This window comes from Halopenitus sp. H-Gu1 (genome assembly GCF_041821145.1).
Classification (GTDB): Archaea; Halobacteriota; Halobacteria; order Halobacteriales; family Haloferacaceae; genus Halopenitus.
This window is the reverse complement of the sequence record NZ_JBGUBC010000007.1, coordinates 1-57,671: the sequence shown is the minus strand read 5'-3', so window position 1 is coordinate 57,671 and position 57,671 is coordinate 1. Positions and strand designations below refer to the sequence as shown.

Below are 57,671 nucleotides of genomic sequence, written 5' to 3'. Positions count from 1 at the left end.
TCCCGTTCCCATCATCCAGATCGAACACACCGACAAGGTCATCGCCTTTTTGATGAAGGTTACTGCCCCTGATCGGTCCGGTCACGTCGTTGGGTATGGGTACCGCCTCCACACCGACGGCGTCTGGCGCAAGGTATGGGCTGACATCATCCCCGGCGAAGCGACCGAGGAAGTCGGTCTCCGTGATCGGCCAGTCGCCACTCTCATCGATGACGCCAATCAGGATTACTTGAATGAGATTGACTTGCTCGTGGAGCCTCCGGCCGATCACATCCAGATTGAGGTCTACATCGATGTGATGTCACCAGAGCCAGCACCCGGTGGTATGTGGACTGCGGCATCTGACTGGTTCCCATCTATCGAGTACGGTGCTCCCATCGTGGGCCTAAATACTGATGAGAATCCGGGCGAATTGACTGTCGTCGGCTACCTCGAGGGAACGGAGACCGCCGTTTATGTCGGTCTCAACCGCCAAGATGACACGTGGGAAGAGATCATCTCTTTCGACCGCCCCGCCGACAAACGACAGGACACGGAAGTTGTCAATACTATCGACGGCTGGCTTCAAAGCCAGTACGGCGCGCTCGTTGGGCCGTCGCACCACCCGCTCATCCAGCTCACCGACTGGGAGTCGAAGGTTCCCGACCTCTTCGCGTCCGATTGACCTATCCGAGCGTAACAACTTCATCGTAGCCGCGATCGGAAGGGAGCTACTGAGCAGTCGGCGCGTCAGAGATGTGGCGTATGGGGTGATATCCTGTATCGGAACTAGGCTGTCCTACCTCTTGAGAACCATTGCTGCGAATGCTTTTGCGAGCCGTCTCATAGTATCTTCACCGAATCTGGCGTGGACATCGCGGATATCGCTATGGTCGACTTGTTTGGTCGCCCACGGTTCTACATAGGAGCGTTTCAATAACTTCCCGACTTCAGGTTCCTCTTGTTCAACGGTGACGGCGTAGCGATTCTGTCCGTATTGTTCGCTTCCGGTCATTGCTGCGACCGAATAGAGCTCACCGTGGTCAGGACAGTCTTCGTCGGAGATGATAACGACTGGACGAGATGGCCGCCTCTCGTATGGATCTGAAATAGATACAACGTGTCCGTGTTGATAGCCCATCGATTACTCCTCTACGGCATCCTCTTCAAGCTCTGCGATGATCTCTCCTGCTTCGTCTTCGGCAGTTGGTTCGTGCGTTTCGTCAGTTCCTGACCTCCCGTTCGGGTCAATGCTTGGAACTTTTTCTTCCCATCCTTCTTCAGCGTAGGCGTCATCGGTAGGTGCAGACTCGAAGAGCTGAACGACTGAGTCGAGAGATTCGAGCCGCTGCTTCAGCTTCTCGGCTCGGTCTGGGTCGACGTAGTAGGCACCTTGTGACCGTTCGACGAGCCCCTTCTCGAAGAGCCGCGTCATCGTCTTCGATGCGCTTGATTTACTGATATCGGTCTGGTCTGCGATTTCGCTTGGCGTGAAACCGTACTCACGGTGAGAGAGCAAGAAGCGGAGCGCTTCGTACTCATTCGTCTCTGGTTTCACGGGGAACGGTTCGTCGTTTGTTAGTTCACGGACGTGGATTGGCATCGTTGTCACTACTTGTCACCGTGTGTCATTAAGACTTTCGCAGGACGCGCCGCATTGACGTCGTCTTCTAAGTACTCTTCAATCTCTATTGGGGAGAGAATTTTTAGGCATTCACGACACGTATTCACACAAGACGTCCCATGAAACGGTATCCAGTAGCCGGCCAGTTACTCGAGCATCGCCTCTTCTTCGGACTCAGCGTCAGCGATCTCGAAGTCGGCGTAATCCCACTCGCTGGTATCATCCTTGCGTCCGGTATCAACAACGTCTTCGAGCCCTCGTTCAGTGGGCTACTTACTATCGGAAGCGGGATTCTCGGTCTCCTCGTCGGCTTGTACGTTCTCTGGCGAACACCTGCCGGTCAGACCCCTCGCGAGTGGCTCTTCGGGGCTGCAAAACACATCGTGGGCCCGGATCGCTATCTCTGGCAACCCGTCGAACGCGGTCTCGTTTCTGGACAGCACCTTGACGACATCTGCACCCTCCATTCTAAGGATTCCGACCCCTCGGACGACAACAGTGATCCGGACCCAGAATCCTCGTCCTCGAGTGCCCCCCAGCAGTCCGCCTCAGATGATAACAGCGGTCAGCAAATCGTCACTGACGGCGGGCAGATGCACTCTCGCGAACGCCCACAGCGCGACCCGAGCCAGTACTACCACCAGCTCACGCAGGAGGAAACAACAACGCAGGCGCAACTAGCTTTCGAGTACGTTCGCGAAGACGGTATTATAGTCACCGAGAGCGACAATGCGGAACCCGCGTACGTCGGCCTTGTTCACATCACCCCGACGAGTTGGCTTTCCCTCGACGATGAAGGACGCCAGTCTACGATCAACGCGTACGCTGATGTTCTCCGTGGAATCTCTTACCCCTTCCAAGTGCTCGCCCTTCCTCGTGAATTTGACCTGACGACGCACTTCGAGGAGATCGAACGTGCAGCCTACGAGGCTGAGGATCCGCCAGACATTATGCAGCTTGGTCGGTCGACGTACATCGACTGGCTCAACGAGTCGGTCGGTACCCGGCGAGTCAAAGTCCGTGATTTCTACATCGCCGTTAGGGTCGAAAGCTCGCACGTCCGAGAACAGTCTTATGGCCACTCTACAGACGTTGTTTCGGGATCTCTCTTCCAGCGAATTGTCGGCTGTGTCAATTCTGTCACCTCCTCAGTTCGTTCTCGGATCGGCTCGAATACCGACGACGACGTCATCGAACGACAGTGTATTTCTGAAGTTAGAAGTCGGCAACACGAGTTTGCCGAAGCACTCCCCAGGACCGGTGTTCAGACCGAAGTGATGGACGACCGGGCAGACGTTCTGGACGTCCTCTACCGCTACTACAACCACGCCGACTCACCACTCGACGAGTATTCTCCCAAATCCTACGCGGAAGTTCTCCCACCTCGCCGGCCGTAGTGATTCCCGACCATCCCAGCATCTCTACTTCCATCTTCTCGACTGTTCCTGCGGCACTTGAGGTAGGACCACTGCCAGCGTTACCCCACGAGTGAATTATCTCTGTAGTTTGTGGGGTAACTCGCTGCCCTCCCTCAACCCACTTGTCGAAACGCCTTCTTTGCGGAAAGCTATCAACGGGCGAAACCATTTACCGAGGCACTACGTATCCCACGATAGCATGAGTAGCGTCCCAGTAGCCTGGGTACTCGGAATAGCATCTGCTACCGGGCAAGTGCAACAGATCATTCAGACGATCCAGCGAGCGATCCAAGGCGGCCCGAACGCTCCGTCACCATTCATTCTTGTCGGCGTCGCTGTCGGCGTCGCCCTCCTCCTCGGTCTCGGTATTCTTGCGTCACGTCGATTTGTTGGTTCGGCTCAACATCCATCTACAAACGCAATGAAAGGCGCACCTGAGACGGAGGCCAACAGCGGCGTTCTGAATCGTCTTCTCTCTCGGCTTCTCGGTAGTTTTGGATCTATCCCTGGTGCCGGTACCTCCGCCCGAACAGATCCAGCCAACGTCAACCTCGAGGAAATCGACGACGAAACCTTCGACCGCGCCGTCAGCATCCTCGAACAGGAAGGCCGGGAGACGAGTCGGGCAAACATCCGTGAACAGGTTGCCCGCCTCATCGACTTCGAGGCCGCCGACCCCGACGAATTCCGCCTTGGACTCATCCAAGACGCCGACAGCCAAGCCCAGATCGACCAAGCGAGTGTCGCCCCACCAAGTATCGTCCCCGAAGATCCAACCACTCTCTACCGGAACGGCGAATTCGTCCGTATCCTCACTCCCGCAAGTGCTCCCGAGAGTGTCTTCGGTGGCTGGCTTATCAACCTCACCACGACCAATCTTGACGTCCGCGTCAGCTACCATCACTCTCCCCGCGATCCTACAACGATCCGCGGTGCCCTCCAGGACCGTCTCACCGAACTCCAGATCGCCCTCTCTCGGAAGGAGGAAAAGGGCGCGACAGACTATCACGAAGACCTCAACCGCCGAGAAGAACTCGATCGTCTCCTTCGTCGCCTCACCGAAGGGACGACTCGACTCTACGACATCGGTATCTACATCGAAGTCGCTGGCAGTACCCGCGATGAACTCGAAGAGACCGCTCGGAAGGTCCAGCAACTCGTGGCTGACCGCGACGTCGAACTCGTTCCCCTTGAATTTCGCCAACTTGAATCTCAAGACGCGATCGCACCTGTCGTCTCCGACCCCATCCAGAACACGGACCTTATGGAACACGACGCGGCGGCCACCCTCTTCGGCTTCGTCGAGCCCGCCATCGCTCACGAGGACGGTGTCCTCTATGGCTTCGATGAGACCGGAAACCCTGTCATCGTCGACCGATACAGCCTCTCCGGCTTCTCTAAAGTCATCACCGGGAAGATCGGGTCCGGAAAGACGTTCGCCGCAAAACTTTCTCTCTGGCGCCGTCTCCTCATCGACCCTGAATTCACCGCTATCGCATTCGACCCCACCGGTGACGACTTTGTCGACTTCTTCGAGACCCTCGGTGGCGATGTCGTCACCTTCGGTGGCGACGTCACCATCAACCCGCTCGAAATCCACCGCGGTACGGGTGAGGCTGAAGACCCCTACAAGGACAAACTCCGTTCCTTGACGGGGATGGTGCGGACGTTCTACGATCAGAGCGGTGACAGCCTGAGCGCCGAACGTGCTGGCCTCATTCAGCAGGTCTTCCACCTCGCATACCTTATGTACGGTATCACTTCCGAACCCCGCACTCACGAACGCGAAAACCCCACTATGGAAGACGTCCTCGACATCCTCAAGGCTCTTGCTGATGGTGAGGATCCACTTGAATTCGTCAGCTACCAGGGAGATGCTACCGAACTTCACCGTGAGGAACGCGACGAGCTCGATGAACGCGTTGACGAAGTCACCTCCCGACTTCAGTCGAAGGACGATAGCAACCTCAAGTCCGAAGCCAACAGCCTCCTCCGCTCGCTCGAAGCCTTCCAGCCAGGTGGCGTCGCTGCGAACCTCTCTGGGAAGACGACCGTCGACCTCGAGGACGAGCGGCTCATCGTCTTCGATATGAGTGCCTTCCAGGATACCAATCAAGCCCCTCTCCTCCAGCACGTTATGCTTGATTGGAGCTACCAGCGGGCTCGCGAGAACTCCCGCCGGATGGAGGTCATCTTCGAGGAGGTTCACTACCTGCTCAGTCAGAAATCTGCCCGCTCGCTCATCGGCCTGTTCACCCGCCATTCCCGACACTTCAACGCTGGCTTGACGCTCATCTCCCAGACTGCAGAAGAATTCATGCAGGAGACTGACGATGTCCACTCACCACGCGCGATCTACGACCAGTGCGACATCAAGCAGCTGTTTTACCAGGAATCAATTTCAGACGAGGTAATCGACTACTACGACCTCTCCCCAGCTGATGTCGAGGCCATCCAGAGCTTTGCACGTGGGCAGGAATCCGAGTTCAGTGAATGTCTCCTGAGCGTCACCGGAATCGCGCGTCGACATCTCGAAATCCACGCGAGCGAGCTCACGGTTGATCTCCTTACTGAACCTGAGACGGCCGCCGCAACCGCTCAGTTGGTTGAACAGCGTCGCCAGCAGGCTGCCACCGCTCGCAGTGAACAGACTACCACCCAACCAGAGGAGAGCACCGAGACTGCCGGTGGTTTGGGGGAAGAAGGTGCTGAGAAGGAAACTACTGACTCCAGTACGACACCCAGCGAAACGAGTGAGCCACCAACTGACCCCATCACAGACGGAAGTGGGGGCTCACCCTCCTCTGGGGACACTGCTGACGACACTAACTCCGAATAATACCCTTCCATTCTCTTCTCGCTCCGTCTACCTTGCCTCTCGTCATCTCACACTTCCCCTATAGTCCATCAACAGAGTCGGAGAGAACGGGTTTTCGACTGTACCCCCCGGTGGAGTTAAGTGTTAGACTAGCATGGTTCAAACTAACCGGGAGACAGATATGACCAGCGTACTCCTCGGTGTCCAGCTCGTAGCTTTTGCCATCGCGGATGCCCTCCCTGGTGGCCTACGCGGGCTTGGACTCCTCACGGCTGCCCGCGCACAGTTCGCGACGATAAAAGCCGACCTGATGGCTCAGGCCGCGCCGATTTGGACTCGGCAGATGAGTGTGATCTTGCAGGCAGACTGTCCAGATGGGACTGAGGTTAGCTCAAATGAAGTCATCCAGTCCATCCATAACATCAACGACTTCATCTTCCTCCTTGGATGGACGCTCGTCCCTGGAGGATTCGTCCTCGGAGGTATCCTCTACTTCTACGGCTGGAACCAGTCTTGGAAAAAGCGGGGCCTCCGGCTGATGGTTGGCGCGGTCGCGATCGCCGGCGTCATCCTCCTTTGGGGCGCTATCGCTAACCTCATCCAGTGGGCGACCGGCGGCACTTGTGCGCCCACCACGTAACGGCGTTGAGTGGATCACTGGCGCTGGCAGACTACCGCCTTGCCGTCCCCACCTTCTCGGCGTCATCAGTAACTACAACCTTGACCACGCTCTTGCTAACGCGAGCTGCTACCCCCCTGTCGCTCTCGGAGCACCGCAATCCTATCCTCGACTGAGGGGTGAACTCGAAGGAACCACTCGATAACAAACGGAGCCCCCCACGGAAGGGACGACGTCTCCGTCTTTTTCGAACTCTCCCTCGCTCGGAGATCGGCAACCGACTGCAATGCGGTTATCGCGGTCTCACTTCCCACCCGTTGTCGTTCGTATTCGTCGGCAGCCAACTCAGCTCGGCGAACCCACCGTACGAGGCCGAACCGGAACCCGAACGCGAGAATGCCCATCACCACACCGAATGTCTGCATCGATGGCGAAACAACCGCGAGTATCCCACCGACACCACCGAAGAAAATCAATCCGGCCCCAGCAGCGAGGCGAAGATGTCCAAGAACGTGATGCCCGTGCTCGTGGTGGAGGATTGCGCGGAGTGATTCTGGCGAAATACTGTCATCTTCGAGGAGGTTCTCGCCAACGAAGACCCGGCGAAAGGGCCAGACACCCGCCGCCATCACCGTCGACCGAAGCCCCACCGTGGCAACCCAAATCGACGTTTGAGGGTCAGCATCGATCTCCTCTGGTACGATCGCTGCGTATTCTTCAGGTGTGAGCGGCCGCGCCATATTCAGAAACGGCAAGAGCGTGATTGCGAAGAACAGGTGGGTGAACGCGAGCGCCCAGGTCACCGGCATTCTGAGCTCAGGTGGAATCGGCAGCGCCGTCCACGGTGCTACAACTAGTATAAAGAGTCCACCAACGACCATTCGTATTCGGTTAAGGGGCTAAATCGCAAGCCGACGGCTACCTGAACTCGTAGTACGAAGGGGAGGTTGAATGAGACTCTCCCCAGACGCAATTACGTCGCTGTTGACTTCGCTGTTTCCGTCGGGCATGATCGACGACCTCGCGCGTGAGCGCGATGTCGTCGTGAGAAAGCGCAAACTCGATGTCCGCGTCTTGGTCTGGACGGTGATTGTGGGCTTCGCCGTCGGCGGCGAAGCCCGCTCAATCGCTGGCTATCGCCGGACGTACAACGGCGCGACCGGTCAGAAGCTCTTCGCCTCCAGTTTCTACGACCGATTCACCACGCAACTGGAATTGCTTCTCCGCGACCTCCTCGACTACGCCGTCGAGGAGGTCGCTGTCCCTCATACCGTCGCTCCAGCGTTCGAGCAGTTCCGCGACGTGGTCGTCGCTGACGCCACGGTGGTACGGTTGCATCGGTTCCTTTCAGCGTTCCCTGCGACCCATCCAGATGTCTCTGGGATCAAGCTCTATCTCGTCCACAGCGTTACTGCGCAGTCGGTGATCGCCCGCGCGATCACCGACGAGCGCACCCACGAGAGTACCCTCTTCAAGACCGGATCGTGGCTACGTGGACGGTTGTTCTTGCTGGATCTCGGCTTCTTCAAGTATCATCGGTTTGCATTGATCGACGAGAACGACGGGTTCTTCGTCAGCAGGCTGAAGCGGAGTGCGAATCCGGTGATCGTTCGAGAACTGCGGGAATGGCGCGGTCGCGCCATTCCGCTCGAAGGCAAGCGGGTCTTCGATGTTGTTGGCGATCTGTGCAGGGAACACATCGATGTTGAGGTCGACGTCCGGTTCCAGCGGCGAGCATACAAGGGCAAGCGGTCGTGGGACACCAAGCGGTTCCGAGTCGTCGGCGTCCGGAGCGCGGACGCCGACGACGGCTATCGATTGTACATCACTAACTTGCCAAGCGGTGAGTTCACTCCAGAGGACGTGGCGACGCTGTACCGTGCTCGGTGGGTCGTTGAACTGTTGTTCCGTGAGTTGAAGTCGCAGTACGGTCTTGGTCGCTTCCAGACGGAGAAGGAACACATCGTCCGGATTCAGGTGACGGCGGCTCTGCTGACGCTGGTGGTCAGCAGAGCCATTCTTCGGCTCTTCGTCGATCACGCTCACGACCAGGGAGACAACTGCGTGTTTCCGACGGAACGCTGGGCGACGACCTTCCGGTCGTACGCCCAGCAAGTCCTCTCGGAGATCGTCGTTTCGTTCAGCTATGAACCGAATCTCCCGGATACGTGGTATCAGGAAGCGAGGCAACCGTCTCCATCACGGCTGACTCTCTTAGAGGAGGTGAATGCAGCGCTGTATGCTGGTTTCACGTCTTAACCGAATACGAATGCACCAACGACCAACGCAACCCGGAGAGCGTGATCGTGGCGCGCCTCCGGCGTCTCAAGATGATTTGTCGTCTCTCTCCAAAACATCGAGATGAACGGCGCACCTGTCACCGCCAAACACCCGAAATAGCTCGCAAGGATGAGCATCGGAAAGAGTCCTTTGACGACGATATTCGGTGAGGGCATCGGGTATTCTGGCGTTAGTCTAACAAAGATCACCCAGACCAGAGTGATGAATCCGCCACTGACGATAGACCCCCCTAAGAACAGCACGAAGAAGTTGTTCAGGTGATCTGGAAGCCAAGAGATCCACTGAAAGCCTTCGAACACTTCATATTCTTCCGAGGCGGTTTGATCCGTGTTTTCCGATGATTCCGTCGACGTCGATGCCTCTTCGCGGTTCAACCTATACTCATCGTAACGGTTTACCGCAGCACCGATCTGCCAGCCAAGTCCCACTGCGATAAGCATCGGGACCGTCACCCCGACGAAGAGCAGCGCCGTCGCCGATGTAACCCCAAACACGAATCTGATCAGAACATAACTGAAGCCCGCCACTATAGGGGCAATAAAAAATACACCCAACCCCCACCAGACCAACGTATCGACCGGCGAAGGTAGCCACGCAAGCGACGAACGAGCCTCGGATAGGACTCGTCGCCACCGTGGACAGGGGCTTGAGTCGCTATTCGGGGTCATCTTTTACCGTAGATCATGCTATCTGAACCCAAAAATTGTCCGGGGGCTCCAGTCCCTTGACCCACAACTGGTTATGAAAACGATTGCTTAGGAGACACCAGCGCCTCGACTGAGCGAGCAATCGATCGGCCCAAAACTCCCGAATAGTATTTTACGCTGAGCAGATGAAATATCTGTAGAGGCCACTACTGGCTATGCCGACGCTCCCAGCCTTCACTCGAGCTTGGCTCTCGCCGGCCCCGCTCACCGATGACCATACCCAGTCGCCGCCCGATGTAAGGACAGATCGTACTTCGCATTCGTCGCGGTCGGAAGAGCCGACCCAGACGTCTCGATCCACTCGCTCAGGCCGCCCGAGGAATCGCCGTCCTCTCTACAGTGTTCTGTTGACACTGATCGTCATCGGTATCCTACTTACGGCGGCCACTGGCCCAGCTCTCGCAGCACACTCCGCTGACTCCACGAGTACCACAGAGAGCCAGAACCTCTCTTCCACTTCGCTGCAATCCACGAATGCAACCTCGCCGTGCCAAACTCAGAACGATAACTCGTACGGATGGACGGAACACTACGCGTGTATCCAAGTTCATCTCTACCAGCAGAATCAGGATCTCTCGATCTTCCCAGAAGACGCAACACAGGCCCGGGAAGCTGCGAAGAACGGAGAGTCGGCTGAAACCATCGAGGATTGGCTCTTCCGATACTATCGTACGGAGCAATACCCTGACTGGTGGATGCCGTCAGAGGAACAGATTGAGCAAACCCCGAAGCTCAAGCTCTATCCACTCACGAACGAAACAGTTCACGAGTACGAGACCACTCAATCTCTCTCCGTGTTTCCGGAGGATGCTCGAGCCGTCCGATTCGCGGCAACTCATAACGCAACGGTGAACGAACTCCGGATGGCCCTCCTCAACTACTACGCCGTTCAGTGGGATCAGGGCTGGCGGCCGGACTCAGAATCATCCACGACCACCACAACCAACACAACCGCAGGAGGCGGCTCAAACGGAGGAGACTCGGAGGCTACGGCCAAGCCGAGTTCAAGCCCCGCTTGGTATGCTCCGTATCTTAGTGGGATCGTCGACGCCGCAAATCAATTTCGTGGATGGATGAGTGGAGTGCAGGAGTTCATCGGTGGGCTCCTCATTTGGAGCTTCAAGAATCCCATTATCGCAGGGATTGTCATCTTCACGTCTCTCGTCGTGTTCCTCCTTCTCGGAGTCGCCCGTCGGATGCGGCGGACGTGGACGGCGATGCTTGCGGTCTGGTCTCGATTCGTCCGCGCGGTCGTTTGGTTGGCCGATACTATTGGCATCGGAACGATTCGACGAATACAAATCAAATTCTTCCGATTCCGTCGCACCCTCAACGTCTATGCTCACGCGCTCGCAGCGATGACTGGCTGGGCAATCCGCGAAGGGTTTCACCGTGTCGACCGTACGGTCACAGCCTACGTCACCGACGAAGACTCCAGCACGTGGTCGTATATCGCACCACCCGCTCACGCACGCGCCAGTAGGGCAGCCGATGCCGCCGTCTCGGAGACAACGTATGCGAAGAGCAAGCACCTCCTCGATCCTCTTGATGCACCAGCCGTGTACGAACTCGATGAGGATGAACCACCGCGACCAGGAGACGACCTCTGGTACCGCATTACGGCCTCCGATCAGCCGGCCTCACCGGAGACAATCACCAAACAGATCGAAGGTCTACCCAATCTCACTGACGGGCTGGAAGTCATCATCCGATCGGCACCTCACGACCCCGAGATCGGAGGAGAAGAAAGCGAGCTTCAAACTACTGAAGGCGATGGCAACCGACTCGCAATCGAGGTTCTAATCCACTTCATCGAGGACGGCCAGACGAGCACGCTCGACCGGACGAAGCACAACTGGGTACGACAAGCCTTCGGTGGTCCCGACTACGACGTCACGCCCGTCGCGACGACGCTCCAGCGACTCCTGCGTGCCCGGCCGTACCGGCGGTGCAAGCATCTTCTCGGGAATGATGCGCCCCCATCGGCGACGTTCCCTTGGAGTAACGCGCAATCATCGGACGCCGCGACAGACGGTGGGCGGACTCTCGACGAGGACACGCCCACACCGAGCGAACGCGCAGCTGCAGCCGAGGCGATTCCTCAACGGTACTTCCGAGAGCATCTTGAGGATCAGTTCACTGCGGTTTGCCCGGAAGCGCCCGTGAGCTATCCACTCGGTTCCCGAGGAACCCGCCGTTGGGACTTCCTCCAGCGACTCAACGTCTTCGACGAAACCGCTGCCGAAGAAGCCCCTCCGATGGAAGCCGCTCTCGATGCACTCCTCGAGACCGACGAACCTGCACTACTCCGTGCCCGGATTACATCCGCAGGCGACCTCAGCGACATCATTCGGCAGAAACTCGACGTCATCGAGGGTGAGGAAAGCACCCAGTTCGACAAACGAACGAACCGCCGTGGGCGTAGCCGTGCGACACCAAGCTCGGGAGAGAATACCACCGAGGAAGACCGGGCTGCTGCTCGAGAACGAGAGAGTAGTCGGGTCCGTGGGGAAGTCGCGAGCGCGGAAGGGACACGGAACGAAGAACTCCAGAACAAGGGTGTGACTCGGAGTTTCAAAGTCACGGTGGATGTCTTCACCCAACCCACACCCTTCTTGAACGACGCCCTCGAAGGGACTGCTGGAGGGTCAGTTGAACCCTCCTCAGAGGCCCACCCCGTCCCCTCCCCCCTCTTCCATTCAGACGAGGACTCCACCTCTGCCTCGACAAATACGGCGAGTGACGGGGGCGTCTTCACCGAAGAACAGCCCGATCTCAACGAGATAGAAAGTACTGCCGATCTATCTGGTTCCGACACCCACATCGAGACCTTAGCGAGTCGAGGTGACACTCTCCGAGTGACTCCCGAGACGCTCGCTAAAGCCGCAGCCGGCCAGCGAACTACGGCTCGCGACGACGCCTGGCGGCTCGCAAAAACGTGGGCGACTGCTGCTGACGGCGAGTTCAACAAGCTCACTGAACCACCAGAGAACAGCCGCCTCGCAAAGTGGGCACGGCAGTTTGGATGGCGGAGACATACGCTCGGACGGCTCCGTGACTCGTACCGCTTCCACCGCGCTCAGGAGTATGCCGGCAGGGCACCCAAATTCGGTCTACACTACTCGCTCCGTCGCCGCTGGCCGATCGTCCTCGCCGCCGCCGACGAACTCCCATCGTTCACGGCACTCCCGAGCACCAGCGCCGTCTCGGACGACCTCGCAGCCCATATGGAACGCCAACTCTCCCACACAGCCCCACTCTCTGAACTCTCTCCTGCCGAGGACAACGAAATCATCGGTACGGACATTGACGGGGCCACGCTCGGCTATGCGTTCGATCGTCTCCACGCTAGCGACCTCACTCGTCCCGTCAAACATCGCACGGACTATATGGACCGGTCGATCCTCCACCAAGGGCTCCCCGGCTCCGGGAAGTCTGTCGACCAAGCTCACGAGATCGTCGAGCGTCGGAAGGCCACGAACGGCCCCATTATCATCTACGCCGGCCCCGGCGCAAACGTCGGTGAACTTGCTGTGCGCGGTCTCTTGGATGAATTCGGCGGAGACTGGGTGCGCGAGCACGTCCACTGGTTCGATATGCCTGAGGTTCTCCCCGGACTAACGGTCTTCGACACACGACCCGCCCAACAGGCTGACGACGCCCACGGCAACCCCCAGGCTGCAGAGAGCGTCGCGACCGACGACACCTCTCCCCAGCACCCTGATATCGCTTCCAAGGACACCAGCTGGGAGACACACGGCTCACAGGTTATGCAGACTGTCCGGAAGATAGCCGAACTTCTGATGGGTGAGAGCGACTTCCAGAACGCCCGCGTGTCTCGTGATGTCCTTCGGGCCCTCGGGACGGCTGGCTTTTCACCACACACATATCCGACAGGCGTCGATGGCACGCCTGCGTACAAGCGGAAAGGCGGTGATACCAGCAATAACACGCTCCCAACTGCCGACGACCTCGTGAGCGGCGGAAATCGCTCCAACGATGAAAACGAGGACGATTCAAGATCTCGACAGCCCACCGTGATGCCGTTCCGCTGGGGGTACGACGCCAGCCCGAACGTCTATCCCCTCTGGCAGCTCCAAGAGCAGACCCAGCAGGTCACCGAACTGACGAGGTTGATGGATCCGGATATTCCGATCAATCCTAAGGATTTACTGCCTGATCCGGGCTCGCACGCAGTCAATCGGAATATGGAGACGCCGTTCAACAATCAACAGCACACCGCCCAGCAGATCCTCGGCGGTGTCACCAACCGTTTGAACGCGCTTACGACGGACGCCCGTCTCGCGCCCCTCTTCAATAACACGACCCGGCGGTTCTCCTTCGCCGACTTCCTTTCTGGCGATCGCCAGAACGACGTCCTCATTTTCGACGTTGAGGATCTCGATCCGGACGCCCAGCGTGACTTTGTCCTCACACACGAGCTTCTGATGCAGTACGAGTTCGAACTCTACAAGTCCTTCCTCAAAGAGGAGGCGACCGCGGACGATTACTACGTCAGCGTCTTCATTGACGAGGCCGGCCGTCTCGTCGAACCGGATGACCTTGCGAAGATGATCGCCGTCGCCCGCAACCACTCTGTCTCCCTCTCACTCGCTGTCCAGACGCCCGACCAGCTCTTCGACGCCGACACCGACAACAGTGTTGGCGACGACCCGACGTACGCCGAGATCATCGGTAATATTCAGACGACCGTCGTGCGTGCCGGTGAAATCACGCGTCAGCAGGCAAAGGCGCTTTGCCCGGCCGACCTCGAGGTCGAGGACTTCATGGATCATGTCCGCGATCTCCCCGTCGACCACCGGCTCGTCCAGTATCCGACACCTTCCGAAGGAACACGGTCTCAGACCATCGAAATCGCCCGCATTCCACTTCCGAACTGGCATCAGGATGCCGAGGAACCCCCCGAAGGCTACGATTCTCGCGAAGATTTCGAGGAGGCCTTCCGAGAGGTTCGCGCCGACGTCATCGACCAGACGAACGAAGAGTACGGAATCCCCGACGACGAGTCAGAATCGGCTGTCCGTAACCGGGCGATTCTCAACATCCCCGAACTCGCCCACCATCTCACAATAGACGACCCACTCCTCCCGGTTGTCCTCGCGTGGGCGACTTGGATAGTCGCTCGTGACCCACCCAACGGGCCCGGTGAAGAAACTCTGCACAGCGTCTCCAACACCGACAGCAAGCTCCCTGACCTCGAAGACCCAGTTGAACCAAATAATGATTCGACGATAGAGGACTCCCCGGCTGAGGAAGTCAGCGCGATAGATGTCCTGTCGGATGATGCAGGACCCGATGAATACACAGCTGAATCGGTATCTACCAGTCGCGAGAACGATTCTCCATCCACTACGAGCGAGCAGCCAGATACGCTGTTCGACTCAGGTGGGTGGGCTCGCGACCAGTGGGATGAGGCGAAGACCGAGCTCACCCAATCCAATACCGAGCGCCAGACTCCTCACTCGGCCGCTGAGAGATCAGGGCCTGCGTCCAGTCTTCATCACGTCCTGAAGGGAAGTATGACGACTGACGAGTGGGAGGAGCTTACCAACCTCCTCGAGAAGGGGAAGTCGCTTTCCCCAGAGGAATGGGCGATTCACACCGACCTCCCGACGTACCGGAAAGACGAGGAATCCATCCAGGCTCGTGCGCTCAACAGCCGCGTCGCGACTCTCCTTAACCAAGGTATCCTCACCGAGGATGAAGTGGCCCGGATTCAGGAACTCATCGATTTCGCACGGGATACCGGGAACTGGCCACCGACTGCGGTTCGTGATCGTCTCGACACGGAGTCCGAAACTGCGCCAGCAGACAAATCGTCTCCCGAACAGCAAAGCGCCACTGTGGATAACGAGAGTGTGTCCGCGGCGATCGAACGCCGCCGGACCAGTGAGAGCAATTCTGTTGGGATCGACCCGTTCGATGGGGAGGAACCACGATCCGGAACGTACCGCTGGGTGCGCCTTGACGAGATGTACCGCCGGCTTCGCCTCGAAGTCGAGAAAGTCCTCGCCACAGAGGGCCTCAACGAGGGAGAACGTAATCGTCGCCGCGATGCCCTCCCCTCGCTCAAGGCGTGCGCCGATGAGATCGAGGCGTTAGGCACCATTATGACCCATCGGGGCGTCGCTGGCGACACTCCCATCCCGGAAACAGACGGTATCTTCGAGATCGAACTCGCGAAGCACCGTGACGACGTCCCCGGCGACGAGGGCTACGCCATTCGGTTGACTCCCGAGGGTGCTCGTCTCCTTCTCGAAAACGTCTTTTCGACTGGCTGGGTCGCAACCGCTGGGACCGATACTCACGATACCGGCCTTCGAGACGCTATGACGGCACTCGAAGACGCAGTCCCCACCCGAGTCAGTGGCCGGATCATCGACCAAGACACCGGGGACATCCCGGACGCCGTCCTCACAGTCTTCGCCAGCGAGCCTACGGAGTGCTTCGCTGACGACATCATCTCATGCACAGTCGAAGAGGAGACCGACCCACGTCGACACCCCACGAAGAAACTCCGTAACCTCAAGAAGGCGCTTAACACTACTACGAAGAGTGGCGAATGTCGCCTCCCCATCTTCGTCGCCGAAACGCCGTGGGACGAAGACGCGGGGGCCCCCGACCTTGGACCTGCCACCGCATTATCGAACATCCTCCGTGATCCGATGAACACTCAGTGGTCGGGTCGCCGGTTCTACTCGCAATCGAACACGCCAATCGAATTCGACGGCGGCGCCCGCGACGGCGGTGTCACCGCTGTCGTCCCCCGATCGGACACAGAGAGCGCCGGCGCGTCGATCTGGGTTCGCAACCCGGACCCCGACTCGGACGACTGCCTCCTCGTCGCCCCGACCGCCGACGACATCGGCCATCCCGATGACGAGGATATACACCTCCGTATCGCTCCCGGTGACTTCCAGAACCTCACTCCCTCGAGCATCCCGTACCGGGCGACATGTCCCCCGAGAAGTGCAAACGAATCAGCTCGCTATATCGTCGAGACTCCGGGTAGCGAACAGACGTACAAGTACGAGACGGAAGAGCGGTTCCGTGAGGATTGGGTCCGCGTCAACAAGCCATTCGTACCCGACATCGAATTCCGGCACCCGGACTACCCGGAAACCGCATATGCCATCCTCGTCCGATACGAGCCGCCCCGCGCCGGCGACGATGCACAGGCACGTATCGCCTGGTTCGATCATCGGACCTCGGACGACGAGGAAATGGGGACGCTTCGGCCCGTCGAGGACCTCATCGAAGCGATTCAGACGGACAAACTCAAGCCGGCGTCCGCTGACCCCGGAACGGCACCCGAGTGGACTCACGAAGACGAAGTCTCGACCGACGAAGCGCAAGACTCTGAAGTGGATGAGGAAGACACTGGCGCGTCATCATCGACGGACGAGGCACCAGGCGAATCCACTCCCGAGCCATCTGACAACAAGGACGAAGAGCTTGACGGTGATGATACTGACACAACGCAGTCCGAGGAGGGAGAGACAGACGATACTTCCGAACCACTCCAGGATGAGGGGAAAGCAGCTACCGCCGCGTTCATCGCGGCTTACCTCCGTCCTGCACCGAACAACGTCGTGGACGTAGATATCGCCTTCGACCGTTGTCAGGAATTCGCGAGCACGCACAACCTCGTCCCACCAGAATCAGAGGACGAGTTCGCAGAAACGATCGATTCCCTCTTCGATGCGTTCGACACGGACACCGGTATCGACGGAGATCTCTTCGACATCGATCGCAACGTCATCAGTGCCCTCGAAGAGGGATTCAATATCGTCTCAACGTCTGGTGGAAACGAAGACAGCACTCGAACCGTTATATTGGGTGTGAAGATGGTTGATCCCACAGAAGAAGACACGTCGTTCTTGACGGAAGCAGCGCCCGAGCAGTCGGCAGGTGGTGCGGCGTTTATTGCGAACCAGCTCACGTCCGACCCCGACGGAGCGCTTCCGAGTTCGGAAACCTATGACGAATACGTCGACACCGTCACCGACTGGGGATTCGAGTCTCTCCCTGACCGAGGTTCGAGTGTGACGTTCAAACGGTTCCTCCAAATCTGGGGTGCGGCGCTGTTCGGCGTCTCGGTCGAACGGAAACGCCGGCGGATCGACGGGTCGCCTACGCGGTGCTATACGCACCTCGAGTGGCGCGAGTAGCCTCTTGATTTTCTCTCTCAGTCTACCGCCTCGATCTCCCGTCTAATACTATGAACTCAAACTGATATTTTTCGATAGTACCCCATCTGACGGTGTCCCTTAATCCTTGATTCTCTGGAACTATTACTGAATTGCATATTTTGGAGAAACCACCGGACAGCACGGTAATACAAAACTGGAACGGTAAATCGGAACGCGAACCTCTGAGGACTCACAAAATCACCATACAGCGTCGGGATGGTAAACTGGAACGCCAATCATTAGCATACACTCCCGCAAAGACCGGATCCTTTTGCAAACTGGAACACCGTGCAGTTTTGCGGTTTTCGCCGGAAACCTGGACACATCTACGCACCACCACACACCAGCATCTCGATAAACTGGAACGCCGCCCTGTCTTGCGATTTCGGACCTATAGTCAACTCCGTGCTCAGAACACCCTTCGAGCGGCTCTCCGCACTCTCGAAACTGGAACGCTACGCAGTCTAGCGATTATCCCCGGCTATCGAGAAACTGGAACACCCCCTTTCCCACTAGTATAGAGGGGGCAGATTCGTGTGAAAGGGGGGTACCGGTGTGTTCCGGCGAGCGGGTACCCTGGCAGCGGGTACAGGCTGGCCCCCTGGGCGGTCGTCGGGGACGGATGTCTGGTGTGTATCAGACTGTGGAGAACTCGGTGGTCGAAGAGGGGAGGATTGACGGTGTGTATCGTGGGGGGATCGCGAGTCGTCGCAGCGCGGTGGTCGGCGGGTGCGTAGTTTCGAGGTGCGGGCAGCGAGCACGCGTCGAACGTGTCGGGTCGGGGGTGTGAGAGTGCGTACAGAGGTGGCGGTCGTGTCGCGGTGGTGCCCACACTGGGGCCGGCTGGCTGTCGCGTGGGATGTCTGGGACGTGCGTCTCGAGTGGCCTGGGGGACGTGCCGCGCATCGCGGCTCTCGCTCTGCGGTCTGCTCTCGACGTGGGGGGTCGGGGATGTCGACGTCGCGAGGGGACTGTTGCCCGTACTCAAGGACGTGGGGGTCGCGCTGTCGCGGGACGCTGTGGGGCTGTCGATGGAGCGCGAGGGCGTGGGCCCGGTGGCCGAGCGTGCGCTGTCGCCACCGCGTTCCGGGCGTGGTGGACGGCAGTCGATAGGCCAGCTGTCGCAGGGTGGACCCTCCCCGAAACGAATACGCCGTTTGCCTCGTAACCCGCGCTCGGGCAAATCGAACAGATTTACCCTTCGGGAGTCTTGCTTACCACGGTGAGTCACGCGGAATCGGCGAACCTTACCCGCGCGGAGCGCGGGTCCCTTTCACCGCTTCCACGCGCCTCACCGCGGACGCTGGCGATTCCGGGCGCGGGCTGGCGAGCACTACGGCGTACCTGCACCGCCCACCTCCCTCCAGTCTTCTTCGCCGCGCGCGGACTCCGTGGCACACCCGCGGGGAGATCACTTCCCGCGCCACCTGCGGCGGCGCGGGTCCCTTCTCCCACGCTGGGCGTGCCACTCCGACCGACGCTCTGGCGAAGATTTCCCACAAACCTGACGGTTTGATCGCGAGGGAGCGCGTGTGTCTTGAAGGTCCCGGTACACGGTTTGCCCTCAGTCGCCGCGCAGTGTGCCCGCGCCGAACCGCCCGGCGCGGTTTGCCTGCGCAGGCTCTGTCGGTTTGCCCGTGTACTGTCGACGGGGGATCATGCGCCTGCGGATTCCTTCCCGCGCCGCAACAGCCGCGGCGCGGGCCCCTTCCGCTGGGCGCTGATTCCCCCGTCGCCATCTCGGCTACGCCGAGACGGAACCAACAAGACACACCGGCCAGGCTTGCTGCGGTGCTCCTCGGCGGGGCCGCTGGCTTGCTCGCTTCGCTCGCGGCGCCGACGGCCCACCTGCGGGCATCCTCGCTGGCGCCGGGCCTGCGCTCCAAGTTCTGGGTGTAGTTTCCTCAAGGGTCAGACGGCAGGCGTCCCCCGCCCCGCGGTAGGGAGGGTCGGCCAGCCGACGCACGTGGCTGCCCGGTGGGTGGCCGCGTGGGTTTCTCTACCCCGAGGCAGGTACAGGGTGTCAGAGACACCTGGCGGTCGGCGGTCAGAAGACGGGCGCGATGAAGGCGCGCCCGACAGGGGATCACTCCCCGTGAAACAGCAATGTCTAGTTTCAACTCAGGGCAAAAAAGCCCATCGGCGGTTGGACAGCCTGACAAGTACGACGAACTCGAGATGGATCTGCTCTACAGCAGTCCCCATCTGGAGAACGGCGATAACGTGGTCGGTGTGGACATCGACAAGCGGCCCCCGACCCCGAACGACGAACCGGTCGAAGACAGCCAAGGTCAGGAACTCGTCCCCGGAAACTACGCGCGTGAACGCTCAGCGCGGATGGACGCGCAGTACCGGGCAGCTGCCTCCAAGCACGAGGCGTCAGACGAGGACGATGAGGCTGACGAGACGGGGCTCCCCCACAGGCGCGAGATGGCCGGCCGTGCGGGCGGCACCTACGCGGACGTCCAGGCGGTGACGCAAGGCCAGCAGTTGGGCGACGTCGTTGAGGGCGATGTTGGCGAGCTGGTGCGCGGCGTCTCCACCGGGGCCTACTGGGAGCAGGCGCTCGCGGAGATGGACGTTCCGGAGCCCCGGCGCGACCTGCAAGCGCCGTTCGCGGAAGTATCCCCGGAGCGCTACACGCTTGAGGCCGAGGAGCGAATGCGCGGGGAGTTCGAGGCCGATGAGCGGAACCGCGCGAAGGCGATCGCGGCAGAGGTCGCTGGTATCGACCGGGCGGTGCGGTCGCGCGAAGATATGCGGACGCGGCAGCCGATTCGGCGGTCGGTCTCAGAGAGCGACGACCCGTGGGAGGGCCAGCCGGCAGAGACGGTCGGCGTCAGACGTGTCGATCCGGCGGACGACGAGCCGGTTACGACAACATCCGTGAGTGACGGCCCTGACCCGCGGGCGTCACTCGACCAGGAGACGCTCGCCCAGGTGAACAAGGGCGCGGCGCGGCTGGCCGAGCACTTCCAAGGCGAAGCAGCGATGTCCAGAGCGACGTTCGGGAAGTGCATCGCCCGGCACGTTCAGGAAGGGTCGGACGTGATGAACGCGACGATCGCCGTCAAGAAGACGCTCGAGCGGATGTCCGAGGTCAAGCAGCCCATCGGGTCGATCGATCCCTACGAGCAGTGGGAGACGACGGTCGAAGCGGAGGTGACCACGCTGTGGACGCCGAAGCACCGGTCGCAGTACCAGGTGGGACTGGTGCAAGACGAAGCGGGCGACACGGCGAAGTTCACGGTCTGGTTTGCGGCAGGTGACAAGCCGACGCTCGCGGTGGGCGACCGGATTCGCGCGGAGCGGGTGCGTGTGAACGCCTACAAGGGAGAGGCGACCCTGGCGGTCGTCGGCGACACGGACATCACCATCCTCGACCGGGGTGACGGCCCGATGACGCGGCGGAAGCGGCAGTCGGACGATCCGACAATTGCCCCGTGGTCAGCCGATAGCGACCAGCACGCGTGGATCAACCACATCGATATGGACCGGGCGATCGAGGTCACGCTCGGACGGCGGGACGACGAGTAGGCCATCGCTCGGCCTCTTTTTTGCGTGTGCCGCGAGCGGCCCTCAGGCAGGCGTCGTAGCCGGCTGGTTGGTGTGTGGCTCCCGGCACCCACTACCCACCGCCCCGCCCACCGCTCCGTGCTCGCGACGCGAGCGTCGCTGCGCGCGCAGCCACAACCTCGACCGCACCGCGTGGCCCGTGGGGGCGCTCGGCGACGCAACCACCTGTGGCGACCGACGTGAGTTTGTCCCTCCCCACAGGGGGTGAGGTGACTTTACAGATGTCCAGCGCAGCATCTCCCTGTGAGCGATCGCGTCCGTGGCAAGCACAGCTGTCCGACTTCCGTCGGCGACCCCGCGAACCGGGGCTCTACGAGCCACCGATGATCGAGGACGACGACTGGTGGCCTGGGAAGGCAGGTGAAGACCGATGACCGAACGGACGCTTCGCATCGAACGGGCGGTCAACGAGCTGATGAACGACCTTCCGGCTGGCGTCGCGTCCAAAGACATCGTCGACGAGCATATGCAGCGACTCGTCGCGGACTACGGCCTATCTGTCGATCGCGCACAGACAGCCACCCGGCAGTACCTCACCACGTCCCGCGAGGGAGTGGCGGAGTACCTCGTCACCCACCTCGCTCGGACGACTGAGACGCCGCCGACACGTGATGCGGTCGTCGAGGATCTCGAGTTCCTCGCCAGCTGGAGTGTTCCTCTCGAGGACGCCTCTGCTGTCGTCCGCCGGAAGTACGACCCCGCCGACCCGGCCGACCCTGACCTAGCCGATCCCGACTCTGCCCCCGACTCGGCAGTGGGCGTTCCAACGGGTGCAACCGATGCTGAGGTCGCGGCCGCGATTCCCAGCCTTGACGACCACGAGTGGTCGTCCACATCCGACCTCGCCGACCCTGACCCCGATGACCCAGATATCCTCGACGCCGATGCGCGGCAGACAGGTGACGGCACCGCCGCCCCTACCAACAGACGCAGTTGGAGGACAAGAATCGTCGCCCGTCTCGCCTCGACGGTCCGCACCGCTCGCCGGAGGCTGGCCGAGCATCGTCTCTGACCGACCACCGAACGCTCCGCACGCAGTTTATCCCCCCGCGGGGGGTGAAGGGGAAATCACGACTATGCAGACGCCGAGCCGAAGCCCGGCGTGCGTGGCGACACCCACCACCCGCGTTCTCGTCGCAACGGCGGTTTATTTCCCCCGAATTGGGTGCAGGGGCGTGAGCAGGAAGGCGCGCAGGGCGTCGGCCTGACTCGAGACGTCCCACCAGCCGATTCCAGAATGCGAATCGGAGTGACCAACGATGGCAGTAGCTAATTCCATCCCCGACGAAGCGGCAGAGCTCGCTGACCAATTCCCGGACGAAGTCGACGTGGACGAAGCGGAGATCGCCGAGCGATTCTCGATGCTCGTCGACGAGTACCGCGTCCCGAAGGACGAGGCCGTCCGCACAACGCGGAACTACTTCCTCGACGCGTACGGACTCGAGTACGACGATCTAGACGGTCAGAGCGGTTCCAACGGTCCGGCCGACGATCGCGAGATTGCGACCGTTGAGGGCCCGAACGAGTGGCTCTCGGTCACGGCGAAGGTCGTCCAGCTCTGGGACAACGATGTCGACTCCATCGCTCAAGTCGGCCTCATCGGTGACGAGACCGGCACCATCAAGGTGACCGTGTGGGAGTCCGCCGACGCACCGACCATCGAGGAAGATGGCGTGTACCGGTTCGAGAACGTCGTCTCCGACGAATATCAGGACCGACTCAGCGTCCAGGTCAACTCCGCGTCCGACATCGTTCCCGTCGACGACGAGGACGCTGACGACCTCGAAGTCGGCTTGACCGATGTCGAGGCCGCTGGCGCAGTCGTGGCTGTCCAGCCCGGAAGCGGCCTCGTCAAGCGATGTCCCGCCGAGGACTGCACGCGCGTTCTCCAGAACGGGCGCTGCTCCGAACACGGCGAGGTCGACGGCGAGTTCGATCTCCGCGTGAAGGCGGTCCTCGACGACGGTCAGACGGCCTACGACGTCCTCTTCAACCAGGAAGCCACCGAGGATCTTACTGGCATCACCATCGAGGAGGCCAAGCAGATGGCGATGGATGCTCTCGACACGAGCGTCGTCGCCGACGCCGTCGAGGAGGAGATCCTCGGACATTCCTACACGGTCTCAGGGCCGGTCATCGGCAACTACCTCGTGGTCAACGACTGTGAGGCGGGCAACACTTTCTCCGAAGACGCTGTCTCGCCCGGCAGCGCAGCGAATGGTGACCGCGAGGTCGCCAAGCGCGTCTTCGCCGAGGAGTTCAACAACGCAACAAGCACCTTCACCGAATCCGACGAAGACCGTGCGCCCGTGTACTCGCTGCTGCCGTCGGGTGAGAAGGCCAATCGTGTCTTCGTGGTCGGAACGCTGACCGAGACGACGGACGTCGGCAACGACTCCGAGTACTGGCAGGCCCGCATCGTGGGCCCGACCGGGACGTTCTTCGCCTATGCTGGGCAGTACCAGCCCGAGGCCGCCAGCGTCCTGCGGAACGCGGAAGCCCCGGCGTACGTCGCAGTGGTCGGCAAGGCGCGCACCTACGAGACCGACGACGGTGACATCAACGTCTCCATCCGCCCCGAGTCGATCAGCATCGTCGACGGTGAGGCTCGGGACGCGTGGGTCGCGGAAACCGCCGAGCAGACGAAGGCACGGCTCGAGGCGTTCGACCCCGACGACCCCACCGAGAACGACGACGAGCGCAACTACGATGCGATGGCGGTCGACCTCTACGACCCTGATCTCGATGCCTACGAGGCGATGGTCAGCAACGCTCTCGACGACCTCGAGGCCGGCGAGATCAACGAAGGAGAGGACGACGAGTAGGGCGGCGCACTCCCCGCTGACGCTGTCTCTCCCTCCGTCGTTCGACTCGTCTCACGCACTTCCATATTCACGCTTCGGTGGGGTTTCTCCCCGGCAAGATTTTTTCGCATACGCTCCCGACCCCACCCCGAGCTCGGTCACGATGTAGAAGCGGCTGTCGACGCCCCGAACAACTGGCTCATCGACGAAGCGCAGTCCCTCGCATCTGTCGACGAAAAAGAATCGATCGTGGACTACTCAACCTCCGTCGAGTACCTCTAAACCTCTAGAGCCGTCCGCTCGCGTATCGGACAGGCAGTAGTTTGTTCTCCCCTGCCGAGAGTGAGGGATTTCCTATGACCGACAATCGTGACGGACAGTCTCCGAACCAGCACTCGGATGATTCCGTGCTCGCCGATGAGGAGTACGATCCCCTCGCGGAGTACAAACCGTACGCCGTCACTTCGCCGAGCTCGAATGGCATTGCTCATCACGTGCATACGAGTCGCCGTCCGGACTGGAAGCCGGGGCAGCCGTGCCCGCACTGTGGATCGAGACTGATCGTGTCCTCCTTCATCGGGACGGAAATTGCGCGGCATCGTGGCGGCAAAGTCACGCGGCTCGGCGGAGGTGACCGGCTCGGCGCCGTCGAGTATCAGTGCGCGGACTGCGAGACTGTCCTCTACAAGGACGCCGCGTTCGATCTCTGGACGACCCTCCACTTGGACTGACCGTCGAGACTACGATGCCTCCACCAAGGACTCACAGGTCCGTCCAGTACGGCCGTTTTTCGCACTCCACGAGAGATGTAAGCTCGAGTGAGACGTCCCACACCACCCTCGAGAACAGTCTACTCGCGTCTACCGACAATCACGACGATCCCAACGATCACAATCCATCACACCTATGGCAGAATCCACACCCGAATCACCCAACGGTACCGACACCGACCCAAATGAAGAGCCCGACATCGACGTCGAGGCCGATACTGAGGTTGACGCCTCTGACACGGAGGCCGAAGCCCCCGACGCTGACGGGACGGAAGTCGAGAAAGCAGATGACGCAGAGACCGATAGTGACGGCAGCGATGAGGAGTCGCCGTCCGACTCCCGCCCACCCCAGGCGTTCTCGGCGATCATCGCGGCTGACCGCCTCGACCAGACGATCACCACGCTTAGCGTCCTCGTCGACGAATCCCGTGTCCACCTGAACGATCTTGGCCTTCGCCTCGCCGCTGTCGATCCCGCGAACGTCGCGATGGACGAGACGAACATCACCGAAACCGCCTTCGAGTCTTACCAAGCCGATGGTGGCGTCCTCGGCGTCGACCTCACCAAGCTCGCCGACGTCGTCGGTATGGCTGATAACGACGACCTCATCCAGATGTCGCTCGACCCGGAGACCCGCAAGCTCCTCATTGAGTTCGGCGGTCTCGAGTACACGCTCGCACTCCTCGACCCCGACACGATCCGCCAAGAGCCCGACATCCCCGACCTCGACCTCCCAGCACGCGTCGTCCTCGAAGGTCGCGACATCGACCGTGCTGTTCGGGCCGCCGATATGGTCTCCGACCACGTCGAACTCATCGTTGATCCCGACGACGAGGCCTTCCGCGTCCACGCCGAAGGCGATACCGACGATGTCGACCTCGAACTCAGTCGCGACGACCTCATCGATCTGGAGGTCGGCGCTGCCGACTCGCTCTTCTCGCTGGACTACCTCAAGGATCTCAACAAGGCGATCCCGAAGGACGCCGAAGTCGAAATCCTCCTCGGCGAGGACTTCCCCGCGAAGTTCAACTACGAGTACGCCGACGGCGCCGCCACTGTCACCCAGATGCTCGCCCCCCGGATTCAAAGTGACTGAGATCGATAGGCTCACCCAAACCATCTACCCTCTTCAGCCGGTTTATGAGTCCTGTGCCACCTGCACAGCAGTCTTTAACACACCACCGTGTGATGGTTTAGAAGGATGAGACGCGTCAATACATTCGATGTCTGTCCTCACTCCCGTAGGGACAAGCTTGCACTCATTGAGCTGTTGGACGCGTCCACCGCGTGCTGGAACCAAGTCCAGTATGCTCGCCGTCAAGCCTTCCTCAATAGGAAAGAATCAGAGGGCAACGCAACTGTCTCGCAGCTTAAACAGGCCGTCAAGAAGACCGCTACCCAAGAAGAATACCGTCAGAAGTACATTCAGCAACTCTCCTCAAGCATCCCCCAGCAACTTGTCCAGAAGAATTGGCAGACGTGGGACGGCTTCTTCGAACTCTTGAAAAAATACCGTAACCCGGAGGATGACAGCGTGACAGACCGTCCCGGCCTACCGGGATACTGGAAGGAGGACGGCGTCCGAACGCTCCATACGCTCCTCCGCAACGATACATATACGCTTTCGCTAGGCAAGCGTTCGCGACTGCGAATTCCACTGGGAAAGGAGCTAAAGGAGAAGTACGGCATCGGATACCACGAAAAACTCACACTCGAAGTTCGTGGCCGCCCGCACTGGGAGGGCAAGCAGGGCCGTCTTGAACTCGTCTACGACCGTGAAACCGAATCGTTCACCGCACATCAGTCCGTTGGCAATGACACGCATACACCATCGAGACGGACCTCTACTCACTCCCACTTACTGGCCACTACGGACGGCGAGGACGTGGTGGCAGCGGTGGACATCGGTGCGAACAACCTCGCTGCCTGTACGACGAGTCGAGGTGACCACTGCTTGTTCCACGGGCGCCCATGCTTCGAAGACTTCCACGCATACACCCGAGAAATCAGTCGTCTACAAGCTATGCTCCCCGATGGCCGGTACTCAAGCAAGCGTATTCGGGAAGTGTACCGGAAGCGTAGCGTGAAACGCGATCACGCGATGGATGCGCTCATCCAGCACCTCGCGGAGTGGTTGGCAGAACATAATGTTACCGAGTTGATTGTCGGCGATCTCTCAGATGTCCTCAAAACGCACTGGTCGGCGCGGGTGAACGAGAAAAATCACTTGTTTTGGGCACATGGGCGATTCCGTCGCCGGTTACACGAGGTCGTAGAGGCTGAGTACGGGATTATGGTGCGCGAAAAGTCCGAGGCAAACACATCCTCGCGGTGTCCTCACTGTGGAGCTGAGAACGTTCATCGAAGCGGTGATCTCTTGCAGTGTCGAACGTGCGGCGTGGAAGCGCACGCAGATGTAGCGGGAAGTATGAATTTCCTCGTCACTGAAACCGCAGTAGAGTATCGTGATTTGAATCAAGGTGGGTCGATGGCTCGGCCCGCGGCTCCCGGTCAGAACAGGCTGGGAGACGCAGTTGCGTGCTTCGAGTGGGACGATCACTGCTGGCGACAGCGTGATCACTCGACCAAAGAGGAACCCGCAAACCACACCCGTCAGGGGAAATTTCCCTCCGGTGACCCAGGCACGGCCTGATTCACTCACGCGGAGGATTCCACGGCATGACCGCCGTGGAGGAAGTCAATGATGTCTCCAGAATCCATGACGTCCGATTCGACTCCACCACTCGATCCTGAACTCGAAACGAGCGCCGAACAGACTGGCCTCGATGATTCCCAACTCGTCGAGGGTGAAGCCATCGTCGACCTCAACATCCCCGACGACGTCGCCTACGACGTCGACGATCTCGGCAACGGCCGCCTCGCCATCCAGTACTGGGAAGTCGATCCCTGACCCCCACACTCGTACCGCCCTGCCCCGACTGCACCCTTGAGGTTAAACGTCCGGGCAACGCACTTTCGATTGATTGCCCGTGAAACCCTCTGCTGCTGCCCCCGCTGGTCAGATCCTCGCGTACAGTTGCCCCCGTTGCGAGCACAAGGGGGTCTACTACTACACCGATCTCGCCCTCTACGACGACGATCGCGACCCTGGTGAGGACAGCATCCTCCCTGAGGACGCTCCCGCCGTCCCCGGCAGCGCGATTGACGCCGACGCCAACGTTATCGTCTGCCCGAACGAGTCGTGCGGACTCGTGCAGTTCCGCCATATCGCGTTCGAACTCCTTCCCCCGACGGCCGTGCGCGCACGTCGCTCGACGCCGGCGGACGACGGGACAAGTGCACTCGTTGAGGCTACTCCGTAGTCGGCCTCGAGAACATCTCGCTCCGCTCGTCGAGGCATCGTCATCCGAAGAACCATCACTGATCTCCGGCATCCCCGCACGGCATTTCTCTCCCTCCACTGGAGGTGAAGGACGTTATGACAAAGAAGTCACCACGGTCAGAGTCGAACGTATCGCGTGCCGGCTCGAAGAGTCGCTCCAAGCCGAGCACCGACGCGGCAGTCTCCCAGCACGTAGAGTTCAAAACAGGGACACGCGCCTTCGATGGATCGGCCGGCAAGCGCCCCTCGATTCGCGATACTGTCGACTGGCTCGCCGAGAACGAGGCCACCGTCGGCGGAAGGCTCGTGAATCACCGAGTGATGACAGGGCAGTCCGCGCAGACTACGGACGTCCCCCTGCGCCCGGAGCTCTCGGACGCGATCCACGAGAAGGGCATCGATCAAGTCTATGACCATCAGGCGGAAGCGATTCGGCACGCTCGACTCCGCAAACACGTCACCCTCGCGACCCCGACCGGGTCGGGGAAATCACTCCCGTATTCGATTCTCGCCGCCGAGCGCGCCCTCGTCGACGACGCCCGCACTCTCTATATCGCGCCGACACGCGCTCTCATCAACAACCAAGCCGACGATCTCTACGACTTCCTCCAGAACGTCGACCCCAGTCTTGACGCAGGCCGCTACACGGGCGGGCTCTCTCGACACCAGAAACGCCGCGTCCGCGAGCGGCAACCGCACGTTCTCGCGACGACGCCTGATATGATCAACTACTCCATCCTCCCATTTGCCCACAAACTCTGGGGCTGGTTTCTCTCCAACCTGGACCTAATCGTCATCGACGAACAACACCAGTACCGCGGCGTCTTTGGTAGTCACGTCGGCGTCGTCCTTCGACGACTCCGCCGGCTCGCGAAGACCTTCGACGCTGACCCGACGATCGTCGCCTGCTCAGCCACCATCGACAATCCTCGCCAACACACTGTCCAGCTGACCGGCGTCGACCCAGCCGACGTCCACGTTGTCGACCAGGACACGAGCGCCGGCGGCTCGACCCACTGGCTCTTCTGGCAGCCGCCACGCGGCCAGCAGGGACAAGCGCGATCGACACACCGGACGACCGCACGCCTCGCAGCTGCGCTCGTCGAACGCGGTCTCCAGACGATCGTCTTCACGCGGAGTCGACAAGCGGCCGAACAGTACGCTCAGGTCACCGCTCGCCGCCTCCAGCGTGACGGCTACCCTGGCCTCGCCGACGACGTGGCCGCCTATCAGGCCGCCCTCTCGGACGAGCGGCGAGAAGAACTTGAAGCCGGGTTGCACTCCGGCGACATCCGCGTCGTCTGGAGTACGAACGCCCTTGAGGTCGGCGTCAACATCGGGAACCTCGACGCCGTCCTCGTCGACGGCTACCCGGGAACACGGATGGAGCTCTTCCAGCAAGCCGGCCGCGCCGGCCGGGGGACCGACCCGAGCATCGTCGGCCTCGTCGGCGGCGCCGATCCTCTCGACCAGTACGCACTCGACCACCCGGACGATCTCCTTGACGGCAGCGTCGAATCCGTTGAATGCAACCCCCAAAACCCACGTGTCGTTACCGAACACCTCCCGGCAGCCGCCGCCGAAGCCCCCCTTACCACCGACGACAACACTTGGTTTGGCGATGATCTCCCGAAGTACGTCTCAGCACTTACCGACGCCGGCATCCTCGACCGCTCGCTCACCTCGACGGATGTCACGTGGACGTACGTCCCCAACGGGGGACCGCCGCCGAGCCAGCACGTTTCCCTCCGGTCGATCAACTCGCGCTCGCTCCGTATCGTTGTGATACCGGACAACCAGTCCTTCCCGGACATTCCCGCGAGTAACGATCTCGACGTCCTCGGTGAACTTCCACTCGCCTCCGGCCTTCGCAATGCCCACCCCGGCGCGATCTACTTCCATCAAGGCCAGCGGTACCGCGTCATCGACGTCGATCTCGATCCGGAAACCCCGCCGGGAGCATCCGATTCTGCCTCGCCAATCGCGTGGGTCGAGCCTACAAACGCGACCTACACGACCAGTGCGGTCACAGACCGCACGCTCACGCTCCAAGACGCCGACGAGACACGCGGCCTCCCCGGCACAGCCGACCCCAAGGTCGCGACCGATGGCGGTGCCGCGAGCGCCGACACAGCACTCCCCGCCGTCCAGCTCACCGAGTTGACCGTCAGCGAAACCGTCGTCAGCTACTACACCCACCAGTCCGGGAGCTTGAATGGACCTGTTCCGATCGAGACCAACCTTCCGGAAACCGAACTCTCCTCGGATGGTCTCGTCATCACCATCCCGCCCGCCATTCGGGATGCCTTCACCGAGGAGCGTCCCAACGCCGACGACCCTGACGCGACACCGCCGTCCTTCGAGGGGAGCCTCTACGCCCTCACGAACGCACTGCTGGGCGTCCTTCCAGCGACCGTCCTCTGCGACCGCAGCGATATGCGCGGGCTCGCAATCTCGCGTCTCGACACAACCGGCCACCCTACGATTGTTCTCTACGACGACCATCCTGGTGGCGTCGGCCTCGCTCGTAGCGTCTTCCAGCATCTCGAGGATGCCCTCGAATTCGCACGGACTCGCGTTGCCGACTGCGGATGTGACGAGGGGTGCCCGGCCTGTATCCACCACCCTCACGACGCCTCGAGCAACCAGACGCTCGACAAGGTCGGCGCGCGCCTCCTTGCGGATCTCCTCCTCGACGATACGCACGCGGCCTGACCACTGCATCATCTCCCCTTCGCTACACCCTCCCATGGACTAAAGTCAGAGAACTGCATATATTCTGGCGAGTTGACTGCTCATGGCGAGCGATCTCCCCGCCCCACCGACCGAGTCAGGCGTCTATCCCGAGGACCGTATGAAGGTCTCACGATGGCTGACCTGGAAGGAAGCCGATGACGGCCGCAAGATTCCCCGCGCACCCTACCACAACTCAAACCAGCCAGATCGGTACGTCTCCGCGCAGGACCCAACCATCTGGACGGACTTCGAGACCGCAGCAGAGTGGGCGGATAAACTCCCCCATCACCAACTTGCGTACGTTATTCCCGACCGCAACGACTTCGAGACCGACCTCGTCGTCATCGACTACGACGACACCCGCGACCCCGACACGGGTGAAATCCATCCCCTCGTCCATGATCACCTTGCTGACGCCGATTCCTACGCCGATGTCTCTCCGTCTGGAACAGGTGTTCACATCCTCTGCCGCGGTCAGCTCCCCGAGCGCGTCAAGACCATCTCTGACGACCTCTCCGAACACGAGGCCTTTCCCGGGGCGTCGATCGAGGTCTACGAGTCCGCGCGTTTCATCACGATGACCGGTAGACACATCGCCGGTACACCCACCGAGACGCGCGACTGCCGGACCTTCCTTGATGGGCTCGTCGAGGACTATGCGACCGTCTCCGCAGCGACCCCCGACGAAGTCGCCTTTGAACCGGATACCACTCGCGAGGACATCGAAGACGTCGAGACCACGAGCGACATTCAGGACGTCTTTGACGCCATCCAGCACGTCCGACCGAGAGACATCAGCCTCCGCTCGACTGTCACTGAGGAGCGCGCTGACGGTACGCAGTCACTGGATCCATCCTGGGCGAACTCTTCGTCTGGCACGCGCCTCGCCCAGCTTGATGAAGGCTGGGTGTACCGCGATGGTCTCATCGGCCTCGACGCTCTCCAAGTCGTCGCCCTTGAGGAAGGCATCATTACTGACGAACGAGATTATCCCTCTGGGGAGGACTTCTGGGAGGCCGTCGACGAGCTTCGTGCTCGCGGCGCGCACATCCCCGAGTACGAGGAGGACAAGTCGGAGGCCGCCCCATCGGCAAGCGACTGGTCGCCTGCTCCCGACTCTGCCCCCGACTACACTCCTGACCGCGACGCCGACGCCCAGGCGACGGGCAGTTCATCACCGTCCGACCTGGGGTCATCCCACAGCAGCGGTCGGACGCGTGGCCGCGATTCTCCCCGACGCGGCGAGGGCGCAGAATCACTCTACAAGGCAGAAATCGACCGTCTTGAAGCCGAACTCGAAGCTCGAGAGGAGCGGATAGACGAACTCGAAGCCGAACTCGATGAGAGAACAAAGAAACTTCGGCGTATCCACGTCCGTAACTCCCAACTCGAAGACGCCCTCGAGAACGACGCCGAAGTCCAAGTCCGTGCCCTCAACACTGACACGCTCGTCGACATCCTCGATGACCAAACGCTCGTCGCGATCGTTGAGTATGTCGCCGACACCCACGCTGACGACGATGGCAACCTCGAGCTCTCCACAGCCGACGACTCAGGTGGACGTCTCGCCAGTCTCAAGTCCTTCCTTCGCTCGGACTCCTCGTCCTCAACTTCCCGCTGAGCGCATGGTGATTTTCACTCGGTATCAGGGGTGTCCTCCCTATCTTAGAGCCGCGTCCACCGTCTTACCTCTCGGTTCCTGTTTTTCGCCCCCGACGTGAGGTGGCGGGAGTCATCACCGATCCCTCTCCGTCCCCCACTATTTTCTTCAAGGAGAGAACTCCGTGGTTTACGACGGGCGTGAATCCGACAACTCCCCCACAACTCACCGACGACGATCTAACTGGCTATTCAACGCTAATCCGACTCATTAAGTAAAGCTACCTACATAAGCTATGTATGGCGATTGAGGTCACTCGGACCTATGTTGGTTCCATCCAGAACAACCGACAGGTCTGCGATGGCCTTGACTCGCTCGGAGACTCCGCCTCGAAGATTTGGAACGTCGCACGATGGACGGTAGACCGCGTCTGGGACGCAACTGGCAAGATCCCAGACGAGGGTGTGCTGAAATCCTATATGAAGAAACAGTCGTGCTGGAAAGATCTGAACGCACAATCCAGTCAGAAAGTCATCGAAGAACTTTCCGACGCTTTCCAGTCATGGTTCGACCTGCGACAGAAAGATCCCGAGGCGAATCCGCCCGGCTACCGCAAACACGGCGACGAACGCCCCAAGAGTACGGTCACGTTCAAGGAAGACGGCTTCAAACACGATTCCGAGAACAACCGCGTTCGACTCTCGAAAGGCTCAAACCTCAAGGAGTATTGGTCGGACTTCATCCTCTGTGAGTACCAGACCCGTCCGGACGTTGACCTCTCAGAAGTCAACTCGGTACAGAACGTTCGCGCCGTCTGGAACGGTGACGAGTGGGAACTGCACTTCGTCTGTAAAGTCGAACTCGAAGCCAACGACTCAGTAGGCGACGACGTGGCAGGCATTGACCTCGGCCTCACGAACATCGCAACCGTCGCCTTCCCTGACCAATACGTCCTGTACCCTGGGAACGCGCTCAAAGAGGACAAGCACTACTTCACCCGAGCAGAGTACGATACTGAGGGTGAGAACGGTCCGTCAGAGAAGTCGATGTGGGCACGTCGGAAACTCGCTGACCGCGAGACACACTTCTACCACACGCTTACGGACACCATCATCACGGAATGTGTCGAACGGAACGTGGGAACGCTCGCGGTGAGTTGGCCCGAAGACGTGCGAGAGTCTGACTGGGGCAAGACTGGCAACAAGAAACTCCACACGTGGGCGTTCGACCGTATCTACCAGTACCTCTACTACAAGGGCGAGATACGCGGTGTTGAGGTGTTGAAGGAGAACGAGTGGGACACCTCGAAGACGTGTTCGGCGTGTGGCGATGACACGAAGTCGAACCGCACGTACCGTGGCTTGTACGTCTGCTTGTCGTGCGAGTTGGTAGCCAACGCGGATTGCAACGGGGCGGAGAATATGCGGCAGAAGATAACTCCGAGTCCTCACGGTGAGGATAGGAGTAACGGCTGTGTGGCACAGCCCTCGGTACACCTGTTCGACCGCGAGAGCGGGACGTTCAAACCAAGAGAACTGGCCGTATCGTAGACCAGCAAATATCCCACCTGCGGTACGGGAAGCCTCGTCATAAACGGCGAGGAGGATGTCACGACCGAGAACGATTCATCACTCTCGATAGCAACCGTGTTCAGACTCGCAAGATACCCGACTCGAAGTGTACAACCGGGCCGTCCGAGACCATCGACGACGATGTCGCTTCCAGTACCGCTACGTGCCCCGAGTGCGACGGTGTTCTCCACGTCGACCACGTTCATGGCGAAACCGGTGTGCCGACTGTTAATTGTGGGAGCAGCCACGAAGGCGTCGCGACCGCTGGTGGATCCGGTCCCCACTCGTGGAGCCGAAGCCGTATAACGTCTTGATCGACTGGTCGCAGTCTTCCCATTCGTGACTCATTGGTAGCAGTACGTCGGCATCGACCGTAAGCGTTGGCGACCGGTGCGAACGCGGGGTGCGCTACCGCTCTATCTCCGCGCCCGTCCGAAAACTCGTGAGGTCGTCGATACGGGCTTCGAGTTCCTCGATCTCCCGCCGCAGTTCGTCTGCGTCCTCGTCGTCTGCGGCAGCGAGGCGGTCCTTGAGCCCCTGGAGCCGTGATTCCTTCACCTCCTCGTCGATCTCGGCCTTTCGGACGTATTCGCGTTCGTCGATATCGTAGACGTCGGATTCGGTGAGTTCTGTGACGTCAAGTGCCTCGTCGACTTTCTCGAGGTCGACGCCCATCACCCGCTCGCGGTCGATCCCGGCCTCTTCTAGGACAGCCAGCACCGTCTCGTCATCCTTGAGCGAGCGATTGCGTCGCGTGGTGCGCTGGACCGATCCGTACTGTCCCGTGACCGGCCGGTCGTGATGGAGGCGGGCCAGGATTATGTCGGCCACCTCCTGCCGGAATTCGTTGGCGTTGCGCTGGACGTCCGAGCAAAGCGTGTAGAGGTCGATCAACGTCTCCGTCCCCAGGTTGGGGAGATCGGTGACATCGTATCGTTCGAGCGCGTCCACGAGCAATAGCGCGTCTGAGTACACGTCCAATCTTTCGGGTTCGGTTCGATCGACGGGTTCCGAATCCAGGTCCGAGTCGACCACTTGCGTCGACGTTGGGCCGTCGCTTTCGACGAGGACGCCGGCGTCTTCGTCAATCTCGAAGCGGGGATGGAGACTCAAGACTGCTGGATACGGATCTGCGTCGGGCGGCAGTCGGTCGAGTTCGAAGCCATCGTGGGCGTCCTGAATCCGTCGGTAGAGCGTTTCGAACTGGTCGCGCTGGAGTGGTCGCTTCTCGTCGGCGTTGTCGAACTCGACGATGACGCGCTGGTCCTGAACATCGGTAATGCGAAACCGCTTGTGCGACAAGGGCGTGATGAGCGTCGCGCCATCGGAGAGGTCATCGAGTTCGTCGAGAAGCGTCCCCCAACTCGCGGTGAACGGCATACCAGACAGATGGTAGAGACGCCGCTAAAACCTATTGCAGGCTTAGTGCCTATGGCACCCAACCTACCATCGGATGCGTCTCCACAGCTCTCGATAGAGGGGGAGAATTATGTCGAAGGCACCGTGAGTGATTTTTTGGCCCCCTGATGGGTGAGAGGTCTGTCGCGACGGCGCGATCCTCGAAACGCGGTGAAAAATCTATGGCGAGTAGAGACATCTACGAGCGAACGTTCGATGAAAATGTACAGGGTGACGCAAGCACGAATCAGTGCCCCGAGTGCGATGGCGATCTCCACGTCGACCTCGTTCATGGAGAAACCCGGTGTGCTGATTGTGGACTCGTCGTCGCTGAGAATGCGATCGACCACGGGCCGGACTGGACGGCCTTCTCCGCGGACGAACGTGAACAGAAGTCCCGCACGGGCAGCCCGCTCACACCAACCCAGCACGACTTTGGCCTCAGTACCGAGATCGACTGGCGCAACAAGGACGCCTATGGAAACACCATCTCCTCACAACGGAAAGCGCAGCTAACCCGCCTTCGCACGTGGCAGCAACGGTCCCGGACCGGCAACTCAAAGGAACGCGGCCTCAAGGCCATGCTCTCAGAGATCCAGCGTATGGCCGCCGCCCTCGATCTCCCGGACGACGACCACGACATCGCCGCCGTCATCTGCCGCCGAGCCAGTGATCAGGACCTCCTCCCGGGTCGGAGTTACGAAGGCGTCGCGACTGCCGCCGTCTACGCCGCTATCCGGCAGGCCGGTCTCCCACACGATCTCGAAGCCCTCACGCAGGTCAGTCGACTCAACGACAAAATCCGCATCAAGCGCACCTACCGGTATCTCGTCCGTGAACTCGAGCTCGAAGTCCCTCCACCCGATCCACGGGACTATCTCTCCCGCCTCTGTTCGGAACTCGATCTCAGCCAGGAGACCAAGCGGTTTACGACGGAACTCCTCGAGGATGTTATGGAGGCGGGCATCCACTCCGGGAAGCATCCCGTCGGGATCGCCGCCGCTGCTCTCTACGTCGCCACGCACCACTCGGATTCGCCCTCCAGTGACTCGTGTACGCAATCTGAACTCGCGGAGGCCGCGAACGTGAGCGTGGTCACGATTCGCAACCGCTACCACGACATTCAGGATACCTGTCACCCGATGGTCGAAATCTAACCTGCCCCTCGAATGCGCCGTTCGCACCTCCACCAAAGACCGGCAAGCCTAGGCAGCCTCTCTCCCCTGTCGATACCTTAAATTTACTCCACACGGCTGTTGACGCCCTGTGTTGCCCCCGGAGCCACTGCGTTCCGACTCCGATGGCGATCACCAATATGTCGTGCCCACCAGTAGCAGGTTCTACTACACTGGCATCCATTGGCCTATGGATCTATATATGGTATTTATTTGGTTAGAACCACGGAATTTGACTATGGGTCTCGAAGACTTCCACCCGGATGACGTTCTTGAATATGCTGATAAGCTGCAGGATGAGCCAGTAGAGGGCACTGTGCATCCCGGAGTCTATGTTATCTATGATGGCATATCCGGAGAACCATTGTACGTAGGGGAAACCAAGAACGTGTATCAGCGATTATATGATCACCACTGCCGATTGAAGCAAGAGAGCAAAACTATCCGGGAACTCGTTGAAGACGATTCAAAGTTGGAACGTGAGACAGAACAGGGGCGAATGTGGGAGTGGACCGAGTGGAGTTGGGTCAATATTGAAGAGGACAAGACTAAGCGTCAAAATGTCGAGCGAGTCGTTGAGAACAGGCTCAAACCTAGGTACCCGTCTGATTAGAGAATACGATCTAGACAGTAGTGTTGCGCCCGTAGACCATGATCTGGTCATCTGCTGGTTTGTCCTGCGCTACTGGCAGCAGACGCGCAGACACTCTCGTCGCCCCTTGCCTCCGAGAACGGCGAATACGGTCCTGCGAACCGACAGAGCCGACCCTTACTCTCCACTATGCCATTCACGAGTCCCCCGACCCCTGCGCTTGAGACGGCCACCTATCCGGCTGACTGCCGTGACCACGACCAGTGGTTGACTTGGAAGCCAACCGACAACGACCGAAAGGTCCCACGAGCGCCCTATGCCTATCCGGACTGGCCCAAGCGGTATGTCGATGCTCAGAACCCCACGGTCTGGACGGACTTCGAGACCGCCCAAGACTGGGTCGAGAAGCTCTCCGCCGGTTTCGCGCTTGCGTACGTCATCCGCAACCGTGACAAGTACCCCGACGAAGACCTCGTCGTCGTCGACTACGACGATGCTCGTGATCCGGGAACTGGTGCTATCCACCCCGTCGTCCACGAGCATTTGCAGACTGCAGATTCGTACGCCGACGTCTCCCCGTCTGGAACCGGCGTTCACATCCTCTGCCGCGGTCAGCTCCCCGATAACGTCACGACTGTTGCCGACGATCTTCCCACCCAGGACACCTTTCCGGACGCCTCTATCGAAGTCTACGACTCCGCCCGTTTCGTCGCGATGTCCGGCCAACATCTCGTCGGGACGCCTACCGAAACGCAGCCGGTGCAGGCGTTCATCGACGACGTTGTCGACGTGTTCACGACCCCACAGCCACAGGCGGATACCTCATTTGAGGTCTCAGAGCCGCCCACGGACGCGTTGCCTGAGGCCCCCTCGTCGCCTCCATCTCAACGGTCACCGCCTGCATCCACGACCAACATCGAAGACGTCTACCGGGCGGTCGAGACGACGCGACCGTCCGAAATCCGCCTCGACTCGCCAATTACGGAAACTCGTAGTGACGGCACGAAATCACGGAACCCCTGTTGGACGAACTCGGACTCCGGGACCCGCCTCGCCGAGATGGAAGACGGCTGGATCTATCGGGACGGACTCATCGTTCTCGACGCCCTCCAGATTGTCGCCCTCGAGGAGGGCATCGTCACAACTGCCGGCGAGTATCCTTCCGGGAAAGACTTCTGGGAGGCTGTCGAGGAACTCCGCGCTCGTGGTGCCGACATCCCCGAATACGAAGCCGACTCCGACCGCGAGGAGGCGTCCGATCGGTCTGCTCCCTCCCCATCCCCGACAGCCGGCCGGTCGCTGCGGGATCTACACCGCGAACTCAGAGTGAAAACCATCGAGCGAAACCAGCTTAGAGACGAACTCGTGACTCGCCGTCGAGAACTCGCCGCTCGAATCCGTGACGTCCGGTCGTAACTCGGCGGTTTCCCGTACGTGGTTCCGAGTGCGAATCCGACGACGAGAACTCCCCATCATTCCGTCGAATTTCTCTCAGGCCATCGCAGGTGACCCACGAGGTAACTCAGTATGACCGACACCAGACCACTGACCTTCACAGCGCTGACCGAGCACCCGCTCCCGCTTAACGAAGACGAGGTTACGGCGTTCGCCGAAAACCACCCCCAGCTTGACCCGGACAGCCACGTCGACGCACTCCACGAGGACTACATCACTCTGCTCGCGGAAACCGCTGAGTGGCGCGTCTTCACTATCGATCTCTATGGTTTTGATGAGCGTATCTACTTCTGGCACGGCGCTCTCGGCGAAGGTCTTGCCGTCCCAACGGACGAGTGGGCAGCAGGAAACCTTGCCGAGGCGTTCGCACTCTACCGGCAGGCTATGGCCGACAACGTCAGTCGTGACGGCCTTCCCCTCACGCCCGACGAAGACGCCGAGTGCCCCTACTGCGGGGGCGAACTCTCCTCCTCAACGACGCCAGCAGGTTCGGTTGACCAACGCTGCACGAGTTGCGGCGAACATCGAAGCATCGGGTGACTCGGCTTGCCGTCCTACCTACAAAAAATCGAACCGCCTACTGACCGAGATCGGCCCTCTCACCCCGGTTTCTTTCCACCTACGGTAGATGAGGCGTATTCAAATATGTACTACAGAGTCCGATTCCCCGACGTCGGCGCAGGCGCGACGCGGCTTGCGTGCTTCATCGAAGGTGAGAGCGAAGCCGCGGTTCGCGAGCTGGCAGCCGACCACCCGCACTTCCGAGGCTGGGACGCTTCGAAGGGGAGCGTCCGGAAGACGAACCTCGCAAACCGGAAGTCACTCGAGAACCGCATTATGGACGTCAGCAATCCGAATGCGGCCGTTCTCGAAGATGGTACCGTGCTCCGGCGGTCTCTGGATCGCGACGAGGTCGTCGAGCACCACCCCGAACGGACGTAGGCGCTCCACGACCGACCGAACCCCCACCGTCCTCCGCACAGCACCGCACGGCGTAGGCGGATTTCTTCCTCCCATCGAGTGGTAGAGGGCGGTGAAAACGACCCTCAGCGCACACTAGGCGGACGACAATCCCTCCACGTCGAACTCAATCCTAGAGGTCATTCACGATGTCAGCTGAAACTCAGCCCAGTTCAGAGCACCGCGATGCGCCACGGAGCGACCGTGACTTCGCAGTCGACGAGAGCATCGACGTCCGATCACTCATCGCGAAGGAGCAGACACTACCCTTCCTCGGGCTCACCCCCGCGGACGCGACAACAGCCGACTATCCGGACGGTATCGAGCCCACTGGTCGCCGCTTTCTCAACACGGACGCAAACGAGTCCCGCTCCCTGAAGGTCGTCATCAAGGCGCTCCCGCAGGCCAGCAGCGGAGAACTCCACGCGGTCAACGAATTCGTTGATCCAGCGGACGAGACGATCGACCCTGAGGAGATTCGTGACGTCGACGGCCTCAACGCCGATCTTCTCGAAGCTGCGACCGGCCAGTCCGTCGAAGAGCTCGTCGCGAACGCGCCAAGTGACCGTCTCCTTGACGTCACCGATCACCAGGACATTATCGACCGCCGTCGCCTCGCCCTCGCAGCACTCGGCTACCCCGTCAAGTTCCGCTGGCAGATCGCGACCTCCACGTACTCGATCGTCAACCCCGAGGAGGCCTACCTCCCACTGATGGGGGCGCTCCAGAAACACGGCGCTGACGAGGCGTTCGGATGGGCGGATATGCGGGACTGGGGTGGCGTCGCGAAACTCACCGTCATCGTCCCGGGCTTCCGCCGCGAACTCGATATGAGCCAGTCGGATGGCTCGACGAAGGCCGCTATTCGCGAACACGATGCGCTTGCCGATGTCGACCCCGCGATGAGCGATGGTAGCGACGAGGACGACGAGACGGCGACCGTGACGGTCTACGGCGGCATCCAGACCGGATACGACTTCCGTGGCTCCCAGACGATGTGGGCGAAGCCCCTCCTCTTCTTCCCGGGGTCGGGCACGGTTATGTACGGTGTCGGTCAGCGGTACTCGCGGAGACACGTCGGCGATGTCACGAACGCTGCGCACGAACGCGCTCACGACCGCGTCCCCATTATGGAGTGGTGGGGAAACATCTACGACGATCTCGACGAGCGAACGACCACCGTCGACGATGTCCTCGTTCGTGCCCGCTCGGTTGCGATCGACTTCGAGGAACTCCCCTTCGATGTCGACGACTTCTACGTCTACCTCGGAATCCCCAGCACGTACGCTGAGAGTGCGAGTACTCGAGCTACGCGCATCGCGATGCCTGACTCCTGTCCCACACTCTGGAATCTCCAGTTGTCGCTCCTCGTTGCCCTCGGTGAATTCGAGGGCGCCCGAGCCTCCGACACCTTCCAGGCTTACAATGAGGTTGCCCGCGACATTCTCTTTTCACCCGGCAAATCCATCCAGCTTGCCGCCCGCGAGCACGACCTGCAGGCCGATGACGACGAACCGAGCATCGCGCCTGACCAGCAGACGCTCAGTGATGCTCTCGGTGAGGCATTCGCTATTCCCGGCGTCGAAGTCGCCTCTGAGCGCGACCTCTCAGATACTGACGCCCAGCGCGTCCAGAACACCATCCAAGAATCCCTGAACCAGTAGTCTGAGAGATGCGTTCCCGTCACCCTCCATCACCTCTCAAGACTGACCGCGTCGCCTACTACAGGGATTATCCCCCACGAGATCCTATCTCCCACTTCGACTAACCAGCGCGCCAACTGCGACCACCATCCTGTTACGGTCTCACAGTCGAACATTTTTCCCGCACTTCGCTCCGTGAACGCGATTGACCAGTTATGTCACAAGTAGCCCCACAGTCCATGAGTACCGACGACCAGCAACGGTTCCTCAGCCACCTCGCTGCCGGCCTCATCAAAGAAACCGGCGGAGATCTCCCAATCGAGACACTTCACCTCCGCGCCAGCGATTATCTCGACCTCGATGGCGACACCGTCACCCGGCTCGTCGAGGACGGGGCTAGCAACGGAATCTACACGCTCGACCGCGACAGCGACGGCGGTCAGCGCATCACGAGCGTTACCCCAGAAGGCGACTGCCCGACTGAACTCGCCGCACACGTCGACGCTCTCACTGCCTCTGCCGACAGTATTGATTTCACCATCCTGGACGGCGTCGGCGACAGCGTCGAGCAGAACCTCATCGACGCGGGGTACACCACGTTCGGCGAACTCCACCGTGCAGACCCTGAGAACCTCACAGATATCCCAACCCTCACAGGGAGCAAAGCCCAGCTCATCGTTCAACAGGCCGGTCAGCACGTCCAGGTCGAGACAAAGATCGCCGAAGACGCCCTCACTCGGTACCGTGAACGCCTCGGCGATGACACCTCCGGTTCGGCGACCGTCTACTCCATCACTGACGTCGATCAGGACGTCGGCGACCCGCTCGCAGTTGTCGACTCCTCGATGCCGGTCGAAGAGGCAACCTTCTACGGACTCCCCATTCTCGAGGACAACGACCACCCACACATCGTCCGGAAGCGCGATATGCCTACGCGGGCCGATGAGGTAATCGTACCGAAGACGACGACGATGGAGGATGTCCAGCTCGACACGCTTGAAGCGACTGCGATGAAGCTCGCCCGCGGCAACCGCGGCCTCCGACTGGTCGGCCCTCACGGCGCCGGGAAGAACTACCTCCTCAAATACCTCCACTACAAGACAAATCGCGTCCTCGTCAGCGTCGACGCCGACGCCTCGATGCTCGCCCAGGACCTCCTCGGTATCTCTACGGTCAACGAGGACCGCATCGTCGTCTTCCGCGACGGCATTCTCACGAAAGCGATGAAGCACGGCTACACGATCGTCATCAACGAGGTGAACGCCGCGCCGGCGGGTGTCATGATGGCACTCCAGAAGGTTCTCAATCAGAACGTCCTCACTGTCAAGGAATCCGGCGAGGAGATCATCCCGCACCCGGCCGCTCGGATTGTCGTCACGATGAACCCACCAACGCGCGAATACCGAGGGAGCGAACCGATGAACGCCGCGACTCGTGACCGCTTCCAAACTATCTTCTTCGAATATATGGACCCCCAGGACGAGATCGACTTTCTCGATCAAAAGTACAACACAAGTCGCCAGCGCATCGACCGAGACAGCCTCCGTCGGATGGTCGAGTTCGCAAACGCCACCCGTGACAACGAAACGTGGCCGACGCTCTCCACACGGAAGCTCGAAGACGCCATCGACTGGTACGATATGGGGGCGAGCGTTCGCGGTGCCCTCAAGCACGTCGTGAAGGCGAGCGCCGAACCCCACCAGAACCCCGACGATAGCTACGACAAACTCGAAGACACCTGACTCCCCGGCCTGCCGTCGCCAGCAGGGGTTTCTCGCGCGCGACGGCACGTAGCCGCGTCCCCCCGTCTTCATCAGAGGTGATTCCAGTTATGCCATCACTCACAGCCACGTCGAGCGGCGCCGACACCGCACGGTCCGTTCTCCCCGACCGTCCAGCGCAAGCCCGCCGCTCCCAAAAGCGAACTCGACGGTTGACCGAGTACATCCAGGCTCACACCGGCGAAAACATCGAAGTCGTCCTCACATCACACGTCCAGACTGCGTGCGTTCTCCCGGCTGACGCCGATCGCCTAATCGACGCCGATGCGACCGACTTCGACCAGCAGGCCGCCCAGCAGCTCGTCGATGCCGTCGACGGTGACTACCTCGTTCTCATCTCCACCAGTCCGGCGAATCTCGATAACCTCCCGCTCGACGACCAGCTCACGGCCGACCGCGCCCAGCAGTTCGGCCTCTCACTACACGAACTCGGCCATATCCGTTACACGAACATCTCGGTCGTCGCCGACCATCTTAACGAGCGCGTCGACGAGGAGTACCAAGAGTTCGTCCACGGCCTCATCAACTACGCCGAGGATGCCGCGATCGAACACCAACTCCGAGCGGCACAAAGTCAGCTCGCCGCCGACCGCCTCGAGCTCGTCAACCGGAGTCTCACTCAGATGGCGAGCGATCTCCCCGACACCGCTACTATCACCTTCACCTACCGGGACGCGATCCAGTCCTACCTCTACGACCACGGCATCTACGACTCTGGGAAGAGTGACGTCCTCCTTGACCCGGACGACCTCCGGATCACCTTCCAGTCCCAGGATGACGCGGCGGCCTTCGCGCAGACACAGGACGCGCTCGGTGACCTCCTCGCGACCGTCCTCAGAGAACCCGACTCCGTGAAGCGTGGGGATGCCGTGCTCGACTGCTGGGAACAGACTATCAAGCCGCTCCTCAACCAGATGGACGAGGACAACCACCAGCAGGGTCAAGAAGACGAAAACACCGCCGCAACGGGTGGCAGTAGTCCGAACACGCCCCCGTCGCCCTCTCAGTCCGACTCCTCGACGCCAGACGAGTGCGAACAGGGCGAGTCGATCGAACCGTCCGCTGACCCCGACACGGACGCAGAGGCAATCGATGAGTCGCCGGAGGATGCACCCAGTGGGGACGGCGCCGCAGACGCCGACCCGAGTGACGTCTCGGAGTCGCCAACCGGCGGCAGTCCGGAGACGTCCGGAGATACTCCTAACGGCGAGCAGGGTGAGTCGCCCGCTGACCGCGACCCCTCGGAGGCATCGGGTGACGACGCTTCCGCGGAGCCGCCGGCGGACTTCGACCCAGAGAACGTCTCCCTCGAGCAAACTCAGGATGGGCCCTCCGCAGACGTCCTCGCCTACCCGGATATCGGGACGGCAGACACCGCTGACGAGCTCGCGCCCGACGACGCCGGGGCCTCTGCACACGACGACGGAGCCTCGTCCGAGTCCGATGTGGAGTCCGATGCCGAGCCTAACCCCCAGGCTGAGTCGATGGACACCTCCCCGGACGAGGGCGAGAGCGACGATCCGTCGGACGAGTCGGGGACGGATGCTAGCGGTGCAGACTCCGTGGACGGAGAACGTGACAGTGGTGTTGGAGCGTCCAGCGCCAAAGATCTTGAATCCACGTCCGACGAGATCGGAGGGTCGGCGGCCGAAGAGAGCGGCATTGAGGAGCAGGGAGACGGAGAGGCCACCGAGGGCGCCGCAGACAGTAGCGGAGCGTCCGATGCGTCGAGTGGCCCGTCGAACGGGCAGGCGTCGATTTCGGACTTCCTCGGCGGTGACAGCGCCGGGCGCGACAGCGGTGAGGCCGCGAGTACCGACGAGGAGGCGACCTCAGACGGCTCAGATACCTCAGATACGTCCGACACGACCGGTGGAAACACGGATGGCGCAGGAGCGCCCGACGATCGCGCTGACGGCGTTCCATCTGAAGACGATGGCGAGGCCAGAGACGCGACTGGCGGCACGGACGGGGGCGACACGGACGACACGGGGGACGGAAGCACCGGCACGGCAGGTGAGGATGGAGAGGACGCCGACTCAGACACGCTCGACGACCCCGCCGCTGACGGCACTACAGAAGACGGCGAGACGGACAACACCGGCAAGCCGGCCGAGGAAGCCGCAGCGCCGCTCGCCGAGCCAGCGTACGATGATTCCCTTGACGAACGAGCCGACGCGCTCAGCGCGGACCACGCCGCCGCTCACGAGGAAGCCGACCGCGCCACTCCCGAGCAGGACGCGCTCGAACGCGACCTCGAAGAAACCCTAGCCGCCCTCGAAGATCTCGCGAGCGACGGCGACACCGACGAGAGCGGCGAGAGTCCCGACACGTCGACCGCACGGCGACGTGGCGGCACCGGCGCAGGAAAGGGAAGTCTCGACTCGCTCTCGGTCCTCCCGCAGATCGGTGAGCAGGCACCTCCCGCGAGGTGGCAAGCTGCGACCGCGGGTGCAGACGCCGTCGGTGGCACTCTCCGGATGGCGCTCCGAGAGAGTCGCCGTGACCAGACCCGCAGCGGTGTCACCAGCGGGAGCTTCGACCGACGCCGCGCTGGCGCTCTCGCCCGCGGCGACGTCGACGCCTTCAGCGTCCGCCAGCAGGGCGACGAGAAACAGTACGACCTCGTCCTCGTCCTTGACCGCTCCAGCTCGATGAGCAATCTCATCGACACCGCCGAAGACGCCGTTGCACGGTTCGCTCTGGCCTGCGAGGACCTCGGCATCAACGTCGCCATTATGGACTTCGTCCATGGGGACGCCCGCCTCATCAAACCATTCAGCGTCGAGACCGAACACGTCCAAGCGAGTCTGCTGAGCGGCAAGACGGGCGGCGGTACGCCTCTCACTGATGCTCTCGGACTCGCCCGCCGCCTCCTCGAGCAGCGCCGCGACTCCCCCCTTGTCCTCATCATCACCGACGGCAAGCCCGGCTCTCCTGGTGACTACCAAGAGGAACTCCAACAGACGTACGCGCCTGTATGCGGGCTCACGCTCGCTCTCGATTTACCCCGCGGGCAGGCTCCAGAGCGCGCGAAGGACGTCGAGCAGTTCTACGATCGCCACCTCTACGTCCACGACGCCATCGACCTCGACCGCCGCCTCGACCAGTTCGCCGTGATGTTTGACGGCCTCTAACCATGAGCACCGACACCGGCTACGTCCCCACGCCGTCCCGCGTCGCCGACTTTATGACAACCAGCGTCTTCGGCATCGACCGACCCACGAGCGAGGATACGGTCTTCTACCCCGGCCTCGGCACAGGACGCCTCTACGACGCTGTCCACCGCTACTGCACGCCCGGCGATGGCTACGTCTCAAAATTCGACTACGATCCCCCGCAAGGCGTCGCGTACGAGATTGATCCAGAGCTCGTCACCGAGTTCAGGCAGACACATCCTGACGCCGCCCTCAAAGTCTACCAGACAGACTTCCTCACGGCGACGATCGACGAACGCGTCGACTACGTCCTCGCGAACCCTCCGTACATCCACTACAACGACCTCCCCGATGATCGCCGCAATCAGTATACCGACCGTTTCGATACTGCTCACGGTCAGTACAACAGCTACTACCTTTTCTTTGAGCAGGCGCTTCGCGCCCTCACGCACGGCGGCACCCTCACCTTTCTTACCCCTATCCAGTATCTCTTTGCGGACAACGCCCAGCCCCTCCGTCGTCTCCTCAGTCGGCACACGTTCGATGCGTTCTACCTGATGCCGGACGCGATCTTCGACGAGACCACCCAGACGATGATCACCACGCTCCGCAAGGTCGAACATCCCCCGCCGAACTTCGCTTGGTCCCCGCCTAGTGAGTCCGACTTCTGGCTCAAACCCCTCTACCGCTATGAACATGACTACTTCTTCCCCGACCGGACGGATGATGAGAAGACCGCTCTCTGGGCCGACTATCGAGACCTCGCCCGAAACCTCCGCGGACCGGTCAGACGAGCTACTACCCGCCGCTCCAAGACGAGGCAATCTCCCTCCGAGCAGGTAGAACTCATCGAGTACTACTTCGGGTCGACTGTATCCACTGCCACTAGCGATCAAGCAGAGCTATCTAAGTTCGGGTGACCATCCGAGCGACCGCCCTGTTTTATTATGATGGTAGAATTAAATGTTCATTCATCTTTTAACTCGGTAATCGTATACGAGACATCTTGTTCCAAATATAGGAGGTTGGCTTGGACGGGCTCAAATCGGATTTTCAGCCGGGTTTGTAATCCCTCCGGCTCCTCCATCATTTCTAATTCTGGCGGAAGATGCAACGTTTCCCCAATGTCACTAATATCGTTCGACCATTCCTCGGCGAAGTCATTTAATTCGTCCAAAGCCTCTTGCAATGTCATCGTCGTACTCACTTCGTTCTTAAACGGCCGGTGGCGGGTTTCTGCCCACTCCTCCACGAGATCCTCATCTTCCTCCGGTATGTCCTGTTCTGGGAGATGCAGCGGATTGAAGAACGGACCGAGTTTACGCTGCTGGACAACCCGCCCATCAGCTGTTTCCGCTTCCACCTCCACCCATGACACAGCAGGCCGCATCGCCTCATCCAAGCCATCATACAACGCGGACAAATTCGAGGCAGACTCTATTACCTCAATCTGCTCGTCGACAAGAAAACCAAGGGTCCGAATTTCTTCATCAAGATGCTGCTCAAGCTGGGCAAGCCTCCGATACCAATCAAGGTGCTCCCAATCAACCGGCGGGACTGATACCTGAGACTGTGGCCGTAATTCACCAACATTTCGTCCCTCTGCAATAAACTGAATGGACTCTAACGCGTCATCTGCTGCCGCCTTCGCAAACCGACACACTTCAAAATAGTCTGACACCGATATTAACGTATTACTGAAGGACCAGTTGACTTGGCCACTAAATTCTCCGTACTCCTCAACGACCGCTTCGAACTCATCACGATCCATCGCATCGATATGGAACAAGTGGTACGCACCGTCCTGCCTAGGATCAAATGAATACTGCACCGAGTGCGGGAACTCGTCCGTATACTCCTCCTCATCTACAATAATGAACTGAGCCCGTGTCCCGTCACTATACATCCGCAGCTTCGCCGGAAGCACCGTCGCAAAGGGCGTCGTCTGCACACCGTCCTGTAGCGAGAACCCCTCAACCGGGGTTACGTCAAGCCACAGCACTGGGATCGGATGCTCCTCCGACGCTTGCAACACGTCTCGAGTCAAGCCATCATTGAGGAACCGCAAATTCTCTGTCCGGTATAATTCGCCGTCAATGTATAGCTCAAGTGCTGGATCGTCCATTAACTCGAACACAGCATAGTCTGGCACGTTGCGCAATCCCGTGACTTTACCGTCATAATAGAGATAACGACCATCATCCTGTAAACTGGCCTGCACCGCAACATTCCCATAATACAGGCCATTACTGTCCGTCAGGATCCCAACACCCTCGATCGTGTCTCCGACCTCCATTGGCGCTTGATCCTGCCGTCCTTCGCGTAGAGCGGCTTCTTTTGCCTCGATCTCGTCAATCACGTCGGTGATCGTATCGCATGAATCCAAGTTACTGCGGACGACATCCAAGATCATTCGCGTTCGTGATTGGAGTCGCTTCACGTCACGTTCTAACTCGGGGAAATCACGAGCTGCATCATGCACAATTTGGCTGCGAATATCGTACATCCGCTCGAAGATCGGTCGATATTCTTTCTCGAACTTCGGCATAATCTGGAGTAGACGCATGGCTCGTTCCGCCAGCTGCTCCTTCTTCTGCCACACGGTGCGGTCGGGAACGAGAACGTTCTCTAGGGCGATGATGAATTTCAAGAACTGATCCTCAGGATGATAGCTTTCTAGGCCGTACCGGAACCAGCGAAGGCTGTTTTTGTATCCCTGCTCCAATTCCGATGGATTGTCAGAGATGTTGAAGAACGATTGCTGCCGGTCAACGTGATTTCTCACCTGCTCTGTCGACAACACCGAGCGATGGCCATACCGCTGGTTCCAGGACTTGAACCGGTTACTCGTTCCATCGGGCTCGAATTCGTAGAAAATGTAGCTCAGCTGCTGAAACGGCGACGCAATTAGGCCGTGATCGCGATAGAAATTCAGGACGTCTAGAACCCGGGAGAGTTCTTCCCGCATCGCCTTCCGCGTGACACCGCGTACCGGGCCTGTCGTCGCCATATAAGCGAACTTATCAGCTAAACCGAGGTCGTGGTCGACAAACGATTCGGGAAGAACATACTCCGCCTCATCGGACTCCGCGCTTTCGTCCTCAACCTTCAATCGATCCCGGAGGTCAAAATCGCTGTGAGACTGATCGTAGATGGTGATTTGCCCGGCAAACAAGCGGTCGACATCGAGATCACAGTCAGGAAGAGGGATGTAGTACTCGCGTCCATGATTGGTCCCGGAGAGTGTGTCGATAAGGTTGTCAATCCGTTCGTCGTGAGAATCGAACTCATCTGTAGTGAACGTATTTAGCAACCGGTCTATATCTGTTTTCGACTGTTCTACAGCCTCCGCTTTCCCAAATGTCCAGCCATCAGATCGTAGTTCAGCTGATAGCTGAGCGACTATCGTGCGCAGCGTGTCCTGGCTGATTTCCTCCTCGTAGTGGAGGAATGACGCAATATCCTGGATGAGCGCGGATTTGTAGCGGTCGCGAAAATCAGGTGTTCTGAGATCGCTGATTACAGTGGCTAACGCCGCCTGCAGGTCTTCGATATCCGCTTCAACCGAGGATTCGCGTTTCGCAAACTCAGCGATTACACCGCCAAGTTCTGCATAGAAATCATCGACTGACTTCTCAATCCCATGGTCTTCAAATACCGTTTCGAGTTCGGACTCATCGTAGTCAACCGAGTCGTTCAGTTCACGTTGTAGACGCTCGGCATCTGACTGTCGCTGACTCTCATCAATTTCGAGATAATCATCCAATTGCTCACGGATGTCAGCAAACTCACCGCGCTGTATATCATCGAAGCAGGCCTCAACGTGACGAACTTTTTCCAATATTTTCCCTCGATTATGAGGCTGATCGATAAGCGTCGTCTGGAGACTTTCTAATAAGTCTACCAGTTCCTGACGAGGGCTTGATCGATATCGCTCTGTATCAATGACTTCCCTCCAAGCGCCCTCCAATCGTCGGGCACGCTCATCCGAAGTAGAAAAATCGCGGACTCGGAATTTACCTGATACCATAGTATACCTCCTTTATGAAGGAGTATGTTAAAAACAGGCTGGTGAAATCCCGCATCGCTGTCTGAACCATTGGCTGATGGCTGATTAGGAGGATTTCGACAGTTCTTAGATGGTAGCAATTGCGCGATTCGCGCCCTGTATTCCGCAGACTAGTATTATCAACCGTCGATGATTGCTATTACTACTTCGGCGGTTGCCAACGGATTGGTTCTGAATGCCCAGAGAAAGTGAGCGGAGTCTCTCGATTTTCGGAGACGGTGTTGAAGCGTTGTAGTGGAATCGGACGGCGCGGTGCGATGGCGTATCGATCCCGATGATTGGCCCGAAAAGTCCGTTCCTGGCCACCTCGGACCGATCGACGTGATCACCAGAATCGCACGCCGGCCCTAACCGCCGAAGTAGTACTATGGAGCCGGTGCTCAAGCACGTCGAATGAGTCTACCTACTGAACGGGACCCTGTTCGGTAATTCGGTAGGTTTCGTGTAGCCGCCGTCTATCGATTTTCCTATCGTCGAAATGGTAAGTATGGCTGGGTTGGCAGGTTAAGTATGCCAGCTCACCCTGCCTCACCAGCCGACGTGTTGGATGGGGCGCCGTTCGCAAAGATACTTCGATCGGCAAAGCGCCGCGTCATCGCGGCGCTTGACCTGTCCGTCCTCGACGAGTGGATGGACAACGGCCCAGGCCGCAATCCGACGTATCCGCGCTCGCAGATGCTGCGCGGACTGTTGCTGTGCACCGCCGAAGCGAAGTTCCAGTTTCGGGAGCTCGAGGAGTGCTTTGACTCGTTGATCGGGCGTCTCATCTGCCGGTTCGGCGATGAGACGCCCGTGCTCAGTACGATCTGGGAGTTTTGGAACCGTATCCAGCCGCACATACAGGATGTGTTCGATCACATCGTCCAGCTGCTCGATGACCTCGGTTTCTACGCGAATCGGTTCGTGTTCGACTCGACGCACCTCGCCTGCCCACGCACCGATCCCGACGGTGCGTGGGCGTGGGATCACGTCGCCGAGGAGTGGGTCTACGGGTATGGATTGCTGGTCGCGGTCGACTGCGCCAGCGATCTCCCCGCTGGCGCAGTCGTGACCCAGTACAAGCAGCATCCCGAGACGGCGACGCTCGAGTGCTATGAACGAGTGAGTGAGAACACGACGGTGACGGTGATTCTGGGGGATTCAGCGTATGACACGCTGGAGTTCCACGGACGGTGTCTCGACGATCGAACGCTTCCGATCTGTACGTACAACCCACGGAACACGAACGAGCCGCTGGACATCGTGTTCCGTGTTGAAGCTTTCGCTGAGGAGTACGGTGTTCAGCTACATCGGGATGCACTTAGGGACGCGTTCGCCGACAGAATCGTCGGCGAACGCTTTTTCAGTGGACTCAAAGAGGACGACCGAAAGCTCACGTTTCGCGTGCACGGACGCCAGCGCGTTGAAACTCACGTCGGTCTCGTGTTGATCGACCGGCTGATGACCGCGCTGGCGAACCGGCTGGATGATCCAACTGCGAACCTTCGGAGAACGAAGCCGTGGTAATTACCGAACAGGGTCACTGAACGGGTGCGGTATTCTCACACGCCCGGTCACTACCTGCCGTCTTCTCATAGTACCCTGAGCACCCCCAGAACTGGCGGTTCTTCCCTTTCGGGGATTGGAGCACCATCGGCCGACCACAATCCGAGCAGACCTTTAGTTCGTCCTGCGTTGCCACCGCGTTCTCGAGTTTCTCACGGAGATTCTGTGGCCACGTCTGTATCCGATACGTCCGCTTTGGCTTCCGCAGCGGCCGCCACGTCGACTCCTCGCCGGCGTCGGCCACGTTCAGCAGGAGGACCGATTTTATCGCGTCTGAACCAGCTTCACGACTCGCGTTGTCTTCGCGGTCGATCGACGAGTATACTCGCAGGCACTTCTCCCCGTCATCCAGAATCGACTCGTACACCCATTCATCTGTCCAGCCGTACGTCTTCCGCTCAAAATCGACGCTGACACCCTCAAGAAACGTCTCGAACTCGCGACGTGTAATCGGCCGATACGTCTGCGCTGAATCATCCGAGTCGTGCTCCTCGACCATCGCGTCCGTACCCACTCCATCGCCCGCAGCTACCGACTGTTCGGTCACACCATCGTCTGGCAAGTCGTCTGTCGTCTCGACTGGGTCCGAGGTGTCTTCTGGTGACTCCGCACCCGGCCACACGACATCGCGGAAGACGCTTGCTTTCGAGTCATAATCGGCGACGATCTGCACGGCACCGACGTCTTGGAGCTGCTCGCGAACTCGATCCGGGAGGGAGGCATACGCGGACTCAGACACTGGATAGCTCTTGATTGGGAGCGAAACGACGTCGAAGACCGTTAGCTCACGATGCGAAGCGTCTCCGAAGCGCATCAGATAGCCGGTCTGGCTCGATAGTTGTGTGCGGGATTCGCGTAACGCCTCGGCAATCCCCGGTCGCTGCTCTGAGTCTACATCGGCAGTCGCGAGCAGTGTAATGACGTCGTACTCTATCCGCCCCCGCGTGCTGTTCGGTGGCATAACTCATCCGCCTCATCCAGATAGTCCTGTCCCCTTGCTTAACACTCTTACTCTGAACAGAATAGGATCAGGTTCCCCCGCAACCGCTACTGGCTACGAGCGCCACCGTCTGCTATGGCCTCAGATCTCTCCTCGACATCAACGTGGTCGTTCTCCCATTGCCGCCGCTCTGCGAGTAGCTCGCGAGCAGCATCGGTGAGCTCGTACGAATTCGTACGGTCGTCGATTTTGCCCTTCTTGAGGAGTCCTTGCTCGACGAGCCTGTCGAGATTCGGATATAAGCGACCGTGGTTCACTTCCTCGCTGTAGTATTCCTCAAGTTCGCGTTTAATTGCCAGTCCGTAGGGCGAATCCTGATCACCGACCGCATACAGTATATCCCTCTGAAATGCGATTAGTTCTCGCATCACACCGATCTTCATTCGTACTCCCTTATATGACTGGGGGGTATGACCCTCCAAATTTGCCCCAACTAGCGGTCTCCCCTGTGATTTCTTTCGCGCCACAAGTGCAGACGCATGGCAAAACCGAATCAAACGCCAACGACTCCCGACGATATCCCGTTCCCCCTCCTCGAGCGGGGCGATGTTGTCCGCCTCAAGGACCCCTACGAGCTCGCACCGAGTCGGTATCTCGCTACCGACACCGAAGCCACTGCAGCTGCGCTCGCTGCTACGAGCATTGACCCCGATGACCTCCCCGACCATCTCGACATCGAGCACGTCCTCCACTCCCCTCAGTACGAGGAAATCGACTCCGCCCCACCCATTCGCACCTTCACGCACGGGATCGTCGCGGAAGTCGCTACCCGGTACCCCGCTCGTGACTTCGATCTGCCGGACGGCCGCATCGTCGACTACCAGAGTGTCGGCGGAGGCCCACCTCGAAATGTCGCTCTCTTCCTTTTCAATCCCGAGACTGGCCTCATCTTCCTTGACCGCGGCGCCGGCGAAACCGGCCGCCCTACTTTCGTTGACTTCCACATTCAGTACCTCATCCTCGTCCAGAAGCACAACGAGGCCTATTCCCACCGCGAAATCGACATTGGGGCTGTCTACAACCTCTGGGGAATCACCGATATCGTCGACACACTCGCGGGCGACGACACCGACGAACCAACCGAACCGCAGCCCTTCCTCTCTTTGACTGAGACCGGCCCCGCAGCGGCCGCCAGCGGTTCTTGGCTCAGCGTCGACCCTGATCGCCTCATCAGGTCACTCGCCGCCGAAGCCCAAGAACGGCTCCAGAACGAGAGTCCCAGTCTCTATGACGCGATCCACAACACGATCGAGTCCAACCGAGCCGACCTCTGGCGTGAGCTCTCCTTCGTCGAACAGATAGCACTCGCCGACCAACTCACCGAAATGTACAGCCTTGAGGACGCCTACGAAACAGAACAAGCCAGCGAGGCACCCTACGGTAGTGAGGATTGGCGTGAAGCCATCCTCAGCGGTTACTTCTGGCATATTCTCCAGAGCGCGATCATAGCCGTCCTCGACGCCGACCACGACGACCTTTGATCGAGTGCCTCCCTTGTGAGTGTCCAAAGATTCTGTCAGGGGTAGTACTACCCCTCGCGTTTCTCCTCGTCCACACTGAGTCGAACGGTGCGATCGAACTATGTCCACACAGCCCTCAACGAAAATCCTCTGCCACTGGTCGACGATGGTCGACACTGCGACCAACGTCGCCATCGACTCGAACGATCAGTCCCATCGCGTCGTCGTCCGGGAATGGCCTGACCGCCCCCAGGTCGACATCGTCCACGAGCAGCGCGTTGGCGCAGGCGACGACTGGCAGACCGCGGATCTCAAGGAAGTTCACCCACTCGTCCACCGAAGCACGACTACGCTCTGTACGTGGGTAAAAACGCGTTATGACCGAGGGATCGCGATGGCGAGCTACCGGAACGATATCGAGCATCGGGTCGTTATTCGTCCTATCGAACCCGCCGATGGTTTCGAGGTCGTTCACGAGCGCCGCGGGCCCAGCGAGGACACCTGGACGACCGTCGACGACCACCAGATCACCGCCTAGCCACACACAGACAGATGCCACGAGACAGATTCATCGGCGACAGCCCAGAGGACGCCCTCGAAGCGTTCATCGACGAGTGGTGTCGCAAGCACGAACGAGACGGCTACAGCTATGCCTACCAGGACAAGCGAATCACCGAGGATCCAGAGAGCAAGCCGAACGCCGACGCGAAGTTCCGGTTCACGCGAAAAGAGACGCTCTACTCGCCGACCTACCGGGAATACGAGGGCTATATTTACGAAACACACGACGGTCGGTACGCGGTCGAGCACTGGGACAGTTATGTCGATCGTAACACTCCGTCGCCGAAGCCTCCGGGGAAGACACCGCGCCGCCTTCGCGGGCGGCGACCGCGCGACACCCGCTACTGATTGGGTACGTCGAAACACCCGTTTTTGTTGCGGGCTGACTACAACACAAGACGACGGCCCCCGACCACCACACCAACACGGACGGGGACGCTGAACTACGATCCCGACTGGCCCGTTCCCTCGCTACCAGCGGTTTCGAGGACGTCCTCGTCACCGACCGAGCGACCGCCAAGAAAGTCCTCACGGAGAAGCGCCAGCAACTCATCTCCCGCATCCGTGAAGGCGACATCAAGTTCGTCCGCGCCCTCGCCGATGACCTCGATCGCGACGTCTCCGGCGTCAGTCGCGACCTCAATCTTCTCTTTGAGGCCGATATCATCGAGTTCGATACCGACGACCAACGCAAAATCCCCTACCTCAAGCACGACACTGTCGTCGCCGAACCAATCGCGTAGCGACCTACGGACTCGGGCGAACGCTGTCCGGGAGACTCGGGACACGGTCACGAAGCTCAGTGAGGCAAGTTTCGAGGATTGCCATCGGATTCGAGTCTGTGAAGGATGCAGACTCACGGTGCGGTGCTGGCCACGCTTCGTGGTCAACTTGGAAATGACTTGGGCCGAGCTTCTCGTGGGTTTTGTCTTGATGCCAGCCACATGACCACGGGGTCCCCGGTTCATTATACTGAATGCGGAACTCATCGCGCTTGGAATGGGGGCGCCACTCGAATTCAAGTGTCGCGTCGCCAGCGTCCGTGTTCTGGTCAAAAAAGACCGCGCGATCGAGGGTCGCTACGAGACGGACTGGCCGCATCGGACTTGGTTTGGCTTCTACGGTCGTCACGCCAGCTTCCCGTTGAAGTCGATTTGTGACTCGTTTGTGGACCTCGTATCGGTGGAGATGCGTGTCTCCAGAAATCGGTGGATTTCCCATTTTACTGTCACCGAGTCAGTTGGCGGAGGCAATACGACTCTCACGAGTCGCCTCAATCGTATCATAGAGCTGAATCGCCTGCTTAATGAGCATCGCTTGGTGCTCATAGTAGTCCCAATCCTCCGCGTCGTGGCGCCGCTGCCGGCGTTCGGATGCCGGAATATCATCACCGACGGTCGCCCGAAGTTCGTCAGCGGACTCCACATCGTACTCCTCTTTCCATTCGTCGATATCGTCCCGGATTGCATCTAGTTCAGCCGTGAGTTCGTCTTTTCGATGGTCGTTGACGAGGTCACGGATCTGATCGAAATACTGGGTGACTGGATCTGGATAGTAGCGGGTCTCGCGGCCCCGCTGGATCGTCGCGAGTTTATCCGCTTCGACCAGTTGCGTGAGATACTTTTCAGCCGTGTTTCGGGCAACACCAGCAGCCTCAGCTATCTCTCCCGCATTCTTTGGTTCACGAACCGTCATCGCAACCTCCCGAATCCGGGCGACCTTTGCCGTGTGATCCGTGGTTCCAGAGTCGCTCATACACGTATTCGGATCTCCAGCACCATTACTGTTTTGAATCCTAGTTCAAAATATTGAATTAGTCTTGTTTTTCGCCCGCATACCGACGAACGGGCCTCGCATCCATCGCTGCGACGACGTTCGAAGAGGAGATTCGCTATGATCGACTTCGAGTCCGCAATCCAGTCCACACTCATCCAGCTCAACGACGAGCATAGCCACACCGAGCTCGACCCCTACACCTTCCACCCGAGTCAGCTCGCGAAGTGCCCCCGTCAATGCTACAACTCAAAACTCGGTCTTCTCGACCATACCGACGCGCTTGGCACCTTCCACACGGGAACCACCATCCACGAGTTTATGTAAAACGAGGTCACCCCGGACCTTGACGTCGAAACCCAGAGCGAAGTCGCAATCGAGATGGAGATGGATGGGCTCACGATTATCGGCCATGCCGACCTGTACGAGCCCGGCACCAACACTGTCTACGACTACAAGTCGCGAGCAAACTGGTATCGGTTCAATCCACCCATCGAGCGCCATCTAGATCAGATCAATCTCTATATGAAGGCGCTTGGTGCGTCTCAGGGCCAGATCGTGTACCTCTCGAAGTCCGATCTCGAAGTTCGGACGTGGCCACCGGAGAGCGCCGGTATCGACGCTTTCGGTCTCGACCCGGGACGCGTCCAAGACCTTCTTGAGAAAGGCAAGCACATCGCCGCCACAATTATCGGCGAGGGCTACCCGACGAGCAAAGAAGACATTCCCTTCAAGAAGTGCGACTGCTGGCTCTGCGAGAAGGAATCCCTTCGCTTCGATCATATCCAAATGGATACCGACTCGACCGTAGCGCGCAACGCACTCGGAGTAGAAGGCGACGATACAACGGACTTCGAAGCGACTGAGGATGACAACAGCGGGGACGCTACAAGTAGTAGTGAAGTCTCCCAATCTCCTGCTGACGTCTGAACACTATCATCTACCGCCTTCATTCTCATCTGTCTCCGGCAAACCGCTTTGATGAATTCTATCGAGAACTCAGATTAGCTCAGTAACCCAAG

At 59.8% G+C, this 57,671-nt stretch carries 42 protein-coding genes and 2 pseudogenes (1 of these 44 running past the window's edge); 34 read left to right on the top strand and 10 right to left on the bottom strand.

Annotation, left to right across the window (positions count from 1 at the left end):
* Positions 1-664, top strand: partial view of a hypothetical protein gene (locus ACERIT_RS07090; RefSeq protein ID WP_373674144.1) — the 3' portion only. It extends 515 nt beyond the left edge of the window; 664 of the gene's 1,179 nt are visible here — the last part of the coding sequence; its start codon lies off the left edge, out of view; the stop codon is at positions 662-664.
* A gap of 114 nt (positions 665-778) precedes the next feature.
* Here the strand turns inward: ACERIT_RS07090 and ACERIT_RS07085 are convergent, their stop codons facing one another.
* Together ACERIT_RS07085 and ACERIT_RS07080 are read right to left on the bottom strand one after the other, a co-directional pair.
* Positions 779-1,120, bottom strand: a complete 342-nt coding sequence (locus ACERIT_RS07085; protein ID WP_373674143.1) for a type II toxin-antitoxin system PemK/MazF family toxin — start codon at positions 1,118-1,120, stop codon at positions 779-781.
* Positions 1,121-1,123: 3 nt separating this feature from the next.
* On the bottom strand, positions 1,124-1,582 hold the full coding sequence (locus ACERIT_RS07080) for a helix-turn-helix domain-containing protein (RefSeq protein WP_123538967.1): 459 nt from the start codon (positions 1,580-1,582) through the stop codon (positions 1,124-1,126).
* Positions 1,583-1,722: 140 nt separating this feature from the next.
* Between ACERIT_RS07080 and ACERIT_RS07075 the strand changes: the two genes are divergently transcribed.
* The 3 genes from ACERIT_RS07075 (at position 1,723) to ACERIT_RS07065 (ending at position 6,479) form a co-directional block, all read left to right on the top strand.
* A complete protein-coding gene (locus ACERIT_RS07075; RefSeq protein ID WP_373674142.1) occupies positions 1,723-3,000 on the top strand; it encodes a hypothetical protein in 1,278 nt (425 codons plus the stop codon).
* A gap of 220 nt (positions 3,001-3,220) precedes the next feature.
* Entirely contained in the window at positions 3,221-5,860 is a 2,640-nt protein-coding gene (locus ACERIT_RS07070) for a VirB4 family type IV secretion system protein (protein WP_373674141.1), read from the top strand.
* Between the two features lie 160 nt (positions 5,861-6,020).
* The gene (locus ACERIT_RS07065; RefSeq protein WP_123623000.1) at positions 6,021-6,479 is read left to right on the top strand and encodes a hypothetical protein; all 459 of its coding nucleotides are present in this window, start codon (positions 6,021-6,023) and stop codon (positions 6,477-6,479) included.
* A gap of 95 nt (positions 6,480-6,574) precedes the next feature.
* Here the strand turns inward: ACERIT_RS07065 and ACERIT_RS07060 are convergent, their stop codons facing one another.
* Positions 6,575-7,267: a M48 family metallopeptidase gene (locus ACERIT_RS07060; protein WP_373674140.1), complete on the bottom strand. Its 693-nt coding sequence runs from the start codon at positions 7,265-7,267 to the stop codon at positions 6,575-6,577.
* A 142-nt stretch (positions 7,268-7,409) separates the two neighbouring features.
* Between ACERIT_RS07060 and ACERIT_RS07055 the strand changes: the two genes are divergently transcribed.
* Positions 7,410-8,717, top strand: a complete 1,308-nt coding sequence (locus ACERIT_RS07055) for an IS4 family transposase (RefSeq protein ID WP_373674139.1) — start codon at positions 7,410-7,412, stop codon at positions 8,715-8,717.
* On the opposite strand, the gene ACERIT_RS07050 is transcribed toward ACERIT_RS07055, so the two are convergent.
* Complete coding sequence (locus ACERIT_RS07050) at positions 8,714-9,328, bottom strand: hypothetical protein (RefSeq protein WP_373674138.1); 615 nt, start codon at positions 9,326-9,328, stop codon at positions 8,714-8,716. The genes ACERIT_RS07055 and ACERIT_RS07050 overlap by 4 nt on opposite strands.
* A 1,211-nt stretch (positions 9,329-10,539) precedes the next feature.
* On the opposite strand from ACERIT_RS07050, the gene ACERIT_RS07045 reads away from it, so the two are divergent.
* The 14 genes and pseudogenes from ACERIT_RS07045 (at position 10,540) to ACERIT_RS06980 (ending at position 34,058) form a co-directional block, all read left to right on the top strand.
* Positions 10,540-17,658, top strand: a complete 7,119-nt coding sequence (locus ACERIT_RS07045) for a hypothetical protein (protein ID WP_373674137.1) — start codon at positions 10,540-10,542, stop codon at positions 17,656-17,658.
* 2,127 nt (positions 17,659-19,785) lie between these two features.
* Positions 19,786-21,216 carry a hypothetical protein gene (locus ACERIT_RS07040; RefSeq protein WP_373674136.1) on the top strand — a complete coding sequence of 477 codons (1,431 nt, stop codon included), beginning with the start codon at positions 19,786-19,788 and terminating at the stop codon, positions 21,214-21,216.
* Between the two features lie 260 nt (positions 21,217-21,476).
* Complete coding sequence (locus ACERIT_RS07035) at positions 21,477-21,629, top strand: hypothetical protein (RefSeq protein WP_373674135.1); 153 nt, start codon at positions 21,477-21,479, stop codon at positions 21,627-21,629.
* On the top strand, positions 21,626-22,267 hold the full coding sequence (locus ACERIT_RS07030) for a hypothetical protein (protein WP_373674134.1): 642 nt from the start codon (positions 21,626-21,628) through the stop codon (positions 22,265-22,267). Before ACERIT_RS07035 ends, ACERIT_RS07030 begins: the two co-directional genes overlap by 4 nt.
* Positions 22,268-22,514: 247 nt before the next feature.
* Positions 22,515-23,423 (top strand): annotated as a pseudogene (locus ACERIT_RS07025) (replication factor A); the annotation flags it as partial.
* Positions 23,406-24,080 carry an RPA family protein gene (locus ACERIT_RS07020; RefSeq protein ID WP_373674244.1) on the top strand — a complete coding sequence of 225 codons (675 nt, stop codon included), beginning with the start codon at positions 23,406-23,408 and terminating at the stop codon, positions 24,078-24,080. The pseudogene ACERIT_RS07025 and the gene ACERIT_RS07020, both read left to right, overlap by 18 nt.
* 335 nt (positions 24,081-24,415) lie before the next feature.
* Entirely contained in the window at positions 24,416-24,790 is a 375-nt protein-coding gene (locus ACERIT_RS07015) for a hypothetical protein (protein WP_373674133.1), read from the top strand.
* Positions 24,791-25,193: 403 nt separating this feature from the next.
* Positions 25,194-25,925: a DNA polymerase sliding clamp gene (locus ACERIT_RS07010; protein WP_373674243.1), complete on the top strand. Its 732-nt coding sequence runs from the start codon at positions 25,194-25,196 to the stop codon at positions 25,923-25,925.
* A 105-nt stretch (positions 25,926-26,030) separates the two neighbouring features.
* Positions 26,031-27,482 (top strand): RNA-guided endonuclease InsQ/TnpB family protein, encoded by a 1,452-nt coding sequence (locus ACERIT_RS07005; RefSeq protein WP_373674132.1) that lies wholly within the window; start codon positions 26,031-26,033, stop codon positions 27,480-27,482.
* A 51-nt stretch (positions 27,483-27,533) separates the two neighbouring features.
* The gene (locus ACERIT_RS07000) at positions 27,534-27,740 is read left to right on the top strand and encodes a hypothetical protein (protein WP_373674131.1); all 207 of its coding nucleotides are present in this window, start codon (positions 27,534-27,536) and stop codon (positions 27,738-27,740) included.
* 79 nt (positions 27,741-27,819) lie between these two features.
* On the top strand, positions 27,820-28,152 hold the full coding sequence (locus tag ACERIT_RS06995; protein ID WP_373674130.1) for a hypothetical protein: 333 nt from the start codon (positions 27,820-27,822) through the stop codon (positions 28,150-28,152).
* Positions 28,153-28,268: 116 nt separating this feature from the next.
* The gene (locus ACERIT_RS06990; RefSeq protein WP_373674129.1) at positions 28,269-30,887 is read left to right on the top strand and encodes a DEAD/DEAH box helicase; all 2,619 of its coding nucleotides are present in this window, start codon (positions 28,269-28,271) and stop codon (positions 30,885-30,887) included.
* A gap of 82 nt (positions 30,888-30,969) precedes the next feature.
* Positions 30,970-32,529: a hypothetical protein gene (locus tag ACERIT_RS06985; RefSeq protein ID WP_373674128.1), complete on the top strand. Its 1,560-nt coding sequence runs from the start codon at positions 30,970-30,972 to the stop codon at positions 32,527-32,529.
* 278 nt (positions 32,530-32,807) lie between these two features.
* The gene (locus tag ACERIT_RS06980) at positions 32,808-34,058 is read left to right on the top strand and encodes an RNA-guided endonuclease InsQ/TnpB family protein (protein WP_373674127.1); all 1,251 of its coding nucleotides are present in this window, start codon (positions 32,808-32,810) and stop codon (positions 34,056-34,058) included.
* A gap of 429 nt (positions 34,059-34,487) precedes the next feature.
* Here ACERIT_RS06980 and ACERIT_RS06975 read toward each other — a convergent pair whose 3' ends face one another.
* Positions 34,488-35,459 (bottom strand): hypothetical protein, encoded by a 972-nt coding sequence (locus ACERIT_RS06975; protein ID WP_373674126.1) that lies wholly within the window; start codon positions 35,457-35,459, stop codon positions 34,488-34,490.
* Between the two features lie 200 nt (positions 35,460-35,659).
* Between ACERIT_RS06975 and ACERIT_RS06970 the strand changes: the two genes are divergently transcribed.
* The 9 genes from ACERIT_RS06970 to ACERIT_RS06930 all read left to right on the top strand — a co-directional run bounded on the left by ACERIT_RS06970 (position 35,660) and on the right by ACERIT_RS06930 (position 47,161).
* On the top strand, positions 35,660-36,634 hold the full coding sequence (locus tag ACERIT_RS06970) for a transcription initiation factor IIB family protein (protein ID WP_373674125.1): 975 nt from the start codon (positions 35,660-35,662) through the stop codon (positions 36,632-36,634).
* Positions 36,635-36,890: 256 nt separating this feature from the next.
* Entirely contained in the window at positions 36,891-37,265 is a 375-nt protein-coding gene (locus ACERIT_RS06965; RefSeq protein WP_373674124.1) for a GIY-YIG nuclease family protein, read from the top strand.
* A gap of 168 nt (positions 37,266-37,433) precedes the next feature.
* Positions 37,434-38,660 (top strand): hypothetical protein, encoded by a 1,227-nt coding sequence (locus tag ACERIT_RS06960; protein ID WP_373674123.1) that lies wholly within the window; start codon positions 37,434-37,436, stop codon positions 38,658-38,660.
* A gap of 111 nt (positions 38,661-38,771) precedes the next feature.
* On the top strand, positions 38,772-39,239 hold the full coding sequence (locus ACERIT_RS06955) for a hypothetical protein (RefSeq protein ID WP_373674122.1): 468 nt from the start codon (positions 38,772-38,774) through the stop codon (positions 39,237-39,239).
* 105 nt (positions 39,240-39,344) lie between these two features.
* On the top strand, positions 39,345-39,641 hold the full coding sequence (locus ACERIT_RS06950; protein ID WP_373674121.1) for a hypothetical protein: 297 nt from the start codon (positions 39,345-39,347) through the stop codon (positions 39,639-39,641).
* 167 nt (positions 39,642-39,808) lie between these two features.
* Entirely contained in the window at positions 39,809-41,323 is a 1,515-nt protein-coding gene (locus ACERIT_RS06945; RefSeq protein WP_373674120.1) for a hypothetical protein, read from the top strand.
* A gap of 218 nt (positions 41,324-41,541) precedes the next feature.
* Positions 41,542-43,044: an AAA family ATPase gene (locus ACERIT_RS06940; protein WP_373674119.1), complete on the top strand. Its 1,503-nt coding sequence runs from the start codon at positions 41,542-41,544 to the stop codon at positions 43,042-43,044.
* A gap of 89 nt (positions 43,045-43,133) precedes the next feature.
* Complete coding sequence (locus tag ACERIT_RS06935) at positions 43,134-46,220, top strand: VWA domain-containing protein (RefSeq protein ID WP_373674118.1); 3,087 nt, start codon at positions 43,134-43,136, stop codon at positions 46,218-46,220.
* A 2-nt stretch (positions 46,221-46,222) separates the two neighbouring features.
* On the top strand, positions 46,223-47,161 hold the full coding sequence (locus ACERIT_RS06930) for an Eco57I restriction-modification methylase domain-containing protein (RefSeq protein WP_373674117.1): 939 nt from the start codon (positions 46,223-46,225) through the stop codon (positions 47,159-47,161).
* A 47-nt stretch (positions 47,162-47,208) separates the two neighbouring features.
* Here ACERIT_RS06930 and ACERIT_RS06925 read toward each other — a convergent pair whose 3' ends face one another.
* Positions 47,209-50,271 (bottom strand): hypothetical protein, encoded by a 3,063-nt coding sequence (locus ACERIT_RS06925; protein ID WP_373674116.1) that lies wholly within the window; start codon positions 50,269-50,271, stop codon positions 47,209-47,211.
* Between the two features lie 549 nt (positions 50,272-50,820).
* Here ACERIT_RS06925 and ACERIT_RS06920 point away from each other — a divergent pair.
* Entirely contained in the window at positions 50,821-51,816 is a 996-nt protein-coding gene (locus tag ACERIT_RS06920) for a transposase (RefSeq protein WP_373674115.1), read from the top strand.
* Positions 51,817-51,829: 13 nt separating this feature from the next.
* Here ACERIT_RS06920 and ACERIT_RS06915 read toward each other — a convergent pair whose 3' ends face one another.
* Positions 51,830-52,816 carry a hypothetical protein gene (locus tag ACERIT_RS06915; RefSeq protein WP_373674114.1) on the bottom strand — a complete coding sequence of 329 codons (987 nt, stop codon included), beginning with the start codon at positions 52,814-52,816 and terminating at the stop codon, positions 51,830-51,832.
* An 86-nt stretch (positions 52,817-52,902) separates the two neighbouring features.
* Positions 52,903-53,223 (bottom strand): PadR family transcriptional regulator, encoded by a 321-nt coding sequence (locus ACERIT_RS06910; protein WP_373674113.1) that lies wholly within the window; start codon positions 53,221-53,223, stop codon positions 52,903-52,905.
* A 111-nt stretch (positions 53,224-53,334) separates the two neighbouring features.
* On the opposite strand from ACERIT_RS06910, the gene ACERIT_RS06905 reads away from it, so the two are divergent.
* From ACERIT_RS06905 to ACERIT_RS06895, 3 genes are all read left to right on the top strand, one after another.
* The gene (locus ACERIT_RS06905) at positions 53,335-54,336 is read left to right on the top strand and encodes a hypothetical protein (protein WP_373674112.1); all 1,002 of its coding nucleotides are present in this window, start codon (positions 53,335-53,337) and stop codon (positions 54,334-54,336) included.
* A gap of 145 nt (positions 54,337-54,481) precedes the next feature.
* On the top strand, positions 54,482-54,853 hold the full coding sequence (locus ACERIT_RS06900; RefSeq protein ID WP_373674111.1) for a hypothetical protein: 372 nt from the start codon (positions 54,482-54,484) through the stop codon (positions 54,851-54,853).
* 14 nt (positions 54,854-54,867) lie between these two features.
* Positions 54,868-55,224 carry a hypothetical protein gene (locus tag ACERIT_RS06895; RefSeq protein WP_373674110.1) on the top strand — a complete coding sequence of 119 codons (357 nt, stop codon included), beginning with the start codon at positions 54,868-54,870 and terminating at the stop codon, positions 55,222-55,224.
* Positions 55,225-55,319: 95 nt separating this feature from the next.
* On the opposite strand, the gene ACERIT_RS06890 is transcribed toward ACERIT_RS06895, so the two are convergent.
* On the bottom strand, positions 55,320-55,589 hold the full coding sequence (locus ACERIT_RS06890; protein ID WP_373674109.1) for a hypothetical protein: 270 nt from the start codon (positions 55,587-55,589) through the stop codon (positions 55,320-55,322).
* Positions 55,590-56,112: 523 nt separating this feature from the next.
* Positions 56,113-56,631 carry a helix-turn-helix transcriptional regulator gene (locus tag ACERIT_RS06885; protein WP_089768623.1) on the bottom strand — a complete coding sequence of 173 codons (519 nt, stop codon included), beginning with the start codon at positions 56,629-56,631 and terminating at the stop codon, positions 56,113-56,115.
* Between the two features lie 138 nt (positions 56,632-56,769).
* Between ACERIT_RS06885 and ACERIT_RS06880 the strand changes: the two genes are divergently transcribed.
* Complete coding sequence (locus tag ACERIT_RS06880; protein ID WP_373674108.1) at positions 56,770-56,976, top strand: hypothetical protein; 207 nt, start codon at positions 56,770-56,772, stop codon at positions 56,974-56,976.
* A 42-nt stretch (positions 56,977-57,018) separates the two neighbouring features.
* Positions 57,019-57,579: pseudogene (locus tag ACERIT_RS06875) on the top strand (PD-(D/E)XK nuclease family protein); the annotation flags it as partial.
* Between the last annotated feature and the right edge of the window lie 92 nt (positions 57,580-57,671).

Bases quoted from the DNA above. Each gene is read 5' to 3' on its own strand.
- ACERIT_RS06945 (WP_373674120.1), top strand. From the start codon at position 39,809: ATGTCAGCTGAAACTCAGCCCAGTTCAGAGCACCGCGATGCGCCACGG.
- ACERIT_RS07080 (WP_123538967.1), bottom strand. From the start codon at position 1,582: ATGCCAATCCACGTCCGTGAACTAACAAACGACGAACCGTTCCCCGTG.
- ACERIT_RS07055 (WP_373674139.1), top strand. From the start codon at position 7,410: ATGAGACTCTCCCCAGACGCAATTACGTCGCTGTTGACTTCGCTGTTT.
- ACERIT_RS06985 (WP_373674128.1), top strand. From the start codon at position 30,970: ATGGCGAGCGATCTCCCCGCCCCACCGACCGAGTCAGGCGTCTATCCC.
- ACERIT_RS06920 (WP_373674115.1), top strand. From the start codon at position 50,821: ATGCCAGCTCACCCTGCCTCACCAGCCGACGTGTTGGATGGGGCGCCG.
- ACERIT_RS07085 (WP_373674143.1), bottom strand. From the start codon at position 1,120: ATGGGCTATCAACACGGACACGTTGTATCTATTTCAGATCCATACGAG.
- ACERIT_RS07005 (WP_373674132.1), top strand. From the start codon at position 26,031: ATGAGACGCGTCAATACATTCGATGTCTGTCCTCACTCCCGTAGGGAC.
- ACERIT_RS06910 (WP_373674113.1), bottom strand. From the start codon at position 53,223: ATGCGAGAACTAATCGCATTTCAGAGGGATATACTGTATGCGGTCGGT.
- ACERIT_RS06905 (WP_373674112.1), top strand. From the start codon at position 53,335: ATGGCAAAACCGAATCAAACGCCAACGACTCCCGACGATATCCCGTTC.
- ACERIT_RS06955 (WP_373674122.1), top strand. From the start codon at position 38,772: ATGACCGACACCAGACCACTGACCTTCACAGCGCTGACCGAGCACCCG.
- ACERIT_RS06880 (WP_373674108.1), top strand. From the start codon at position 56,770: ATGATCGACTTCGAGTCCGCAATCCAGTCCACACTCATCCAGCTCAAC.
- ACERIT_RS07060 (WP_373674140.1), bottom strand. From the start codon at position 7,267: ATGCCGGTGACCTGGGCGCTCGCGTTCACCCACCTGTTCTTCGCAATC.
- ACERIT_RS06990 (WP_373674129.1), top strand. From the start codon at position 28,269: ATGACAAAGAAGTCACCACGGTCAGAGTCGAACGTATCGCGTGCCGGC.
- ACERIT_RS06925 (WP_373674116.1), bottom strand. From the start codon at position 50,271: ATGGTATCAGGTAAATTCCGAGTCCGCGATTTTTCTACTTCGGATGAG.
- ACERIT_RS07035 (WP_373674135.1), top strand. From the start codon at position 21,477: ATGTCCAGCGCAGCATCTCCCTGTGAGCGATCGCGTCCGTGGCAAGCA.
- ACERIT_RS07075 (WP_373674142.1), top strand. From the start codon at position 1,723: ATGAAACGGTATCCAGTAGCCGGCCAGTTACTCGAGCATCGCCTCTTC.
- ACERIT_RS07015 (WP_373674133.1), top strand. From the start codon at position 24,416: ATGACCGACAATCGTGACGGACAGTCTCCGAACCAGCACTCGGATGAT.
- ACERIT_RS07000 (WP_373674131.1), top strand. From the start codon at position 27,534: ATGTCTCCAGAATCCATGACGTCCGATTCGACTCCACCACTCGATCCT.
- ACERIT_RS06930 (WP_373674117.1), top strand. From the start codon at position 46,223: ATGAGCACCGACACCGGCTACGTCCCCACGCCGTCCCGCGTCGCCGAC.
- ACERIT_RS07070 (WP_373674141.1), top strand. From the start codon at position 3,221: ATGAGTAGCGTCCCAGTAGCCTGGGTACTCGGAATAGCATCTGCTACC.
- ACERIT_RS06935 (WP_373674118.1), top strand. From the start codon at position 43,134: ATGCCATCACTCACAGCCACGTCGAGCGGCGCCGACACCGCACGGTCC.
- ACERIT_RS07040 (WP_373674136.1), top strand. From the start codon at position 19,786: ATGTCTAGTTTCAACTCAGGGCAAAAAAGCCCATCGGCGGTTGGACAG.
- ACERIT_RS06900 (WP_373674111.1), top strand. From the start codon at position 54,482: ATGGTCGACACTGCGACCAACGTCGCCATCGACTCGAACGATCAGTCC.
- ACERIT_RS06975 (WP_373674126.1), bottom strand. From the start codon at position 35,459: ATGCCGTTCACCGCGAGTTGGGGGACGCTTCTCGACGAACTCGATGAC.
- ACERIT_RS06950 (WP_373674121.1), top strand. From the start codon at position 39,345: ATGTACTACAGAGTCCGATTCCCCGACGTCGGCGCAGGCGCGACGCGG.
- ACERIT_RS07065 (WP_123623000.1), top strand. From the start codon at position 6,021: ATGACCAGCGTACTCCTCGGTGTCCAGCTCGTAGCTTTTGCCATCGCG.
- ACERIT_RS06980 (WP_373674127.1), top strand. From the start codon at position 32,808: ATGGCGATTGAGGTCACTCGGACCTATGTTGGTTCCATCCAGAACAAC.
- ACERIT_RS06915 (WP_373674114.1), bottom strand. From the start codon at position 52,816: ATGCCACCGAACAGCACGCGGGGGCGGATAGAGTACGACGTCATTACA.
- ACERIT_RS06970 (WP_373674125.1), top strand. From the start codon at position 35,660: ATGGCGAGTAGAGACATCTACGAGCGAACGTTCGATGAAAATGTACAG.
- ACERIT_RS07030 (WP_373674134.1), top strand. From the start codon at position 21,626: ATGACCGAACGGACGCTTCGCATCGAACGGGCGGTCAACGAGCTGATG.
- ACERIT_RS06895 (WP_373674110.1), top strand. From the start codon at position 54,868: ATGCCACGAGACAGATTCATCGGCGACAGCCCAGAGGACGCCCTCGAA.
- ACERIT_RS07045 (WP_373674137.1), top strand. From the start codon at position 10,540: ATGAGTGGAGTGCAGGAGTTCATCGGTGGGCTCCTCATTTGGAGCTTC.
- ACERIT_RS06885 (WP_089768623.1), bottom strand. From the start codon at position 56,631: ATGAGCGACTCTGGAACCACGGATCACACGGCAAAGGTCGCCCGGATT.
- ACERIT_RS06960 (WP_373674123.1), top strand. From the start codon at position 37,434: ATGCCATTCACGAGTCCCCCGACCCCTGCGCTTGAGACGGCCACCTAT.
- ACERIT_RS06965 (WP_373674124.1), top strand. From the start codon at position 36,891: ATGGGTCTCGAAGACTTCCACCCGGATGACGTTCTTGAATATGCTGAT.
- ACERIT_RS06940 (WP_373674119.1), top strand. From the start codon at position 41,542: ATGAGTACCGACGACCAGCAACGGTTCCTCAGCCACCTCGCTGCCGGC.